At 50.5% G+C, this 57,671-nt stretch carries 49 protein-coding genes and 1 pseudogene (2 of these 50 cut by a window edge); 20 read left to right on the forward strand and 30 right to left on the reverse strand.

Annotated features, from left to right (window positions below; translation table 11 throughout):
- The 3 genes in view from AC3ISQ_RS10365 to AC3ISQ_RS10375 are tightly spaced (at most 9 nt apart) and all read right to left on the reverse strand, a layout consistent with a single transcriptional unit that may run on beyond the window.
- Positions 1-1,785 carry the 5' portion of an FUSC family protein gene (locus AC3ISQ_RS10365; protein ID WP_489352908.1) on the reverse strand. Its footprint begins 243 nt before the window's first position, so only the first 1,785 of its 2,028 coding nucleotides appear in the window; it begins with the start codon at positions 1,783-1,785; the stop codon falls past the left edge of the window.
- Positions 1,786-1,794: 9 nt separating this feature from the next.
- Positions 1,795-2,652 carry an efflux RND transporter periplasmic adaptor subunit gene (locus tag AC3ISQ_RS10370; RefSeq protein WP_489352910.1) on the reverse strand — a complete coding sequence of 286 codons (858 nt, stop codon included), beginning with the start codon at positions 2,650-2,652 and terminating at the stop codon, positions 1,795-1,797.
- 3 nt (positions 2,653-2,655) lie between these two features.
- The gene (locus AC3ISQ_RS10375; protein ID WP_489352912.1) at positions 2,656-2,892 is read right to left on the reverse strand and encodes a DUF1656 domain-containing protein; all 237 of its coding nucleotides are present in this window, start codon (positions 2,890-2,892) and stop codon (positions 2,656-2,658) included.
- A gap of 181 nt (positions 2,893-3,073) precedes the next feature.
- Here AC3ISQ_RS10375 and slyA point away from each other — a divergent pair, with 181 nt between their 5' ends.
- Positions 3,074-3,505 carry a transcriptional regulator SlyA gene (gene slyA / locus AC3ISQ_RS10380; protein WP_489352914.1) on the forward strand — a complete coding sequence of 144 codons (432 nt, stop codon included), beginning with the start codon at positions 3,074-3,076 and terminating at the stop codon, positions 3,503-3,505.
- A gap of 98 nt (positions 3,506-3,603) precedes the next feature.
- Here the strand turns inward: slyA and AC3ISQ_RS10385 are convergent, their stop codons facing one another.
- Entirely contained in the window at positions 3,604-4,068 is a 465-nt protein-coding gene (locus AC3ISQ_RS10385; protein WP_489352916.1) for an outer membrane lipoprotein, read from the reverse strand.
- 326 nt (positions 4,069-4,394) lie between these two features.
- On the opposite strand from AC3ISQ_RS10385, the gene anmK reads away from it, so the two are divergent.
- From anmK to pdxY, 5 genes are all read left to right on the forward strand, one after another.
- The gene (anmK, locus tag AC3ISQ_RS10390) at positions 4,395-5,513 is read left to right on the forward strand and encodes an anhydro-N-acetylmuramic acid kinase (RefSeq protein ID WP_489352918.1); all 1,119 of its coding nucleotides are present in this window, start codon (positions 4,395-4,397) and stop codon (positions 5,511-5,513) included.
- A gap of 46 nt (positions 5,514-5,559) precedes the next feature.
- Positions 5,560-5,862, forward strand: a complete 303-nt coding sequence (locus AC3ISQ_RS10395) for an MliC family protein (RefSeq protein ID WP_489352920.1) — start codon at positions 5,560-5,562, stop codon at positions 5,860-5,862.
- Between the two features lie 86 nt (positions 5,863-5,948).
- Positions 5,949-6,602, forward strand: coding sequence for a pyridoxamine 5'-phosphate oxidase (pdxH, locus tag AC3ISQ_RS10400; RefSeq protein ID WP_489352922.1), 654 nt, complete (start codon positions 5,949-5,951; stop codon positions 6,600-6,602).
- Between the two features lie 128 nt (positions 6,603-6,730).
- Entirely contained in the window at positions 6,731-8,005 is a 1,275-nt protein-coding gene (gene tyrS, locus AC3ISQ_RS10405) for a tyrosine--tRNA ligase (RefSeq protein WP_489352924.1), read from the forward strand.
- A 105-nt stretch (positions 8,006-8,110) separates the two neighbouring features.
- Complete coding sequence (gene pdxY / locus AC3ISQ_RS10410) at positions 8,111-8,971, forward strand: pyridoxal kinase PdxY (RefSeq protein WP_489352926.1); 861 nt, start codon at positions 8,111-8,113, stop codon at positions 8,969-8,971.
- Between the two features lie 41 nt (positions 8,972-9,012).
- Here the strand turns inward: pdxY and gstA are convergent, their stop codons facing one another.
- The 3 genes from gstA to AC3ISQ_RS10425 form a co-directional block, all read right to left on the reverse strand.
- Positions 9,013-9,618, reverse strand: coding sequence for a glutathione transferase GstA (gene gstA, locus AC3ISQ_RS10415; RefSeq protein WP_489352928.1), 606 nt, complete (start codon positions 9,616-9,618; stop codon positions 9,013-9,015).
- Between the two features lie 101 nt (positions 9,619-9,719).
- Positions 9,720-9,983: a YjbD family protein gene (locus AC3ISQ_RS10420; RefSeq protein WP_489352930.1), complete on the reverse strand. Its 264-nt coding sequence runs from the start codon at positions 9,981-9,983 to the stop codon at positions 9,720-9,722.
- Between the two features lie 88 nt (positions 9,984-10,071).
- Positions 10,072-10,449 carry a RidA family protein gene (locus AC3ISQ_RS10425; protein ID WP_489352932.1) on the reverse strand — a complete coding sequence of 126 codons (378 nt, stop codon included), beginning with the start codon at positions 10,447-10,449 and terminating at the stop codon, positions 10,072-10,074.
- Positions 10,450-10,554: 105 nt separating this feature from the next.
- On the opposite strand from AC3ISQ_RS10425, the gene AC3ISQ_RS10430 reads away from it, so the two are divergent.
- A complete protein-coding gene (locus AC3ISQ_RS10430; RefSeq protein ID WP_489352934.1) occupies positions 10,555-11,409 on the forward strand; it encodes an aminoglycoside phosphotransferase family protein in 855 nt (284 codons plus the stop codon).
- Here the strand turns inward: AC3ISQ_RS10430 and AC3ISQ_RS10435 are convergent.
- From AC3ISQ_RS10435 to AC3ISQ_RS10475, 9 genes are all read right to left on the reverse strand, one after another.
- Positions 11,374-11,868, reverse strand: coding sequence for a cupin domain-containing protein (locus AC3ISQ_RS10435; protein WP_489352936.1), 495 nt, complete (start codon positions 11,866-11,868; stop codon positions 11,374-11,376). The two genes, AC3ISQ_RS10430 and AC3ISQ_RS10435, sit on opposite strands and share 36 nt — an antisense overlap.
- Before the next feature lie 27 nt (positions 11,869-11,895).
- Positions 11,896-12,792, reverse strand: a complete 897-nt coding sequence (gene bla, locus AC3ISQ_RS10440; protein ID WP_489352938.1) for a class A beta-lactamase — start codon at positions 12,790-12,792, stop codon at positions 11,896-11,898.
- Positions 12,793-12,835: 43 nt separating this feature from the next.
- Entirely contained in the window at positions 12,836-14,002 is a 1,167-nt protein-coding gene (locus tag AC3ISQ_RS10445; protein WP_489352940.1) for a benzoate/H(+) symporter BenE family transporter, read from the reverse strand.
- A 235-nt stretch (positions 14,003-14,237) separates the two neighbouring features.
- On the reverse strand, positions 14,238-15,728 hold the full coding sequence (gene dtpA, locus AC3ISQ_RS10450; protein ID WP_489352942.1) for a dipeptide/tripeptide permease DtpA: 1,491 nt from the start codon (positions 15,726-15,728) through the stop codon (positions 14,238-14,240).
- Between the two features lie 515 nt (positions 15,729-16,243).
- The gene (nth, locus tag AC3ISQ_RS10455) at positions 16,244-16,885 is read right to left on the reverse strand and encodes an endonuclease III (RefSeq protein ID WP_489352944.1); all 642 of its coding nucleotides are present in this window, start codon (positions 16,883-16,885) and stop codon (positions 16,244-16,246) included.
- On the reverse strand, positions 16,885-17,583 hold the full coding sequence (locus AC3ISQ_RS10460; RefSeq protein WP_489352946.1) for an electron transport complex subunit E: 699 nt from the start codon (positions 17,581-17,583) through the stop codon (positions 16,885-16,887). The genes nth and AC3ISQ_RS10460 overlap by 1 nt, the downstream gene beginning before the upstream one ends.
- On the reverse strand, positions 17,580-18,209 hold the full coding sequence (gene rsxG, locus AC3ISQ_RS10465) for an electron transport complex subunit RsxG (protein ID WP_489353225.1): 630 nt from the start codon (positions 18,207-18,209) through the stop codon (positions 17,580-17,582). The genes AC3ISQ_RS10460 and rsxG overlap by 4 nt, the downstream gene beginning before the upstream one ends.
- A gap of 9 nt (positions 18,210-18,218) precedes the next feature.
- Positions 18,219-19,304 (reverse strand): electron transport complex subunit RsxD, encoded by a 1,086-nt coding sequence (rsxD, locus tag AC3ISQ_RS10470; RefSeq protein ID WP_489352948.1) that lies wholly within the window; start codon positions 19,302-19,304, stop codon positions 18,219-18,221.
- Between the two features lie 98 nt (positions 19,305-19,402).
- Complete coding sequence (locus tag AC3ISQ_RS10475; protein WP_489352950.1) at positions 19,403-19,972, reverse strand: dihydrofolate reductase family protein; 570 nt, start codon at positions 19,970-19,972, stop codon at positions 19,403-19,405.
- 308 nt (positions 19,973-20,280) lie between these two features.
- On the opposite strand from AC3ISQ_RS10475, the gene AC3ISQ_RS10480 reads away from it, so the two are divergent.
- A complete protein-coding gene (locus AC3ISQ_RS10480) occupies positions 20,281-21,174 on the forward strand; it encodes a helix-turn-helix domain-containing protein (protein WP_489352952.1) in 894 nt (297 codons plus the stop codon).
- A gap of 34 nt (positions 21,175-21,208) precedes the next feature.
- On the opposite strand, the gene rsxC is transcribed toward AC3ISQ_RS10480, so the two are convergent.
- The 4 genes from rsxC to AC3ISQ_RS10500 all read right to left on the reverse strand — a co-directional run bounded on the left by rsxC (position 21,209) and on the right by AC3ISQ_RS10500 (position 24,913).
- On the reverse strand, positions 21,209-23,176 hold the full coding sequence (rsxC, locus tag AC3ISQ_RS10485) for an electron transport complex subunit RsxC (protein WP_489352953.1): 1,968 nt from the start codon (positions 23,174-23,176) through the stop codon (positions 21,209-21,211).
- Positions 23,169-23,744, reverse strand: a complete 576-nt coding sequence (rsxB, locus tag AC3ISQ_RS10490; RefSeq protein WP_489352955.1) for an electron transport complex subunit RsxB — start codon at positions 23,742-23,744, stop codon at positions 23,169-23,171. Before rsxB ends, rsxC begins: the two co-directional genes overlap by 8 nt.
- Positions 23,744-24,325, reverse strand: a complete 582-nt coding sequence (gene rsxA, locus AC3ISQ_RS10495; RefSeq protein WP_489352957.1) for an electron transport complex subunit RsxA — start codon at positions 24,323-24,325, stop codon at positions 23,744-23,746. The genes rsxB and rsxA overlap by 1 nt, the downstream gene beginning before the upstream one ends.
- A 144-nt stretch (positions 24,326-24,469) precedes the next feature.
- A complete protein-coding gene (locus AC3ISQ_RS10500; RefSeq protein WP_489352959.1) occupies positions 24,470-24,913 on the reverse strand; it encodes a DUF2569 domain-containing protein in 444 nt (147 codons plus the stop codon).
- Positions 24,914-25,543: 630 nt separating this feature from the next.
- Here AC3ISQ_RS10500 and AC3ISQ_RS10505 point away from each other — a divergent pair.
- Both AC3ISQ_RS10505 and AC3ISQ_RS10510 read left to right on the forward strand, forming a co-directional pair.
- Positions 25,544-26,773, forward strand: coding sequence for an MFS transporter (locus AC3ISQ_RS10505; RefSeq protein WP_489352961.1), 1,230 nt, complete (start codon positions 25,544-25,546; stop codon positions 26,771-26,773).
- A 173-nt stretch (positions 26,774-26,946) separates the two neighbouring features.
- Entirely contained in the window at positions 26,947-27,246 is a 300-nt protein-coding gene (locus AC3ISQ_RS10510; protein WP_489352963.1) for a hypothetical protein, read from the forward strand.
- A 36-nt stretch (positions 27,247-27,282) separates the two neighbouring features.
- Here AC3ISQ_RS10510 and AC3ISQ_RS10515 read toward each other — a convergent pair whose 3' ends face one another.
- Positions 27,283-28,704: a glycoside hydrolase family 1 protein gene (locus AC3ISQ_RS10515; protein WP_489352965.1), complete on the reverse strand. Its 1,422-nt coding sequence runs from the start codon at positions 28,702-28,704 to the stop codon at positions 27,283-27,285.
- A 406-nt stretch (positions 28,705-29,110) separates the two neighbouring features.
- Here AC3ISQ_RS10515 and AC3ISQ_RS10520 point away from each other — a divergent pair, with 406 nt between their 5' ends.
- From AC3ISQ_RS10520 to AC3ISQ_RS10540, 5 genes are all read left to right on the forward strand, one after another.
- Positions 29,111-30,094: an arabinose ABC transporter substrate-binding protein gene (locus tag AC3ISQ_RS10520; protein WP_489352967.1), complete on the forward strand. Its 984-nt coding sequence runs from the start codon at positions 29,111-29,113 to the stop codon at positions 30,092-30,094.
- A gap of 63 nt (positions 30,095-30,157) precedes the next feature.
- Entirely contained in the window at positions 30,158-31,681 is a 1,524-nt protein-coding gene (gene araG, locus AC3ISQ_RS10525) for an L-arabinose ABC transporter ATP-binding protein AraG (RefSeq protein WP_489352968.1), read from the forward strand.
- A 17-nt stretch (positions 31,682-31,698) separates the two neighbouring features.
- A complete protein-coding gene (gene araH, locus AC3ISQ_RS10530) occupies positions 31,699-32,682 on the forward strand; it encodes an L-arabinose ABC transporter permease AraH (protein ID WP_489352969.1) in 984 nt (327 codons plus the stop codon).
- A gap of 122 nt (positions 32,683-32,804) precedes the next feature.
- On the forward strand, positions 32,805-33,845 hold the full coding sequence (locus tag AC3ISQ_RS10535) for an oxidoreductase (protein ID WP_489352971.1): 1,041 nt from the start codon (positions 32,805-32,807) through the stop codon (positions 33,843-33,845).
- 28 nt (positions 33,846-33,873) lie between these two features.
- Positions 33,874-34,869 carry a bile acid:sodium symporter family protein gene (locus tag AC3ISQ_RS10540; protein WP_489352973.1) on the forward strand — a complete coding sequence of 332 codons (996 nt, stop codon included), beginning with the start codon at positions 33,874-33,876 and terminating at the stop codon, positions 34,867-34,869.
- A 55-nt stretch (positions 34,870-34,924) separates the two neighbouring features.
- Here AC3ISQ_RS10540 and fdhF read toward each other — a convergent pair whose 3' ends face one another.
- Both fdhF and AC3ISQ_RS10550 read right to left on the reverse strand, forming a co-directional pair.
- Positions 34,925-37,081, reverse strand: a complete 2,157-nt coding sequence (gene fdhF / locus AC3ISQ_RS10545) for a formate dehydrogenase subunit alpha (protein ID WP_489352975.1) — start codon at positions 37,079-37,081, stop codon at positions 34,925-34,927.
- A 47-nt stretch (positions 37,082-37,128) separates the two neighbouring features.
- Positions 37,129-38,451: pseudogene (locus tag AC3ISQ_RS10550) on the reverse strand (nucleobase:cation symporter-2 family protein); the annotation flags it as partial.
- Positions 38,452-38,857: 406 nt separating this feature from the next.
- Between AC3ISQ_RS10550 and AC3ISQ_RS10555 the strand changes: the two are divergent.
- Both AC3ISQ_RS10555 and AC3ISQ_RS10560 read left to right on the forward strand, forming a co-directional pair.
- Positions 38,858-40,816 carry an FAD-dependent oxidoreductase gene (locus tag AC3ISQ_RS10555; protein WP_489352977.1) on the forward strand — a complete coding sequence of 653 codons (1,959 nt, stop codon included), beginning with the start codon at positions 38,858-38,860 and terminating at the stop codon, positions 40,814-40,816.
- Complete coding sequence (locus tag AC3ISQ_RS10560) at positions 40,813-41,319, forward strand: 4Fe-4S dicluster domain-containing protein (RefSeq protein WP_489352978.1); 507 nt, start codon at positions 40,813-40,815, stop codon at positions 41,317-41,319. The genes AC3ISQ_RS10555 and AC3ISQ_RS10560 overlap by 4 nt, the downstream gene beginning before the upstream one ends.
- 57 nt (positions 41,320-41,376) lie before the next feature.
- Here AC3ISQ_RS10560 and AC3ISQ_RS10565 read toward each other — a convergent pair whose 3' ends face one another.
- From AC3ISQ_RS10565 to ygfK, 7 genes are all read right to left on the reverse strand, one after another.
- Positions 41,377-42,744, reverse strand: coding sequence for an NCS2 family permease (locus AC3ISQ_RS10565; RefSeq protein ID WP_489352980.1), 1,368 nt, complete (start codon positions 42,742-42,744; stop codon positions 41,377-41,379).
- 62 nt (positions 42,745-42,806) lie between these two features.
- Positions 42,807-44,123 carry a guanine deaminase gene (guaD, locus tag AC3ISQ_RS10570; RefSeq protein WP_489352982.1) on the reverse strand — a complete coding sequence of 439 codons (1,317 nt, stop codon included), beginning with the start codon at positions 44,121-44,123 and terminating at the stop codon, positions 42,807-42,809.
- A 27-nt stretch (positions 44,124-44,150) separates the two neighbouring features.
- Positions 44,151-45,545: a nucleobase:cation symporter-2 family protein gene (locus AC3ISQ_RS10575; RefSeq protein WP_489352984.1), complete on the reverse strand. Its 1,395-nt coding sequence runs from the start codon at positions 45,543-45,545 to the stop codon at positions 44,151-44,153.
- An 83-nt stretch (positions 45,546-45,628) separates the two neighbouring features.
- A complete protein-coding gene (locus AC3ISQ_RS10580; RefSeq protein ID WP_489352986.1) occupies positions 45,629-48,499 on the reverse strand; it encodes a molybdopterin-dependent oxidoreductase Mo/Fe-S-binding subunit in 2,871 nt (956 codons plus the stop codon).
- Positions 48,496-49,275, reverse strand: coding sequence for a molybdopterin-dependent oxidoreductase FAD-binding subunit (gene ygfM / locus AC3ISQ_RS10585; RefSeq protein WP_489352987.1), 780 nt, complete (start codon positions 49,273-49,275; stop codon positions 48,496-48,498). Before ygfM ends, AC3ISQ_RS10580 begins: the two co-directional genes overlap by 4 nt.
- 50 nt (positions 49,276-49,325) lie before the next feature.
- A complete protein-coding gene (ssnA, locus tag AC3ISQ_RS10590; protein WP_489352989.1) occupies positions 49,326-50,657 on the reverse strand; it encodes a putative aminohydrolase SsnA in 1,332 nt (443 codons plus the stop codon).
- A 2-nt stretch (positions 50,658-50,659) separates the two neighbouring features.
- On the reverse strand, positions 50,660-53,767 hold the full coding sequence (gene ygfK / locus AC3ISQ_RS10595; protein WP_489352991.1) for a putative selenate reductase subunit YgfK: 3,108 nt from the start codon (positions 53,765-53,767) through the stop codon (positions 50,660-50,662).
- Between the two features lie 288 nt (positions 53,768-54,055).
- Between ygfK and yqeC the strand changes: the two genes are divergently transcribed.
- From yqeC to AC3ISQ_RS10610, 3 genes are all read left to right on the forward strand, one after another.
- The gene (gene yqeC, locus AC3ISQ_RS10600; protein ID WP_489352993.1) at positions 54,056-54,889 is read left to right on the forward strand and encodes a selenium cofactor biosynthesis protein YqeC; all 834 of its coding nucleotides are present in this window, start codon (positions 54,056-54,058) and stop codon (positions 54,887-54,889) included.
- An 8-nt stretch (positions 54,890-54,897) separates the two neighbouring features.
- On the forward strand, positions 54,898-56,487 hold the full coding sequence (gene yqeB, locus AC3ISQ_RS10605) for a selenium-dependent molybdenum cofactor biosynthesis protein YqeB (RefSeq protein WP_489352994.1): 1,590 nt from the start codon (positions 54,898-54,900) through the stop codon (positions 56,485-56,487).
- 161 nt (positions 56,488-56,648) lie between these two features.
- Positions 56,649-57,671: the 5' portion of an IS256 family transposase gene (locus AC3ISQ_RS10610; protein ID WP_489347145.1), read on the forward strand. It continues 180 nt past the right edge of the window; the window shows 1,023 of its 1,203 coding nt (coding positions 1-1,023); the start codon lies at positions 56,649-56,651; its stop codon lies beyond the right edge, outside the window.

Below are 57,671 nucleotides of genomic sequence, written 5' to 3' on the forward strand. Positions count from 1 at the left end.
CGGATCGGAACGGGTTTGCCAGCCTCGTAGTTGCCAGACCACGTGACTACAGTTCAATAACACTACGCCCCAACGCAGTAACCAGCCGCGAGCTTCCTGATCCTGACTTTGGCTCAGTTGATTGATGCGGTGATAAATCAGCGATTCAAACTGACTTTCGTTTTGTTGCGGATGTTTGCTGAGTTGATCGTTAAAATCACGGCGCAACGCCCTGATAATACGTTGGCTTTTGCGTTTGTCGGAACTGGGTTTCAGAATCTGGAAAGCCAAAACGGCCAGCAAGACACCGGCGACTTTGCTGACGTTACCATTGATAAATGCCGCAAAATCGTAACTGGGTGGATTAGTGACGGCGAGAAACGAACCCATAAACACGATCAATTGTCCCCACAGCGCGGCGTAGGCGGGGTGCTGTAATTTGATCATCTGCATGGTGATGAGAATAGGGAACAAGAACGCGCAAAACACCCAAAAATCATCAATTTGCACCATCAAGCCGAACTTCATCACAAAACTCCCCACAAATAGCCACAGGATCGCTTGCAACAAGGTGGTGACACTTTTTACCGGATTCGCGACCGAAGAGTACAGAACGCAACTCACTGCCGCCAGTGTGAGCGCTGAACTACCGGTATCCCATTGAGTATTAATCCAATAAGCACAACCGACCACAATACAGAGAAAAGTACGCAAGGCGTTGTAAGCGGCCTCATAACTGTCGGTGTGGCTCGTCAATGATGCGGTGCGCGGAACCTGAATATCATCGGCTGGCGTCGCGTTTTCTAAGCGCTGTATCCAGCGACCGGAACTCAGATACAACCAGCAAAAATGGCGCAGTCGCAACATAAAGGCACGATGGCGATAATCGGCATCATCTTGTGGGTTTAGCTGTTGCAGAATGCGAGCGAGGCGGTATTTATTGGTGTGTGGATCAGCCAGTTCGGCCAGCACTTGTTCCAACACCATCGCTAAATTGTCTGGACGATCTGGCCAGTTGAGCAGCATTCGACGCAGGCTGGAAATCACGCTGGTAAGCCGTAACTGTTGATGAAGCAGATAATTAAGCGCGTTATTTTGCTGACGTAAACGGTAATGGCTCCAGAATGCCTGAATGCGCAGCACATTCATGGTTAGGATCTGACCGATTACCCCTTCGTGAGAAGTCCTCATTTGCGGTGTGACCTCGGGTTGCCACAACATGGCGGCATGTTCCAACAACCGCAGGTGCATTCGTCGGAATGAGGTCAGTAGGGTTTCGCCATCAGAGGTGCTTGGTAAAATCATCATCATCAAGCCGCCACATAAAATACCGGTGATCACCTCACAAACACGTGCTTGGGCAATATCGAAAATCTGTTGTGTATCGGTAACATTGACTGTGCTGAAGGCGATGATGGCGGCGGTATAACCCGCGAGGGCAAAGGCGTAAGAAACATTGTTTTGATAATGATTAGAAATATAAGTACATAGGCTCAGCCAACTGGCGATAAACAAGGTGAATAACCAAGGATCGTTCAGGCACTGGCCAGCAATGGCCACCGAGGCACCCGCCCCGATCATACTGCCGACAATCCGCCCCATACTTTTGCTGATAACCCCGCCGACGGTGGGGAAACTCACTACGGCAGCGGAGGTCATTGCCCAGTAAGGTTCATCGAGGTTGAGCACAAACGCGACCCACAGCGACAGACACATCGCGACCGAGTTACGGATGGCATAACGCCATTGAGCCGCGTTGGCTTTACCCCAAGGGGTTCTGTTCCATTCCAAAAAGGGGAGGTTCACACTTTAGCCTTACTGATGAATTGAAATGGTGCAGGTGGTTCCTGCGACCAAGGTCAAATCAGTCGGAATATCGAGCAGTTTTATCCGTACAGGAACACGTTGTGCCAAGCGAACCCAAGGAACGTTCGGTTTCACATCCATTAATAATGCACTGCTGTTATCGGCACTTTGATCATAAATGGCACGGCCAATACTCTCGACTTGGCCTTGTAATGGAACATTGCCGTTATATAAAACAATGTCGGCTTTATTACCTTCTTTTATATGTTTCAGCTTGGTTTCTTCGAAATAACCCAACACATAAAATGAGTGCTTATCGACCAATACCACCAGCGGTGTCCCTGCCGTGGCGTAGTTACCGACACGAGCCTGTAGGTTGGTAATATAACCATCAACCGGGGTATAAATATTTGTCTTACTTAAATTCCATTTCGCTTGTTCCAAGTTAGCTTCTGCCGCTTTATAGGCGGCTTTCATGGCTTGGGCGTTTAAATTTGACTGATCCATATCTTCAGCGGAAATAACATTCTGCGATAATCTTTGGCGACGCGCAGCTTCGTGATTGGCCTTTGCCATATCGGACTGCGCTTTTGCCAAGGCCGCTTCTGCGTTGCTAAGGGCAATTTGGTACGGAACCGGATCTAGGCTAAAGATCAGACTGCCAGCGGGAACAAATTGGTTGTCATTGACGGTTATTTTTTCTATTCGGCCAGAAACTTCGGGGGTGATATCAACCAATTCGGCACGAACTTTACCATCGCGTGTCCAAGGGGATTGCATATAATAATTCCATAACCACCAGCCTGCACAGATGGCAATGGCACAAACGATTACGGTAGAGAAATATTTTAATGTTTTATGTTTCATCAGTTACCAACTCGCCAAAATCCATAGAGAAGCGCTGACCGCGATGATAAAAATGCTGAGATCCATCAGCATGGGGTGCCAGATCTCACCGGAATAAATCCACTCACGTAACAGGTGGTGGATGAGTAGCCACAAGACCAACCCGAGCAGCAGGGCCTTAAATATAGGTGGAAAATAAAGTGATGAGCCGAGTACCAAATCGGGAAGAAATGAAGCACTGTGGTTCCATGGTGTATTCACGTTAACAATTCCTACAAGTGAATCAGTGAACTATTTGCTGAGTAAGTGAACAATAACCATAAAAAATGGTGGCTAATTCCACAATATACATTATATACATTTGTGTTTTTAATGTTGTTTACCCAGAATAGACTAAGTTCTGGTAGGTAATGTTAGCATGCTAACTATTAAGGAGGGAGAGGTGGAATCAACATTAGGTTCAGATTTAGCACGATTAGTTCGGGTTTGGCGTGCGCTCATTGATCATCGGCTTAAGCCGTTGGAGCTCACGCAAACTCATTGGGTTACATTGCATAATATCAATCGGTTGCCGCCGGAGCAGTCACAAATCCAACTGGCCAAAGCGATTGGTATCGAGCAGCCTTCTTTGGTCCGTACTTTGGATCAACTAGAAGATAAAGGGCTGATTACTCGACATACCTGTGCCAACGATCGACGAGCAAAACGTATCAAACTGACCGAAGCGGCGCAGCCGATTATTCAGGAAGTAAACAACGTCATTGTTTCTACACGTAGTGAAATTCTCAGTGGCATCTCAGCAAACGAAGTACAGGTATTGGTAGGGTTGATTGATAAGTTGGAACAAAACATTAGCGAACTACAAAATAAATAATAATAAGCTTTTTTTCTTGTGTAATTACATTCTACAGCATCAGAAATGAGACGGGAGGCTAATTAATGGCCTCCCGTTTTTGCTTGAGCGCAGGGGAATTACAGCGGTGAAACGGTGATGGTGCTACCGGTTCTTGCCATACGGACGCGCTGCCCTGGGCTGAATTTGGTGTCGCCAGCTTTTTGCACTACGACAATATTTTCTTTATTGTCGGTTTTGATTTCTAATTCATAACCAGAGGTACGGCCAGCCATTTCGCCGATGCTGTTACCTGCTACGCCACCCGCCACAGCACCTGCTGCGGTAGCCAGCGAACGACCAGTACCGCCGCCGACGGTATTACCCAAGAACCCGCCGAGGACTGCACCACCGATGGCGCCAAGAGCGTTGGAACCCTCACCACCCTGGATTTTTACCGGACGTACAGAAACCAGTGTGCCATAAGTGACGGTCTGCACTTGCTTCGCTTGAGAAGCAGAGTAAACATCGCCAGACATGGATTCATTGGCGCATCCTGCCAGCGTGACTGCCGCAACGGCGACGACGAGAAGACGCTTAATCATATAAAACTCCTGATAGTTGTAGTCCATAACCCGGTGATTGCTTCACTCAGGCCAGATTCGGTGAACACAATAGACAAAATACGCTTGGAAGAGTTCCGAATCGTTATTGGCTATCACGTTTTGCAGTGTAACCTTGTTCTGCTCAACAAATAATAAACGGTGGTTTAGGTTTATGACAGTGTTAGGCGTGCGATTCGGATTACCATCAGGTGAGAAACAGACGTTTTGCTCACAGAGGTAAAACAAATTCATCGTAATTTATGGCGTAAGTCCTTTAATTGTAGTTTATTTGCTGGGTTTAAATCATTCGCATAAAGGATGTTGCTATGAAGTCTGGTCGTTATATAGGTGTGATGTCGGGAACGAGTCTGGATGGCATTGATGTGGTGCTTGCCGCTATTGATGAGCGCATGGTGGCACAACAGGCTAGTTACAGCCATCCTATGCCGATCCAACTGAAAAAAGACATTCTTGCTATGTGCCAAGGGCAGCAGACCACGCTTTCCGCCGTGGGTCGTCTGGATGCTCAACTTGGTACGCTATTTGGTGAAGCGGTATTGGGTTTGCTGAAACAGACGGGTGTTCCCGCCCACGAGATTACCGCCATCGGCTGTCACGGTCAGACCGTATGGCATGAGCCGGAAGGTGATGCGCGTTTCTCCATGCAATTGGGCGATAACAACCGCGTTGCCGCCTTAACCAATATCACTACTGTGGGCGATTTTCGCCGTCGCGATATGGCCTATGGTGGGCAAGGGGCACCGCTAGTTCCGGCTTTTCATCAGGCGCTGCTAGCCGATCCCGCTGAACGGCGGATGGTGCTTAATATCGGCGGTATTGCCAATCTTTCTTTGTTGTTGCCGGGGGCTCCGGTACGCGGTTTTGATACTGGGCCGGGTAATATGTTAATGGATGCTTGGGTGTGGCGTCATCGTGCTCAACCTTACGATAAAGATGCCGAATGGGCGATGTCTGGCCGAGTTTGCCTGCCGTTATTGCAACAAATGTTGACCGATCCTTATTTTGCATTACCTGCGCCAAAAAGTACCGGGCGTGAATACTTCAATATCAGTTGGTTGGAGCGGCAGCTTGCCAGTATGCCGGGGCTGAAACCGGTCGATGTCATGACTACCTTGGCTGAATTGACCGCAACCACGATTTGCGATCAGGTGCAGTTGGCTGGAGGTTGTGAACGATTGTTGGTGTGCGGTGGCGGGGCGCGTAACCCGTTGCTGATGGCACGTATGTCAGCACTACTGCCGGGAACCGAGGTGGGTGCAACGGATGAATTTGGCGTTAGCGGTGATGATATGGAAGCGTTGGCGTTTGCTTGGTTGGCGTTCCGCACGCTGTCAGGGCAGCCGGGTAATTTGCCTTCTGTGACGGGTGCCAGTCGTGAAACTTTGCTGGGTGGGATTTATCCGGTTTTTCCATTGGGGCACTAATAGCTCTGTTAGGATAAAGAGGATTGATGGTCTTAAGGAAAATCCTATGAAAAAAATCATCGTTGTAACCAGTATGCTGCTGTTAGCCGGGTGTAGTTATATTTTGCCGCAGAAGAGCCAAACCCTGCATTATCAATGTGGTACCACACCGTTGACCGTGGCCTTGAATGGTGAAGAAAGTACCGCCAGTTTTGTGATGGATGGTGAGCAACTGAAGCTGAAACAAGTGATTTCTGCTTCAGGGGCGAAGTACAGTGATGACAAGTACACATTCTGGTCGAAAGGGCAAAACGCTTTTGTCGAACGTAGTGGCAAAGTGGTGATGGACGATTGTACGTTAGTGCCCTAACGGGCCTTATGGCGTCAGAACGATTGAGATTCTGACGCCATAAGCGCAAAATGACGCCACGATTTCTTTGCTTGGTTACTTCCCAGATGGCTGATAATAATGAATTTGATGTCGCGGATCTGCGCCGCGAATATGTCCGTGGTGGTCTACGTCGTAACAATCTAACGGCAAATCCTCTCGAATTATTTGAACGCTGGCTGAAACAGGCCTGCGAAGCGCGTCTAGCCGATCCTACCGCCATGTGTGTGGCGACGGTGGATGAAAATGGTCAACCTTATCAACGCATCGTATTGCTCAAACATTTTGATGACCAAGGTTTAGTGTTCTATACCAATTTGGGTAGCCGTAAAGCGCAACAACTGGCGCATAACCCGCAAGTCAGCCTGCTGTTCCCGTGGCACATGCTGGATCGTCAGGTCATTTTCCTCGGTAAAGCTGAACGTTTATCGACGCTGGAAGTGATGAAGTATTTCCATAGCCGGCCGAAAGATAGCCAAATCGGTGCTTGGGTATCGCAGCAATCTTCACGTATTTCGGCGCGTGGCATCTTGGAAAGTAAATTCCTCGAATTGAAACAGAAATTCCAACAGGGCGAAGTGCCATTGCCGAGTTTCTGGGGCGGTTTCCGCGTTAAATTTGACTCCGTTGAGTTCTGGCAGGGCGGCGAACACCGTTTACATGACCGTTTCCTGTATCAGCGTGAAGAAAATGACTGGAAAATTGACCGTCTGGCACCTTAAATCCCTTTAAGCGCTGGCACTGATGCGGCTGGCGCTTTATTCTATGCGCTACCTAAATTTTTGATTGTTTCGCCACTGGGCGAAAGCCGTGTACCGGCAAAGGTGCATTCGTTTATAGGGAGTCATTGATGGCAAGCAGCAACTTGATTAAACAACTGCAAGAGCGGGGCCTCATTGCCCAGGTTACGGACGAAGAAGCGTTAGCAGAGCGACTGGCGCAAGGGCCAATTGCACTGTATTGCGGTTTCGATCCCACCGCCGACAGCTTGCATTTGGGCCATCTGGTTCCTCTGTTGTGCCTGAAGCGCTTCCAACTGGCGGGACACAAACCGGTGGCATTGGTCGGTGGCGCAACGGGTATGATCGGCGATCCCAGTTTTAAAGCCGCAGAACGTAAGCTGAACACCAGCGAAACGGTTAACGAGTGGGTAGAGAAAATCCGCAAACAGGTTTCTCCGTTCCTCGATTTTGACTGTGGCAGCAACAGTGCGATTGCAGCGAACAACTACGATTGGTTTGGCAGCATGAACGTGCTGAGCTTCCTGCGTGACATCGGTAAGCATTTCTCGGTTAACCAGATGATCAACAAGGAAGCGGTGAAACAGCGTCTGAACCGTGACGATTCCGGTATCTCCTTCACTGAGTTTTCCTACAACTTGCTGCAAGGTTTCGACTTTGCCGAGCTGTACAACCGTCATCAGGTAGAGCTGCAAATTGGTGGTTCTGACCAGTGGGGTAACATCACTTCGGGTATCGACCTGACCCGCCGTATGCACCAGAAGCAAGTGTTTGGTCTGACCGTGCCTTTGATCACTAAATCTGATGGCACCAAATTCGGTAAAACCGAAGGCGGCGCAGTTTGGTTGGCACCAGAGAAAACCAGTCCGTACAAGTTCTACCAATTCTGGATCAATACCGCAGATGCTGACGTTTATCGCTTCCTGAAATTCTTCACCTTCTTGGATCTGGAAGCGATCAACGCTTTGGAAGAAGAAGATAAGAACAGCGGTACGGCACCACGAGCTCAGTACGTGCTGGCGGAAGAAGTGACCAAAATGGTTCACGGCGAAGAAGGCTTGGCGGCGGCTAAACGTATCACCGCTAGCCTGTTCTCCGGTTCTGTGACTGAAATGACCACCGCCGATTTAGCTCAACTGGCGCAAGACGGTATGCCAACTATCACGCTGGAAAATGACGCCGATCTGCAACAAGCGTTGGTGAATGCAGAACTGGTTCCATCACGTGGTCAAGCGCGCACCATGATTGGCTCTAAAGCGATCTCGGTGAACGGTGAGAAGCAGGAAAACGCCGAATACACCTTCGTGGACAGCGATCGTTTGTTCGACCGTTATACTCTGTTGCGCCGTGGTAAAAAGAACTACTGCTTGATTGAGTGGAAATAATATCGAAGAGTGGGGGCATTAAGCCCCCATTTTGATCGTCAAGCTGTTGTTGCTGAAGGTGATAGGCGTAGAATAACCGTCACCACAGTAAGGCTAATCAATAAAATGAAAAATATCCTCTCTATACAATCGCATGTTGTTTTCGGACATGCTGGCAACAGCGCGGCAGAATTTCCTATGCGTCGCATGGGTGTCAACGTCTGGCCACTGAATACCGTTCAATTTTCTAACCATACTCAATATGGCAAGTGGACTGGCTGCGTGATGCCAGCTAACCATTTGACGGAAATTGCGCAGGGCATTATCGCTATCGATCAATTACAAAAATGTGATGCCGTGCTAAGTGGCTATATCGGCTCGCCAGAGCAGGGCAATCATATTTTAGACGTGGTCCGACTAACGAAGCAGGCAAATCCCGCGGCTTGGTATTTCTGCGATCCGGTGATGGGACATCCTGAGAAGGGTTGCATCGTTGCCCCCGGTGTTGCTGAGTTTCTGTGCCAACAGGCGTTACCGTGCAGCGACGTGATCGCTCCGAATCTGCTGGAGTTAGAACAACTCAGCCAGCGTACTGTGACCAATGTAGAACAGGCCGTCAGTGCCGCGCGTGAGCTGATTGCTAAAGGGCCACGCATCGTATTGGTGAAACACCTCAGCCGTGCCGGTTACCACCCTGATTGTTTTGAAATGTTGTTGGTGACGGCTGATGAAGCCTGGCATACCAGCCGCCCGTTGATTGACTTCGGTGCGCGTCAACCCGTTGGCGTAGGCGATCTGACCAGTGGATTGCTGTTGGTCAATTTGCTTAAAGGGGAAGCGTTAGACAAGGCGTTGGAACATGTGACCGCCGCCGTCTATGAAGTGATGCTGACGACGCAAAAAATGGGCGAGTACGAGTTGCAAATCGTTGCGGCTCAAGACCGAATTGTGCAGCCTGATTGCGAATTCAAAGCGGTAAAACTGTAATGTCGTTGCCCCACTGAAAACCAGTGGGGCAAATGGCTAATTTATTTCAACCCTTCGGCTTTCATTGCTGCATCAACCGCTGGTCGTGCCTCGACCCGTTTCATATAAGTGATCAGATTAGCGTGTTTGGCTAGATCAATCTGCACTGCTGCCGTCCAACGCAACACGGTAAACAGATAAGCATCTGCTACGCTAAAACGCGCGCCCATCAAAAACTGCTGTTTTGCCAACAGCTCATCCAAATAACTGAAACGCGCATCAAGTTGCTGGCGCGCTATCACTTTGTATTCTTCTGGCGTATTAGGTCTAAACAGTGGACTGAAGCCCTTATGGACTTCTGTGGAAATGTAGTTGAGCCACTCAATGGCATGGTAACGCGGTAGAGTGCCTGCAGCCGGGATTAGATTGCGGTCAGGTACGCGATCTGCCAAGTATTGCACAATCGCCACACCTTCGGTTAGCAGACTACCATCATCGAGCAACAACGCGGGAACTTGCCCTTTCGGGTTAATCGCCAAGTAATCTTCGCCATGTTCGGTTTTCTTTTGCGCCAAATCGACAGATTCCGCAGTAAAGTCCAAACCCGCTTCACGCAACACAATGTGTGGGGATAGCGAACAGGCACCAGCTTTATAAAACAGTTTCATCGGAAGCTCCTTGATAGTGATGAACGACGGTTATACTTAACCTTTCATCCTAGTCCTAAGGCATAAAAATAACAGCAGGTTAACTGACAATATTTTGCAGATCAACGTGGTGGGCGGCTACTGATGGATGATTTCCAACTGAAGGTTTCGCCCGTGGGTTTCACACGATTGGCTTTGCGCTCGGCACGCACGGCTTTGGCTATTTTCTCTCGCGCCGCCATAATGCGTGCTACCACTTCATCTTTCACTTTGTTCTGCTCGGCGTTGGTCAAAGGGCGACCATGGCTTTTACGCGCTTTATCTAACTCGGTTTTTACTTCACGTTGCTCGCTTTCGGTCATTTCTTTCAGCGTAAGTTTTTTCATGATGACGGCCTGATGGGTGAAGTCGATCCCCAGTGTACCGGAATTGGGTGACAGAAGTTGCAATGTAATTAACGAATCAACAAAACAATCAGACAGCCATTGTAGCCTCTATTTCAATGCTGACCTCTGGTGAAAATAGGGCACTGACTTCCATCAAAGAACAAGCTGGTAATGCGCTATTAAAATAGTCAAATAACACCGTTCGTATTGCTGGCAAATCTTGAATGTCAGTAAGGAAAACACTGATTTTAATCAGCGATTTGAGACTGCTTTCTTCAGCCGCGGCAATGGCGGTCAGTTGCTCCAATATCGCTTGAGCTTGCTGTACGGTATCCTTATTTTGAGCGGCAGTAGCAAAAGCGGTTAAACCTGAGATATACAATGTATCGTTGTGGCGTACAGCATGAACATAGGGGCCACCTGGTGTCGGTAATTGCGGATAATTAATGCGTTTTAATGATGTCATGGTCGAAATTCAATCCTTTTATTAGAGAATCAATTTGACTTATTTAGGGTAACTGGCTGCACTATTGAGCAGCTACTTTATAAACGTAATCATGGTCAAAATACAATGAATCCCGTATTTACCCCCTATCTACAACGTTGGCAACTGGAACCTGATGGTCCGGCTTTTAGCACTCATAGCAGCTTATTAATGCCGGTTCGTTACCAAGGTATCGCAGCGATGCTGAAAATCGCCCGTGAGCAGGAAGAACGATTCGGTGGCTTGCTAATGTGCTGGTGGCAAGGCGAGGGTGCTGCGCAGGTGTTGGCTTGGCACGAAGACGGCATTTTGCTAGAACGTGCGCAGGGGGCGGCCTCGTTGGCACAAATGGTGCGAGAAGGCAAAGATGAACAGGCGACGACGATCTTGTGCCAAGTGGTTGAACGCCTACACCAACCACGTTCGCAACCCTTGCCAGAACTAATCCCGTTACATCAATGGTTCAATTCGTTGTGGCCAGCCGCACAGGCGCACGGTGGTATGTTGCGTTTGAGTGCTACCGTCGCCGCCGAGTTGCTGACCAGCCCACGCGAACAAAGCGTATTGCATGGGGATATTCATCACGACAACGTATTGGATTTTGCAGAACGAGGCTGGTTGGCAATCGATCCAAAGCGGCTTTATGGCGAGCGTGGTTTCGATTACGCCAATATTTTCTGCAATCCCAATTATGGCATTGCCACCGATCCAGATATTTTTCATCGACGTGTCGAACAAATCTGTGCTTTTAGTGGCATCGAACGGCAACGACTACTGCAATGGATTTTGGCTTGGGCTGGGCTTTCTGCCGCTTGGTTTATGGAAGATGGTGAGGCGGCGGATATTGATTTTCGCGTGGCGGAATTGGCAGCGCGCGCTTTAGGGGTGGCGCTACCACATGAGGACTCAGGGTTCATCTTGCCAATAATCGAGCGACGCTGAAGGGCGCTGGATCAGACGCACTTTTCCTCCGTCAGCGATGGCCTGATATTTGCCGGAATCTGGATACACGACGAATTCAGGTTGCTCACGAGTGCTAATGGAAAGGTATTTTAACGGTGCGTCTGAAGTATTGATGATCTGGTGTGGGTATTCTGGCCCCGGCGGAATAAAAATCATATCGCCGCCCTTAATCGGCAAGAGTTCATCCGCAACGCGCAAAGAGCCTTCGCCTTCTAGCACGATAAACATTTCTTCTTGCGCGTAGTGATAATGGTAAGGACAGGAGCGCTTGTCCGGCGCCACCACATCAATCGACGCACCCAATTTACTCGCAGCGGTTCCTATTGCGAGTCGTGCGCCTTCGCTGTCGTACAGCGGTGGACGTACCTCATGGTTTCTTTCGACTTGCTCGAAATTACGGATTAACCGTGCGGCAAGCTGAGTGGCTTTCTCGTTCATAGCGCCCCTATACGTTACGCTGTCACATTAAATCATCGCTTGGCTGATAATACGAGTAGCGGCAGCAATGACGTCGTTATTCATTGGTGCATCTTGTTTATCTTGACTGTAGTAGATGACAACGACTAATGGCTTTTTACCACTAGTCGGCCAGATAACGCCAATATCGTTACTGGTGCCGTAATCGCCAGTGCCAGTTTTATCGGCCACGATAGAACCTGCCGGTACACCTGCACGAATGCGCTTGTCGCCGGTAGTGTTACCCTTCATCCAATCGATCAGTTGTTGGCGCTGAGCTTGCGGCAGTGCATCGCCAATAGTCAATTTGCGCAAGCTGGTGGCCATGGCGAGTGGTGTCGTGGTATCGCGCTCATCACCGGGAATAGCGGAGTTCAGTTCAGTTTCCCAACGATCCAGACGGAATGTGGTATCGCCGATGCTTCTGGCAAAGACGGTCACCGCCTCTGGGCCACCAATTTGTTTCATTAACAGGTTAACCGCACTGTTATCACTGTACTGAATCGCGGCTGCACAAAGTTCTGCCACCGTCATCCCACTATCGATGTGCTTTTCGCTAATCGGTGAGTAAGCCACCATATCTTTTTTCGTATAGTTGATCCGCCGTTGCAGCAAACCTTCATCTTTTAGACTGTGATGCAAAATGGCACCAGCCGCCATGACTTTAAAGGTACTGCAAAATGCGAAGCGACGATCGCCATTCAATTGCAACACCTTGTTATTACTGGTATCGATGGTCGTGACACCCAAATGACCACCAGTGGATTTTTCCAACTTGGCAAGCTGTTGTTGAGCAAGTTGCAACTTATTGTCAGCGGCGAAAGCGACAAGGGGATTCAGTGCGCTAACGGCAGGAATGGCAACGGCAGCGAGAACTAATTTACGGCGTAACGGGGAAAATGACATTGGATCATCCATATCGATTGAAGTGCATTGTGTTATGAACTTATTAAATCTTTGTGCGCTGTGGTAACGATAAAATAATATGCGCGGCGACGCCACCTACAATGCCCCAGAAAGCAGCACCAACGCCTAAAAGCGTGACGCCCGAAGCCGTGATCAAAAAGGTGATGATAGCCGCATCACGCTGTTTTTCATCGTGTAATGCCCGTTGTAGGCTTCCAGCAATGGTTCCTAACAAGGCTAAACCGGCGATGGTGTGGATCAATGCCACGGGCAGGGCGCTGAACAGCAGGCCAATCGCGCCGCCAAATATGCCTGCGAGTAGATAGAAACCACCGGCTGCCGCGGCGGCAAGATAGCGCCGACGTGGATCGGCATCAACATCTGGGCCCATACAAATCGCCGCGGTAATTGCGGCGATACAAACAGAAAAACCACCAAAAGGAGCCAGTAACAGCGAAGTCAGCGCTGTCCAACTGATCAGCGGGGATGTCGGCACCTGATAACCACCGGCTTTCAACGTGGCGATGCCGGGGGCATTTTGTGAGGCCATGGTGACGACGAAGAACGGAATACCAATGCCCAGTAAGGTCGAAAGCGTAAAGTGCGGGGTGATAAACTCGGGCATGGCAAACGTCATAGGTTGTTGAGAGAACTGGATATTACCTTGCAACGCGGCAATCGCGAGCCCGGTCAACAACGTTAATACGATTGCGTAACGTGCTAAATAGCGGCGTGTCAGCAGATAGATCAGGCACATTCCGCCGCTCAACACAAAGTTCACCTGTAAGGAAGCAAAGGCATCTAATCCGAAACGCAATAAGATCCCCGCCAACATTGCGGCCGAAATGGCTTGCGGAATATAGTCCATCAGGCGAGCGAACAGCCCAGTTACACCACAAAATAAAATCAGACCCGAGGCGAAAATAAACACACCGATGGCTTCATTGATTGGTGTACCCGGCAAACTGGTGACTAATAGCGCTGCTCCAGGCGTTGACCAAGCCGTGAGGATCGGGGCGCGATAATAAAGGGAGAGCCCCAGTGAGGTGATCCCCATACCAATCCCTAATGCACTTAGCCAGCCGCCAATTTGCAGTGGGCTAGCACCTGCCGCCGCGGCCGCTTGGAAAATGATCGCCGCAGAACTGGTATAGCCGACCAAAACGGCGACAAAACCGGCGACAATGGCGGATAGGGACAAATAGCGCATGGGACCTCCTGTCAAAACATTAAGTTATAGCGCAGGACTCAATTGGAAGGTAGTCGTTTAGGCAATTTTAATAACGACAAGTAGAAGTAAAAAGCGGGTGCTTGTAAACCTTCATTTAGCCCTTTGAATTGGCAGTTTTTTGTTCTTCGAGATGCGCCGCAAATTTTCTGGCAATGGATGAAAAAAAACACCGAGGTGATAAGCCTCGGTGTTCGTTTAGTACAGTGATTGGGATTTATTTCGCGGCAATATCTTCCGCGGTATCCAATGTCATGCGATGCAGCTTCGGCGCGGTTAGCATCATCAACACGGCGATAACGGCAGTAGCAATACCAATCTGCATAAATACGTGGCTGTAGATTGCCAGTGAAGCATGAGCATCATTGATATCACTTGGCACCGCGGTCAGGCCTGCGACTTTACCGGCAATCAGTGCGGCAGCAGCGGTGGTCAGGAACCATGATCCCATGATGAAACCCATCAAGCGCTGTGGAACCAACTGTGCCACCATCGCTAAGCCCAGACCGGAAATCATCAACTCACCAATACTTTGCAGCGCGTAGCTCAGGATCAACCAGTTAACGGAAACGATACCTTGCTCATTGGCGAAGGTTGCGCCCCACGGCAGCACCAAGAAGGCACCCGAGCACAGCACCATACCGAAAGCGAACTTGTGCGGCATCGGCAGGCGATCGCCCATTTTGTTATACAGTGCGGCCAGAAGCGGGCTCGCCAGCATGATCCAGAACGGGTTCAGTGCTTGATACTGCTCAGGTTCAAACGCTACGCCCAGAATGCTGTGTTCCACGTTATGGATAGCAAAGAAGTTCAACGAGGTTGGCATTTGGCTATACAGCACGAAGAACACCACCGCTTCTAACATCAGTAAGAAGGCAACGATCATTTTACGGCGAGCAGCACCATGCAACGCGAAGGTTTCTTTAGCGAATACGATTACGATACCCAGCGAGACAATAGCTAGCGCCCAGCGAGCGATGATTTGGTTGTGCAATAACCAGCTAGAAAGCGCGATCAACGCGACCACACCGACCAGCACCATCAACAGTTTTGCGATCTGCAGTGGTTTAAAATCGGGCTTGGAACCGTATTGTTTAACCCACTTGTGGCACATCATAAAGTTGACCAAAGTGATCAACATACCCACCACGCTCAGAGAGAATGCGACGCTCCAGCCATATTTGGCGGCCAGCCACGGGGTTGCCAGCATAGAGAAGAAGGAACCGATGTTAACGGACATATAGTACATAGTGAATGCACCGTCCAAACGCGGATCGTCTTTATCATAGCAAGTTGATAGCAGGGAAGATGGGTTGGCTTTGAACAAACCACTACCGACGGCGATAGTCGCCATACCGAGGTAAACCCAGAAAATGTCGTGACCTGAATAGGCCACCATGGCGTAACCGACCGCCAGAACCAACGCACCTAGTACGATGACGCGTTTTGAACCGAGGACTTTATCCCCCAACCAGCCGCCGATGGCAACGAAGCCATACACTAAGGCGCTGAAAGAAGAGAACAAGGTAATGGAATCAGCTTCGCTCAGGCCAAGCATTTTGACCAGATAAACGGCCATGATGCCTTGCAAGCCGTAATAGCCAAAACGTTCCCAGAGTTCGATAGAGAAGATTAAGTAAAACGCTTTAGGCTGTTTGAACGCGTTTAAGCTGATGTCTTCGGGTTGTTTGTTGTTTGCTGTTGACACTGGTACCTCTAGTTTTTCACTACCCGTCATAGAGTGACAGGAATTACAGAAAGTGATGCAGAGTTGCATCCTTCTGCGTTGTTATAAGATGGGATGACGGCGGTTAATGTTCACTATCTTTGTCAATGTGGCAAGCGATTTGTCATATTCGGTTACATATAACGCTCACGATACTATGCAACTATGTTGCAAATGTTATGCAGTATTAACGTTTGATTTTTTTTAATTTCACGAACTTTTATTTCGATTAAAAGCTAATCACAACGTCAATAGTCATATGTTCTACTGAAAATGATTTTCATGGTCAATAGAAGTGGTTTTGGTTATTAATCCATTGAATTCTTGCGTCTAAAAAGAGATTTGTAAAATTATCGAAAATTAGGATTTTTGCGCTGGCGATTGTGAATGGGATGTAAACCTAAAAGCGTGATATTAACCACAAAATTTGATTAATTTGTCTTTTTTGATGACTTAAAGCGTAGTGAGGGCGCAGTAAGAATCTGCGCCAGAGAAGATTAGGCTTCGGGGTAAACCTTTTCTTTGAACTCACACAAGTCTTCAATGATGCAAGAACCGCAGCGTGGTTTGCGAGCAATGCAGGTATAGCGACCGTGTAAGATTAGCCAATGATGGCAATCTACCTTGAATTCGGTAGGAACCACTTTCAGCAACTTCTCTTCGACCAGTTCGACATTCTTACCCGGTGCGAAATGGGTGCGATTACATACCCGGAAGATATGGGTGTCGACGGCAATCGTCGGCCAGCCGAAAGCGGTATTCAATACCACATTAGCTGTTTTACGGCCGACGCCCGGCAACGCTTCTAACGCTGCGCGATCTTCTGGCACTTCACCACCATGTAGTTCGAGTAGCATGCGGCACGTTTTGATCACGTTCTCCGCTTTACTATTGAACAGACCGATGGTTTTGATGTACTCCTTCACACCGTCAACGCCCAGCGCCAGTATTGCTGCGGGGGTATTGGCGACTGGATAGAGCTTGGCGGTAGCCTTATTAACGCTGACATCGGTCGCCTGCGCAGAAAGCAACACCGATATCAGTAGCTCGAACGGCGTGGTATACATCAACTCAGTGGTTGGATGTGGGTTGTTGTCACGTAAACGGGTAAGAATTTCCTGGCGTTTTTGTTTATTCATTACGCTTTCTCTGCCTGTCCTTGCTCCAGTGTTGGCTCCGCCAACTCGGTTTTGGCTTTACGCGCCTTCATTTTTTCATCGATCACATATTTGGCGGCCAACATCAGTCCTAAACCAATAAAGGCACCCGGCGGCAGCATCGCCAGCAGGAACGGACTATCGAAGTGAACCACCTCGATACGTAAAACCTTCGCCCAACTACCGAGTAACTGGTCTGCGCCGTCGAATAGCGTGCCATTGCCGATCAATTCACGCATCGAGCCGAGAACAAACATCGCGCCAGTGGCACCCAAGCCGATAAATAGGCCGTCGATTAGCGCCAGTCCAACCGGCTTTCTGGCGGCTACGGCTTCCGCACGACCAACCACGATACAGTTGGTGACGATGAGTGGGATAAAAATCCCCAATGATTGATACAAACCGAAGGCGTAGGCGTTGATCAGCATCTGCACGATACTCACCGCCGCGGCGATGATCATCACATAAATAGGAATGCGTACTTCGCTCGGTACAAAGCGGCGTAGGGCAGAGATAGTCCCGTTGGTGATCACCAAAACCAGCGTTGTCGCCAGTCCAAGGCCCAAGGCGTTGGTGGCGGTTGAAGTCACCGCCAGCAGTGGACATAGCCCCAGCAGTTGTACCAACGCCGAGTTGTTCTTCCACAACCCTTGGACGATTAACTCTTTGGCTTCACTCATTCGCCAGCTCCACAAACAGGTAAGGTTTCAAGTTTAGGTGGCAGCGTCTCCATATACAACGCTGTGCGACGTACCGCATTGACCACCGCCCGAGGTGTGATGGTGGCACCGGTAAACTGATCGAACATACCGCCGTCTTTCTTCACGGCCCAACGCTTATCGTCGGCACCTTCGATTTTTTTACCACTGAAGAAGGTGATCCAGTTGGTAATGCGCAGCTCGATTTTATCGCCCAGCCCCGGAGTTTCGTGATGTTCTACCACACGAGTGCCAAGCACCGTGCCGTTAAAATCGGCACCAACCAACAATTTAATCGCGCCGGAATAACCATCTGGCGCGGTAGTTTCCAGTGCCGCAGCCACGGGTTGACCGTTTTTACGCGCCAGATACAAGCGATGAGGTACGTTGTTTCCTAACGCCGGATCGCTGACTAAATGACATTCGGCCTGCATATCGTTATCGTAATACTCAGGCGGTACCACCTGATCGAGTAACGCTTTTTGTTGTAAAGCGGCCTGATGGGCGATGGTTTTTTCTGTTAATGCGTTCACTACCGCAGTCATACCGGTAGTGACTGCGGCAAACACCGCCAATGTGGTGCCGTGCTTTCTCATTGATTTCAGCATCATGGCTCCTTAGCGGTGTCCGTAAACACGCGGCTGCGTGTAGTGATCAATAAGAGGGACGGTAATATTGGCGAGCAACACAGCGAAGGCCACACCATCGGGATACCCGCCGTAAACACGAATCAACCAGACCAGCACACCAATTAAGGCACCGTAGATCAATCGACCTTTTGGTGTCGTCGATGCACTGACCGGATCGGTGGCAATAAAGAACGCACCTAACATGGTGGCGCCAGAGAACAGATGGATCAGTGGTGAAGCCTGATGCGCAGGAGCGACCATCCACGCCAACGCAGAACACACCGCGATAACGGCCAACATACTGAACGGAATTTGCCAATGGATCAGTTTACGACCCAGCATGAATAAACCTCCGGCCAAGAAACCGAGGTTCACCCATTGCCAGCCAATGCCACCTAATAGACCTGCGAACATCGGTTGTTGCAGCACTTGTTCAACGGAATGGCCGCTACGCAAACCCGTTTTGAAGCCATCCAACGGGGTAGCTTGGCTGATACCGTCGATGCCCATCTGCAATTCGTGCAGTGTCGCACCTTGCGAAGTGTGACCGCTGAAAATGGCGAGCAAGACATCATGAAGCGGAACCGCAGTGGCACGCAATTCTTCCGGCGGTAACCAACTGGTCATCTGTACCGGGAAGGAAATCAGCAACACCACATAACCCACCATGGCTGGGTTGAATGGGTTTTGCCCTAGGCCGCCATAGAGTTGTTTAGCGATCACAATGGCGAACAGTGTGCCGATCACGATCATCCACCAAGGCGCCAGTGGCGGTAGACTAATGCCCAGTAATAATGCGGTGAGTAGTGCGGAGTTATCCGCCAGTCTGGCGCGTACCGGTTGTTTGCGTAGAGCCAGAATCGCCGCTTCAGATAAGAGTGCGGTAACCACCGCTAAGGCCACCTGAACTAACGTCCCATAGCCAAAAAACCACAACTGAGCAGCGATCCCAGGGATACAGGCCAGCATCACCCACAGCATAATACGGCTGGTGTTTTGTTGGTTATGGGTGAAAGGGGAGCTGGCTACCTGCAAGCTTTTGCTGGCTGTCTGTTGTACTGGCCTGAACTTCATAAAGTGACTACCCTATCTTTGTCACGTTATCAGCACGCTGAAAACGTTGTGCAATTTGGGGGGATGCGAAAATTATAGCGCAGCATTCTACCTTAATCTCAGGATGGGTAATACGTCTTAACAGTATGGATATTCAGGGCAAGCCGATAACTCGATTGCACCAGACCCGAAGCAAAGCTGCGGCTGGATACCAGTTTGAGATCAATGTCTTGGGATAACGCACCAAATAGCGGCCGTCCCGATCCGATCAACACAGGAATGGTGGTGATCACCATGTCGGCAATCAACCCATCGCGCAAGAAGGACTGCACCACTTGGCCGCCGTCGACGTAGACCCGACTCACGTTCTGCTCGGCCAGCGCCTCCATCTCGTCCTTGGGGGAGCGATCGGAAAATCGCACTCTGCCTTTCAGTGCCTCGGGAACGGGGGTATTGGCCAGTTGTTTGGACAGTACCACCACGGGGCGGTCGTAAGGCCATGGGTCGAAGGTCAATGCCTTCTCGTAGCTTCCGCGCCCCATCACGATCACGTCTTTGTCAGCGATGAAGGCTGGGTAGCCATGGTCTTCTGTCGGGTCATCGCGCTGCAACAACCAGGTGATATCACCATCGTGCCGGGCGATGAACCCGTCCAGACTGATGGCGATGAAAACATGTGCGGTGATCATTGGGATGCCTCAATATATAGGTTGTATACCTGTTATCCTTCAAGCTGCCGCTCTGTTGGCTACGCTCTCGCACCCGAATGCGCTGGAGCGACCCGCCTCGACGCATCTTGAATGATTTTGGGTATATATATTATTCTGATTTGAACATTTGAAGCAAAAACGTTTTGCGTGGTGATAAACAAACCCAGACTCATAGCTACAGCTGGAACGACGAATATCGCGGCGAACTTTGGGCACAAAATAGCTACTTTCACATAATCTATCTAGGTTATTATCGCGGCAATTATTAAGTTGGTATATGTATAATAATGACGAATGAAGACATTTTTTTTATTGAAGAGTTAATTGAGTGGGTAGAGATCAATCTGGAAAAACGCCCTAATCTAGACGAGGTTGCGCGTATTTCCGGTTACTCCAAGTGGCACTTACAGCGTAAGTTCAAGCGGATTACTGGGATCCAGCTTGCCACTTACATCCGTACACGCATTCTGACGCGTGCCGCGGTGGCGTTACGTATCACCCACCGTACCATCATTGATATTTCCGACGAACTGGGGTTCGATTCGCAACAAACCTTTACCAGAATGTTCAAACAGCGCTTTGGCACCACGCCGAATCGCTATCGTTTGATGGAAAAATGGGACGTGAAGAATCTGATGCCACGTTTCAATTTCGATGCTAAGTATGAGAAGGGCTATTACCCCGAAGTGAAACGGCTGACGATGCCGGAGATGCAACTGGTTGGTTTTGCACGTCAATTGGATTTCGATGCACTTGAGAAGATTGAACATTCCTCTTGTATGGCGATGAAAGATGAGATCTTCAATGATTTCTTCAAGGGGTTAAGCGTTGATTGTCATCGGGTTTATAGCGTTCATCAAGAGCGAGTCAGCGGTGAAGGGCTTTGCTCATCTACGCACATGATGGCCGTTGAACCGCAGCATAAGAAAGATATTCTGTCTGGACATCATCTCGATAATATTCGTATTCCAGAGCAGGAATATATTTCCATCAACTTTAACGGCTCGGCGAAAGAATGCGTGCAGTTCTTTGCTTACTTGGCGACCAATGTGATGCCTGGGCTACGTCATGAAGTGAAGGGCAGTATGGAAATGGAGATTATTGAGCCGAAAGAGTGGAAGCAAGAATCTAAAATGCGGCAAATTGAAGTCGCTTATACCTACCTGATTTCCATTAACTAATCAGTGCCTTACTTCCTGTAAGGCACCTTGTCGATTACTCTTTATCGCCCGTTGCTTGCTGTTGCGCAGCCTTTTTAGCTTTTACTCGTGCAATGGCGGCAGCAACGGCAGCTTTGCGTGGATCTTCCTCAATCACCGGTTCGACGGGGGCAACCACTTCCGCTTGTTGTGCGGCTTTTTTGGCTTTTACGCGCGCCAAAGCAGCGGCGACGGCGGCTTTACGTGGATCTTCCTCAACTGCCGATTCGACTGGCGCAACCGCTTCTGCCTGTTGTGCGGCTTTCTTGGCTTTCACACGTGCTAAGGCCGCTGCAACCGCGGCTTTACGCGGGTCATCCTCTATCGCCGTAGGTTCAGGCGTGACAGGCGAAGTGGTGACTTCTTGCTGCGCCCGACGTTCACGCGCCTGCGCTTTACGCGCTTCACGGGCAGCAATCATTGCGCTGTTGTCAGGCTCCTGACCGCTAATTACCTCAATAGGTTCTGCGTTTTTGCTGCGCACACGTGCGAGCGCGGCTTGAACCGCATCTTGATCTTTGTCGGTGAGTTTAACCGCCGATTTTTTATGGCGCTCTTCTCGCGCCAGTTTTTCACGTTCTAAACGAGCCAATTTAGCTTCGTAACGTGCTTTGGCTTCGGCAGTGCGAGCGGCTTCCTGATCCAACGCTTTGATTTCAGCCTTTTCCTGCCGGTAATACTGCACCAGTGGAATATTGCTAGGGCAGACATAGGCGCAAGCACCGCATTCAATGCAGTCAAACAGACTGTGATTGCGGGCTTTATCGTGTTCTTTACCACGACTAAACCAGTAAAGCTGTTGCGGTAACAATCCGGCTGGGCAGGCATCGACACACAATCCGCAACGAATACAGGATTGTTCTACTTCTGGCTGCGCCATCTCGTCCACGGTCGGTGCCAAAATGCAGTTACTGATTTTGACGATCGGCACGTTCAACGCGGGCAGGGTAAAGCCCATCAAAGGCCCGCCCATGACGACCATTTGTTGTGGTTGTGGTTTGAAACCCACGAATTTCAACAAATGCTGCACTGGTGTACCAATGCGCGCCCACAGATTGCCCGGTTGACTGACCGCTTCACCTGTCAACGTTACTACGCGTTCAATCAGTGGCTCACCGTCGACAATCGTTCGTTTGATGGCGAATGCAGTACCGACGTTTTGCATCAATACGCCGATGGCAGATGAGTGCTTGCCGTGTGGAACTTCTTTACCGGTCAAGATCTTAGTGAGTTGCTTAGCACCGCCAGATGGATATTTGGTTGGTACCACGCGCAGGCTAATTTCTGGGTGACGTTGTAACGCCAACTTCAATGCGGCGATCGCTTCTGGCTTATTGTCTTCTATACCAATCAGCGTCACTTTAGGTTGCAGTAAGTGACGTAAAATCTGCGTACCTTCAAGGATTTGGTCCGCATGTTCTTGCATCAAACGATCATCGGCCGTGATGTAAGGCTCACACTCGGCGGCGTTGAGGATCAGTGTTTCCACGCTGTGTTGCGCGCCACCTTGCAGTTTGCTGGCGGTGGGGAAGCCCGCACCGCCCAAACCGGCGATTCCAGCCTGATGGATACGGTTAATCAGATCTGCGCTGTCCAGTTGACGATAATCAGTCACCGGATCTAACTCACACCAGCGATCTTCACCGTCGGGTTGGATAATCACGCACAGCTCAGCTAACCCGGAAGGATGGGCAGTGATATGCGGTTTGATCGCGCTGATAATGCCTGAAGTCGGCGCATGGACTGGCAGCGTTCGGCCACGGCCGACGGTTAACGGTTGGCCTTTGAGAACCTTATCACCCGCTTTAACGCACAGTTCGCCTTCTGGCCCCAGATGTTGTTGCAGTGGAATGATAAAAATATCGGGCAGGGGAGCCACGCGTAACGGCGTGCCGCTGGATTGAGTCTTCATCTCAGGCGGATGGATGCCGCCGTCAAAGTCCCAAATCCGATCTTTTTTGAAGGCGGCGAACAGATTAAACATGTTGCTCCACTGAAATCACGTGCACCGGAATGCTGTTCATATCCCACTTCCAGTTGGCGGTAGTGGTAGCGACCGGTTTCATTTCAATACAATCGGTTGGGCACGGCGCGACGCACAGGTCACAGCCGGTACAGAGATCGGTAATTACGGTATGCATGGCGCGGGTTGCGCCGACGATGGCATCCACCGGGCAAGCCTGAATACATTTGGTGCAGCCGATACAGTTGGCTTCGTCGATAAACGCCACTTTACGCACTGGCTCGGCGACTTCTGCGCCGCCATCCAGCGGTTGGGGTTCGACGTTGAGTAATTCGGCCAGTTTCAGCATCACTTGCTCGCCACCGGGCGCGCATTTGTTAATCATCTCGCCATTGGCGACGGCTTCGGCATAAGGGCGACAACCGGGATAGCCGCATTGGCCACATTGGCTCTGTGGCAAGATCTCATCGACCTGTTCGGCGATCGGGTCTTCTTCCACTTCAAATCGACGGGCGGCAAAACCGAGCACCACGCCAAACAGCAGTCCCAGAGCGCTTAATGCCGCAATCGCAATCCACAAGGCACTCATTAGAATTTCACCAGCCCGGTAAAGCCCATAAAGGCCAGCGACATTAACCCGGCAGTGACCAAGGCAATCGAGGAGCCACGGAACGGCGCAGGCACATCGGCAACCGCCAAACGTTCACGAATAGCGGCGAACAGCACCATGACCAGCGAGAAACCGGCGGCAGCGCTAAAGCCGTACACCGCCGATTGCAGGAAGTTGTAGCCGAGGTTGACGTTCAACAACGCCACGCCTAGCACCGCACAGTTGGTGGTGATCAGCGGCAGGAAAATACCCAACAGGCGATACAGTGCCGGACTGGTTTTGCGCACCACCATTTCAGTGAATTGCACCACTACGGCGATCACTAAAATAAAGGACAGGGTACGCAGATAAACCAGATCCAACGGGATCAGGATAAAGTTGTTAATTAGCCAAGCGCTGATGGAGGCCATGGTCATCACGAAGGTGGTCGCCATGCCCATGCCGATGGCGCTCTCTAGCTTCTTGGAAACGCCCATAAACGGGCACAGGCCAAGAAACTTCACCAGAACAAAGTTATTCACCAGCACGGTGCCAACAAACAGAAGCAAGTATTCGGTCATTACAACGCCTAAAAAAATAAAAGCCGCCTATTATCGGGAATCGACAGCCTAACGACAACAGATCAATTGCAGGGGTATTATCTATTTTGGCATTTTTTGGCTAAATTTCGCACAAATCAATCATGAATTTTTATCTGTTGAAGATTATGACTCAGTAAAGGTGCCTTTTACCCGCACCGAACGGCGCATATAAGGCACTAAAAGTGCGGCCATCAACAGCGGCCAACCGAGACTGCGCACCGCGACTTCATCGGGAATGGGCGCAAAAGCAAAAGCTTTGATCGCCAACAACACGGTGATCAGTATCCAAACCAAAAACAGTTTTGGGAAACGTTGCGAACGTTTGCAGAACAGCCACAACAACCACAGCGTAAAGCACCACATGACGAGCGTCGTCACCACGGAGAAATACCACTGCAGGGTAAAGGCTTGAGCGTTGGTTATCAGGTATTCGCGGGATTCCGGCATCGCGATGGCCATACCGTACAAGAGCAACATCAGGCTGGCGCTGAGCAGGGTGACGATCAAATAGGCCATGGGTACCAGCAACCAACCACCGATGCGGGTGTATTCAGCTTGTTGTGACATACAGCTTCCTGATAAACGAGGATAGAACTATTGGTCGCATAGCTTAACGGGTTAGATTGATTTCGTCATCTCTCGTAGCACGATCAGGAACTTATCGAGTAAATTGAAGCCCTAACCGCGGTTGTGATAGCCAACGGAACGAAACCAAAAGGAGAAACTCATGATAAAAATGGTTTTTGGCGCAGGAATGGTAATGGCGCTTTCTGGGTGTAGCCAGCCCTATGAATGTCAGGTGAACGAGTGCAGCCAAGGGCAGAGGTAGATGGCTCGGCCGATCCTTCGGTGAGTTATCCGAACCAGCCATTCAAGCCTGTTGAACCATTCAAGCTCCCCTCTGCTATTCCTAAATAATCAATGGCTTACCCTACATATTCGACAAATATATTTAAGTGATGCAGAGGGCTCGCTCTCTCAGGCTGGCTGATGAACACGACGTTTTTTGAACTGTGCACTAAAGTTGGACACCAACTGATTAAGGGGCATGCCCCTGAGCCCGTAGACAAATTTGGCGCTACAGCCAGCTCAGACCTAATCAATATAATAGTAGTTTGACACCGTCAATACGGGCTGCAGAGCGCGCTGGTCGAAGACTTATATTGGAATATGTTTTTCTGCGAGAGGTTGATTTCAATGATTGACAGTAAGTTGCGAACGGTCTTGTATTTCTTTATTGCTTTGTCCAGTGCTGGAGCCTGTCTTTACATCGGTTTTTTCTCGTTTTATCTAATAAAAATCAATACTAGTCCGGTGATCGTTTCTGCATTGATCGGTGCAACTGCGTTGTCCAGCCTTTTCTGGGGTCCCATTGCCGGTAGAATGATTGATCGTACAAAATATAAATTTTTATGGCTTTGCTGTGGGCAAATAGGTTGCGGGGTATTCGTTTTCTTTTTCGGGAGTTTGCACCAGTTTAGTCCTATTTGGACAACTGTTTTGGTTCTGGGTTTTTCTCTCATCCTTAACCTGACTCTTATCATAATCAATCAATATCTTATCCCGTTGCTCCATGATGATTATGAGATCAGTGTAGCCCGTGTATCTCGAGTCACAGGCATGACCGTTTTCCTTTCGGGTCTCGCGTTGGCAGCTTTATATGACCGTTATTCTCCGCTCTGGTTTTTCACAGTATCTGCCTGCTGTTATTTCTTGTCTGCCACTATATTATTTTTCTTCTTGTGGGGGAAAACAATACCAAAAGGGGAAGGGGATAATACCTCCCGGGTTGATAATTCTGGTGGTGTTTATCGTCAAACTTTCCGGCTTATCAGAAAACACTGGTTTCTGGCATTATCGATGTGCATCTTGGCCTTTACAGAAACTTCTTTTAACACCAATTTTGACGTCATCGCTTTTTCATTGGGGACCACCCCTTTTGCTGTTGTTTTTCTCTTGGGAGCAATGAGTGGCATTCTAGATAGCTGTGCCTCTTGGATTTATCCAAGATTCATGAGCAATACAAATATGGTTTTCCGTTGGTATTTTTTCCTGATTACTTTTTTTGTCATTTTTGCAATTGCCGCATTGTTGGCTTTCTGGGGTATGAATAACCGGAGCCCGTGGTTTTTGCCTGTTTTGGCTGTGGCTCTTGAATTTGTCGGGGTATGGTGGGCTATTTTCATTGCTGCACGTGTTCGGGAGACCAGTGATAAAAACAGCTATGGTCAAACAATGGCGGCTTTTCGTGTTCCGCGTTCTTTGGTGACTTTTTTTGGTATTACGAGTATAGGAACTGCTCTGCAGTCCGGAAATCTGTGGTGGATACTCTCACTAAATACTTTACTCCTCGGAATATTGCTTTGTATCTATGCTTGTCGGCGGGAAGGGCAAGTAGAAAATGCACCCACATCCCCACTTCAATAATGTAGTGATGGATGCACCGACTCGGCGTAAACCCTGCCACACTTATGCTGAGTGAATGAGGCAGTAAACAAAAACTGATAACAGATTAAATCCATCAAGGAACTAATCGTAAAAGCTACATCTCTAAAAGTACGTATCGCAATTAAATGGAGCCAATTTACAAGGAATTAACAATGAGAAAAGTCTTTTCTATTATAGGATTAATGATGATGTTGTCTGGGTGCACCCAGCAATATGACTGTCGCAGTCGTACTACATGCAGCCAAGAGCAGGTTTACTCGCAATCCAAAGTGGTGGAAGGATCCGGCAGAATGGGGAAGGTGGCAGCCAAAGGTGCGGCAGATGGTTCAGCTGATCCATCGGTAAATTATCCGAGTTACCCGATCAAGCCTGACGAACCCTTTAAATTTCCCTCGAACATCCCTAAATCTTCAACGGCTTACCCGACAGATTCGACAGATATCTTTAAGTGATGCCGAGGGCATGCACTGACATGCCCTCGACTATTTTTAACGTTTCTCACCATGACTGGCGATTAACTCTTTGTACCAGAAGAAACTTTTCTTACGTTGGCGCGCCAATCCTTTATCGTGATCGACATACACGAAACCGTATTGTTTCTGGAAACCATTCAACCAACTCAGCAGATCGATAAACGACCACGGGTAATAACCGCGCACATCGGCACCTTGGTCAATCGCATCTTTAATGGCATCGATATGCTGATTCAGATAATCGATACGCGGATCGTCCACCACTTCGCCGTTGATAATGGGGTCCTTGGCACCTAACCCGTTCTCGGTGATGTACATCGGAATATCACCGTAACGTTTTTTGATATTCATGATGCCTTCGGTCAGCCCCTGCGGATAGATCTCCCAATCCCAATCGGTGTAAACACCGTTCGGGTTGCGCACGAACTTGAATAATCCTTTGAAACCAAACTCGTTACCTTCCTGATGACCACTCCCTTTGTCACCACTGGTGTTCATTTTCAGGCGAGTTTCTTGGTTATTGGCGGCAATGGTTTCGCGTTTGTAGTAATTCAGGCCGATAAAGTCGCAGATGTTATTGCGTAGTAACTGGTCATCACCGGCGGCAAATTCAGGAACGCCCCAGATGGCTTGGGTCTGCGCCAACAACTCGGCAGGGTATTCACCTTTTAGCACCGGATCGTACAGCCAGTGGGTGAAAATGCCTTCGGCTAGTTCAAACGCGGCCAGATCGTCGGCCGACTGAGTGAGCGGGGTGTGAGTTTGCAGCACATTAACAAAACCGATTTTACCGTCTTTACCGCCGATTTTTAGCTCGCGGAAAGCCGCCACTGCTTTGGCATGAGCCACGAAGACATGGTGACAGGCTTGGATCGCGCGCTTCGGATCTTGCACACCCGGTGGGTGGCCGCCGGTAATATAGCCAAAACCGATAAAGCAGACGGTTTCGTTAAAGGTGGACCAGAGTTTTACCCGATCGCCATAGTTTTGATAGCACAGGCGAGCGTACTCTTCGAAAGCTTCGGCGGTGCTACGCGCTTCCCAGCCACCTTCATCTTGCAGAGCCTGCGGCAGATCCCAGTGATACAGCGTAATCATCGGTTCAATGCCGTGAGCCAACAGTTCGTCGATTAAATCGCTGTAGAATGTCACACCGACTTCATTAACTTTCCCACGACCTTGCGGCAATAGGCGCGCCCAAGAGATGGAGAAACGGTAGCTTTTCATGCCCATTTCGCCCATCAGCGCGACGTCTTCTTTAAAGCGGTGATAGTGATCGACCGCGACATCGCCGTTGGTGCCTTGATAGGTGGTGCCGGGCAGGTGAGAGAAGGTATCCCAGATGGATAGCCCTTTGCCATCGGCGTTGTATCCGCCTTCGACTTGATACGCCGCCGTAGCCGCGCCCCAGAGAAAATCTTTCGGGAATGCTGACATAACACACTCGCTTGTTGAGGATAGAAATAGGGTCTGAGTATAGTTTAGGCGAAATGGAATTGTTTTTGCAACCGGTTTCAGAAACCGGTTTCATTTTGTGGTGACAATAAATAGATCCACCCAAGATATGTATTTTTCTGCTCCGTAGTGACGTTTTGTGATGGGCGACACAAAGTTAAAATTGGGTTAAATCGGCTGAATCTATGTACAAAATTGCTGTAATCCTTGGATGTGATAACGCTCTATATTTAGTTGTTGAATAACCGCTAAAACTTACTCCGTCTTACTACTCTTGTTGGTGAATGGCGCGCGGATAAGCGCTACGCCAGCAAAGTCACCCTAATTGATAACGTTTTCACCTTGGCGAATTTTTACCGTTAGGGGAAACAGCACCCTGGAGAGAACCATGCATAAAATGACTAAGGCACTGGCGGCGATTGGCTTAGCGGCGGTTATGTCACATTCGGCTATCGCGGAAACCGTCAAATTGGGTTTTCTGGTTAAACAACCAGAGGAGCCATGGTTCCAAACCGAATGGAAATTCGCCGATAAGGCGGGGAAAGATTTGGGCTTTGAAGTCATTAAAATCGCGGTGCCGGACGGCGAGAAAACCCTGAATGCTATCGACAGCCTCGCGGCTAGCGGCGCGAAAGGGTTCGTTATCTGTACGCCTGATCCTAAATTGGGGCCAGCGATTATCGCCAAAGCACGCAGTTACGATCTGAAAGTGATCGCGGTGGACGATCAATTCGTCAATGCCAAAGGCAAACCGATGGACAGCGTGCCTTTGGTGATGATGGCGGCAACCAAAATCGGTGAACGCCAAGGGCAAGAGCTGTGGAAGGAAATGAACAAACGCGGTTGGCAAGCGGCTGATACGGGAGTGATGGCAATCACTGCTGATGAGTTGGACACCGCACGTCGCCGTACCACTGGTTCGATCGACGCATTGAAAGCGGCGGGTTTCCCAGAAAAACAGATCTACAAAGTACCGACTAAATCGAACGATATTCCAGGCGCTTTCGACGCTGCCAACTCGATGTTGGTGCAACATCCTGAGGTGAAAAACTGGCTTATTGTTGGCATGAACGACAACACCGTTTTAGGCGGCGTGCGAGCAACTGAAGGTCAGGGGTTCAAAGCACCTAACGTGATTGGTATCGGCATTAACGGTGTTGATGCGATCAGTGAACTTTCTAAAGCACAAGCGACCGGTTTCTACGGCTCGTTGTTACCTAGCCCGGATATTCACGGTTACAAAAGTATCCAGATGCTGAATGAGTGGGTGGAAAAAGGGGTTGAGCCGCCGAAATTCACCGAAGTGACTGATGTGGTGCTGATCACCCGCGACAACTTCAAAGTTGAATTGCAGAAAAAAGGTCTGATGTAACAAGGTCTATGTAACCACCGTGCCGCCCGTAAATCGGGCGGCTAAAGCCATAAGGAGCAGACGATGACAGCCACCACGCCATATCTGGCTTTTAAGGGCATCGGCAAGACCTTTCCCGGCGTTAAGGCGCTGGACGATATCAGTTTCACCTGCGAAGCCGGGCAAATTCATGCCTTGATGGGTGAGAACGGTGCGGGGAAATCCACGTTACTGAAAATTCTTAGCGGTAACTATGTGCCCAGCAAAGGGGAGATTTGGCTGAAAGGGCAACCGGTACAGTTCAATTCGACCACTGATGCGCTGGATGCCGGAGTGGCAATTATTTACCAAGAGCTGCATTTGATACCGGAAATGACGGTGGCGGAAAATATCTACCTCGGCCAGTTGCCGTCGCGTCATGGGTTGGTGAACCGCAAACTGCTGCGCTATGAAGCCAAACTGCAACTGGAACATCTGGGGTTGGATATCGATCCCGATACGCCGCTGAAATACCTTTCTATCGGTCAATGGCAAATGGTGGAGATAGCTAAAGCCTTGGCGCGCAATGCCAAAGTGATCGCTTTTGATGAACCGACCAGCTCGCTCTCAGCGCGCGAGATTGAACAGCTATTTCGCGTGATCCGCGAGTTACGTGCCGAAGGGCGCGTGATTCTGTATGTCTCGCACCGTATGGAAGAGATTTTCGCCCTGAGCGACGCCATTACCGTGTTCAAGGATGGGCGCTATGTTCGCACCTTTAGCGATATGACGCAGGTGAATAACGAACAACTGGTACAGGCCATGGTGGGACGCGATTTGGGCGATGTGTATGGCTATCAGCCGCGTGACCACGGCGAAATCCGTCTACAACTGGAAGCATTCCAGGCTCAGGGGGTGAAAACGCCGATCAGCTTGAGCGTGCGTGCCGGGGAAATCGTCGGTCTGTTTGGGCTGGTCGGTGCTGGGCGTAGTGAATTGATGAAGGGCATTTTTGGTGCGACGCGTGCTAGCGGTAGCTTGAAACTGGATGGCGTTGCCTTGCATACCCGTTCACCCATCGATGCGATTCGTGCTGGCATCATGCTGTGCCCGGAAGATCGTAAAGCGGACGGTATCATCCCGGTGCATTCGGTGCGCGACAACATCAATATCAGCGCTCGGCGTAAAAGTATCCGTGCGGGTTGCCTGATCAACAACAGTTGGGAAGCCAGCAATGCCGAACATCATATCCGCGCGCTGAATATCAAAACCCCCAGTGCTGACCAATTGATCATGAATCTGTCGGGCGGCAACCAGCAGAAAGCGATTTTGGGACGTTGGTTGTCGGAAAACATGAAAGTGATCCTGCTAGATGAACCGACACGCGGCATTGATGTGGGTGCCAAGCATGAGATTTACCACGTGATTTATCAGTTGGCGCAGCAAGGGATCGCGGTGCTGTTTGCCTCTAGCGATCTTCCAGAAGTGTTGGGCTTGGCGGATCGCATCATCGTGATGCGTGAAGGTGCCATTAGCGGCGAACTGCGACACGGTGAAGCGACCGAGGAACAAGCGCTCAGTCTGGCAATGTTGCGTACCCCTGAAGTTGCCGCTGAGGCAGTAGCTTGATTGTGAAGGAGAAAGAGATGTCGACCATGACAACCAATTCGGTAAAAAGCCCGCGTGGCCTGGGGCTAGCGCGCATCTGGGATAGCTACGGCATGCTGGTGGTATTCGCCGTTCTGTTCATTGTTTGTGTGTTGTTTGTGCCTAATTTTGGCAGTTTTATCAATATGAAAGGGCTGGGGCTGGCTATCTCGATGTCGGGGATGGTGGCTTGTGGCATGTTGTTCTGCTTGGCCTCTGGCGATTTCGATCTGTCGGTCGCCTCGGTGATTGCTTGTGCGGGTGTGGCAACCGCCGTGGTGATCAACATGACCGAAAGCCTGTGGATTGGTGTCGCCGCCGGTTTACTGTTGGGCGTGGTTTCTGGCCTGATCAACGGCTTTGTGATTGCCCGGCTGAAAATCAATGCTTTAATCACCACGTTAGCCACTATGCAAATTTTCCGTGGTTTGGCTTACATTATTTCCGACGGTAAAGCGGTGGGGATTGAAGATGAGCGTTTCTTCGAGCTTGGTTATGCCAACTGGTTCGGGCTACCAGCCCCGATTTGGATCACCGTTGTCTGCTTGATCCTGTTCGGTTTTCTGTTGAACAAAACCACTTTTGGCCGCAATACGTTAGCCATTGGCGGTAACGAAGAAGCGGCGCGCTTGGCCGGTGTACCAGTAGTGCGGACTAAAATTATTATCTTTGTTCTCTCTGGGTTGGTTTCGGCAGCGGCGGGGATTATTTTGGCCTCACGGATGACGAGCGGCCAGCCAATGACGTCCATCGGTTATGAACTGATCGTGATCTCCGCTTGTGTACTCGGTGGCGTTTCGCTGAAAGGCGGCATCGGCAAGATTTCGTATGTCATCGCCGGGATATTGATTCTAGGTACGGTAGAAAACGCGATGAATTTGCTGAATATTTCACCGTTCTCACAATATGTGGTACGTGGGGTGATTCTGTTGGCGGCGGTGATTTTCGATCGCTACAAACAGCAGGCCAAACGAACCATCTGATATGGGTGACTCGCCAACGGCAAGTGGAGTATTGCCGTTGGCGATCTGCATATTTACTTCTTGTTCCCGCCTGCATCATGGTGTCAAATCGAAAGGTCTAGACAAGTCTTAGAGGAAACATCATGTCTGAAAAAATTCGTGTAGGGCTGATTGGTTACGGCTACGCCAGTAAAACCTTCCACGCCCCGTTGTTGGCCGGTACGCCAGGGTTAGAATTGGCGGCAATCTCCAGCAGTGATGCGAGCAAAGTCCATGCCGATTGGCCATCGATGACGGTGGTGAGCGATCCGCAAGCCCTGTTCAACGATCCGACGATTGACCTGATCGTCATCCCGACCCCCAACGACACTCACTTCCCGCTGGCACAACAGGCACTGGCTGCTGGTAAAAACGTGGTGGTAGATAAACCGTTTACCGTGACGTTGTCACAAGCTCAAGGGTTAGAACAGCAGGCGAAACAGGCAGGTAAGTTACTGTCGGTATTCCATAATCGTCGCTGGGACAGTGATTTCCTGACGCTGAAAACCCTCTTGAAAGAAGGTGCTCTGGGCGAAGTGGTTTACTTTGAATCCCATATGGATCGCTTCCGGCCAGAAGTTCGTCAACGCTGGCGCGAACAAGGCGGAGCGGGCAGCGGTATTTGGTACGATTTGGCTCCGCACCTGATCGATCAAGCGTTGCAACTGTTCGGCAAACCACAAACGTTGATGGTTGATCTGGGTGAGTTGCGTCCCGGTTCACAATCGGTGGATTACTTCCACGCGGTGCTGAACTACGGCAACCGTCGGGTGGTGTTGCACAGCACGGTGTTGGCAGCAGCGGAAACCGCACGCTATATCGTGCATGGCACGCAAGGCAGTTTCATCAAGTTTGGTGTCGATCCGCAGGAAGACCGTTTGAAAGCCGGTGATCGCTTACCACAGGCCGATTGGGGCTATGATATGCGTGACGGTGTGGTGACGTTGTCACGTGATGGCGTACTGGCTGAACAACCGCTGTTGACCATTCCTGGTAACTATCCGGCTTATTATGCGGCGATTCGTGATGCGATTAACGGTGATGGCAATAATCCGGTACCGGCCAGTGAAGCGATCACCGTGATGGAAATGATTGAGCTGGGCATGGAATCGGCCAAACAACAGAAAGCGTTGGCGGTAAAATAATTTTTTGATTTTTATGGAGTCTTTGACTATGTCGTGGTGGCAGCGTCTGCGCATCGATAAGTTTTTGTTGGTGATGATCGGAGTGGTGCTTATTGCTTCGATTTTTCCCTGCGAAGGCGTATGGAAAACCTTTTTTGAACATCTGACCACGGTGGCAATTGCGCTACTGTTCTTTATGCATGGTGCCAAACTGTCACGACAAGCGATTATCGCTGGCATGGGACATTGGCGGCTGCATCTGGTGGTATTCCTCAGCACCTTTGCACTGTTCCCGCTGTTGGGGCTGGCGATGAACTGGATGGTGCCGGGATTGATGACACCTACGGTCTATCTCGGTTTTCTTTATCTGTGCGCATTGCCAGCCACGGTACAGTCGGCGATTGCCTACACTTCGGCGGCTGGCGGTAACGTCGCGGCGGCGGTATGTAGCGCTTCAGCGTCCAGCATTTTGGGGGTATTCCTGTCGCCGTTGCTGGTCGGTGCCTTGATGCAAACTCAGGGCGGTCATATTGATATTTGGGGCGCGATTGGTTCGATTATCCTCAAGTTGATGGTGCCGTTTGTGATTGGGCATTTGGCACGTCCGTTGATCGGTAAATGGGTCGATCGTCATCGCAAACTGATTAACGTCACTGATCGTTCGTCAATCTTGCTGGTGGTGTATACCGCTTTTAGTGCCGCAGTCGTGGAGGGTATTTGGCATCAGATCGACGGTTTGTCGTTGCTGACCATCTTAGTGATGTCATTGGTTCTGCTGACGATTGTTTTACTGATCAACACCTATGCGGCGCGTTGGTTAGGCTTTAATACTGCAGATGAGATTACCATTGTCTTCTGTGGTTCGAAGAAGAGTCTGGCGAACGGTATTCCGATGGCCAACGTGCTGTTCCCGGTGGCGACAGTGGGAGCGATGGTGTTGCCGTTGATGATTTTCCATCAGGTGCAATTGATGGTTTGCGCGGTGCTAGCGCAACGTTATGCGCGTAAAACAGCACGAGAATCGGCGGCGGTTACCGCTAAATAAGCCTAACCGATGGAATCAGGGTGCCATCCGTGGCACCCAAATCCTAACTTCACTTTTACGCTAAATCCTCCACTGCATTAAGCAAGCGCGTTTTCATCTCGCTGTAGGTTTGCTTGGCATAGTTTTCTGCCCAATGCTGATCGACAATCGCCTCTAGTTTGACCGCGCAGTATTTGGTTTCTGGCGTTTTGGATACCGGATCGAGGTTATCCTGCGTCAGTTCGTTACAGGCACCGATCCACCATTGATAGGTCATGTATACCGCGCCAAGGTTGATACGGTCGCTGTATTCAGCACGGGAAATCACTTTGCCACGGCGTGATGCCACCCACACTAATTGTTGATCGCGAATACCTAATGCCGCGGCGTCCTGTGGATTGATTTGCACAAACCCCGGCTCGTCGGCCAATGTTTGCAGTGCGGCGCAGTTGCCGGTCATCGAACGGCAGGAATAGTGACCGACTTCGCGCACGGTACAGAGCACCAACGGGTAGTCGGCGTCTGGCACTTCGGCGGGGGCGCGCCATTCAGTGGCGAACAGTTGGCCTTTCCCAGATGGTGTGGTGAATTGGTTACCTTGATAGAGATAGGGGGTTCCGGGATGTTCGATCGTTGGGCATGGCCATTGCACGTGGCCCAGTTCACCCATTTTCTCGTAGGTTGCGCCGTAGAACAGTGGGCACAGCTCGCGCATTTCGTCCCAAATTTGCTGGTCGTTATCGTAATGCATCGGATAACCCAACTCGGTCGCCAATAGGCTGATGATTTCCCAATCGCGTTTGACGTTATATTGCGGCTCGATAGCTTTTTCGAAACGTTGGAATCCTCGGTCAGCACAGGTAAACACGCCGCCGTGTTCGCCCCAAGAGGTTGCAGGCAAAATCACGTCTGCCTGTTCAGCGGTTTTGGTCATAAAGATGTCCTGCACCACCACGAACTCTAAGGCTGCAAAGGCACTACGCACCAGGCTGAGATCGGGCTCGGTCTGTAGCGGATCTTCCCCCATGATGTAATAAGCTTTCAGCTTACCTTCTTGTACTAAGTGCGGAACCTCGGTGATGCGATAGCCAATATCGGGGTCCATTTTTTTAGCGTCAATGCCCCAGGCAGCGGCAAACTTAGCGCGCACTTTGGCATCGGTAACCGCTTGGTAGCCGGGGAATTCGTTCGGTAGCACGCCCATGTCACAGGCACCTTGCACGTTGTTTTGTCCACGAACCGGGCCAACACCGACGCTTTCGCGCCCCAGATTACCGGTCAATAACGCCAAACTGGAGATGCCTTTTACCACGTCCACCGCTTGACCGAATTGGGTAACTCCCATGCCCCACATCAGAGTGGCGGAAGGGGCTTTGGCGTAAGTGCGCATGGCTTGACGGATTTGTTGCGCGCTGACGCCAGTCAGATGTTCGACCTTTTCTGGCGCATAATCGGCGACTTGTAAGCGATAGGTTTCAAACCCCTCGGTGTACTTCGCTACATAATCGCGGTTGTAGAGGTTTTCTTCGATCAGCACATAACCGAAGGCGTTCACCAACGCCATATTGCAGCCGTTTTTGATTTGCAGATGTTGATCGGCAATGCGGGCGGTTTCGATCCGGCGCGGATCACAGACAATGATTTTTGCGCCGTTTTCTTTGGCTCTGAGCACCCGGCGAGCGACGATCGGGTGTGAATCGGCGCAGTTGTAGCCAATAATCAGCAGACACTTGGAGTTTTCGATTTCACCGATCGAATTGCTCATCGCACCGTTGCCTAACGTGGCTTGCAAACCGGCAACGGAAGGGCCGTGACAAACGCGAGCGCAGCAATCGACGCTGTTGGTGCCGATCACCGCACGGGCGAATTTCTGCATCACGTAGTTGGTTTCGTTACCGGTGCCGCGTGACGAACCGGTGTGCATAATGGCGCGCGCGCCGTGCTTTTCCTTGATCGCTTGCAGACGGTTGGCGGTATAACGGATCGCTTCGTCCCAACTGACTGCTTCAAATTTACCGCCTCTTTCTCGGCGGATCAGCGGCTGGGTTAAGCGCGGTGTTAACAGTTTGGTATCATTGAGAAAATCCCAACCGTAGTAGCCCTTCAAACAGAGTTCACCCTGATTGGTGACGCCATTGGCCGCTTCGGCGCGGATGATTTTATTGTTGTCGACCACCAATTTCATTTTGCAGCCGGAACCACAGTAAGGGCAGACAGTGGTGATTTTTTCCATCGATTCAACTCCTTAATTTATTGCGCCGTAACCTGTTCTTCGGGGTGATAGCCGTTAAAGAACAGGTTCAGCAGCACGGCACAGGCGGTTGCCAGCATGATCCCGCTGTGTAATAACGGCTGTAAGACCGTGGGGAACTGCATGAAAAAGTCTTTAGCGAGAGTGGGTGTCATGCCGATCCCTAAGCTAATGGCCACGATGTAAAGGTTGTAACGGTTGGTCGAATAGTTGGCACGGGCAAGGATGCGGATACCCGAGGCAAGTACCATGCCGAACATCACCAATCCTGCGCCCCCGAGGACGAAGGCCGGGATGGAGGCGATAAACATCGCCATTTTAGGCACCATGCCAAACAGGATCAGGATCCCGCCAGAAGCTACGCAAACCCAGCGGCTATAAACACGGGTGACGCTGACTAACCAAATATTTTGCGAGAAAGAAGTGTGTGGGAAGCTGTTAAATAACCCGCCAATTAAGGTGCCGACGCCGTCTACGCGTAACCCGCGCACAATGTCTTGCGGTGTTAAATTCCTACCGACGATGTCCCCCAGCGCGAGAAACATCCCCATTGATTCGATAAAGACGATAATCAGTACCGCTGTTAGGGTCAGAATCGCGACCGGATCGAAAGTGGGTATACCGAGTGCCATTGGGGTGACAATGGCGAACCAGTGGGCATCCTGTAGCCCAGAGAGATTGACTTCGCCCAGCATAAAGGCAATCACAAAGCCAAAGGCGATCCCAAGCAGCACGGCGATATTCGACAAAAAACCTCTGGTATAGCGTGTCACCAACAGGATAAACAACAGCACCGCGGTGGAGATGCCGATATAAATCGGATCACCATAGCGCGGATTCCCCACGCCACCGGCCGCCCAGTTGATCCCCACTTGAATAATGCTCAGGCCGATGGAGGTGATCACAATTCCGGTGACTAACGGAGGGAACAAGGGCATCAAGCGTCCCACCAGAGGTGCCAGCAGGGTAGTGATAACTCCGGCGGCAATGGTGGCGCCAAAAATCCCGGTTAAACCTACCTCCGGATTGGTGCCAATGGCGATCATCGGCGTCACTGCCGCAAAGGTCACTGACATAATGACCGGCAACCGAATACCCATAAATTTGCCGACACCTAGGCATTGAATGAGTGTGACGACGCCGCTACAGAACAGATTAGAACTGATCAGCAATGAGACAACTTCTTTGCTCAGCCCTAATCGATCACCAATCATCAACGGTACCGCAACGGCACCGGCGTACATCACCAGTACGTGTTGCAGCCCCAAAATGAACAATTTTCCTAAGGGTAAAACGCGATCGACTTCATTGGTCGTGGTATCAGGCGGTGTACTGGATTCAATATTACTCATAAACCCTCTCCTTGAATGGCGGACAGCGCTGGTGACGACGACGGGTTTCCATCGAGTTCCACTACAGGAGCGCAAGGGAGACATGCGTATCGGATGCCAGTTTCTGCTAATCAGGAAAAGTAATTGAAAAAATGTGAAAAATATCACGCAACGGGAGGTATTCGGTGTGTAAAACCAGCAATAGATTGGGTTCGAGCCTCTCAGTTTTGACGTGTTTTTCTCAGATTGATAGGTTGCTGTATCGCAATGAGTCGGATGCTTCGAGGTTGATAAGTGTGAATAGGGGAAGAGTTCGCACAATTTTTGCAGTCGCTCACAAAATCAGGGCATTGCTGGCGATAACAAGCAAAGTGTCATCGATTTTGCATCGCTAATCAGGTTATTAGCGATCGAAAAGGGATTGTAGATGAACAAATTTATTGCGGTTGATGCCAAGGAATGCATCGGTTGTCACGCCTGTGAAGTTGCCTGCGCGGTTGCACATAATCAACAGTGCTGGCCGGATTCGGCAGCGGAGTTTCATTCACGTATACAGGTGGTGTTTCGCCACCATGAGAGTGTCGCAGTGACCTGTCGGCATTGTAACCATGCCCCCTGCGTAGGGAGTTGCCCGGTTGATGCGCTGACTTTTCAGCACGATCATGTGCATCTTGATGAGTCACTTTGCATCGGTTGTAAAAACTGTGTGATGGCTTGCCCGTTTGGCGCGATTGAAATGGTACAGGTCGATTCACCCGCGACTCGCCTCGCACAAAAATGCGATCTCTGTGAGCAAAGCGAAACGGGTCAGCCCGCTTGTGTCACTTGTTGTCCCACCGATGCGTTAAAACTGATGGATGATGCCGCCATCAACGAACTGCGGCAGCGACGGCAGTCAGCGACGGCAAGAGGTGATGTTTTATGGCCTCCCCGCCGTCAGACCTTGTTGAACAAACCGCGTGGTCAGGGGGCCGATAAACTCGCGGCTGATGTGCGTAAAACGCATTTTGCTGAAATCTATCAAGGCCTGACGCCACAACAGGCGCAAAAAGAAAGTGCACGTTGCCTCTATTGTGCGCAAAAAGCCTGGTGCAACTGGACTTGCCCACTGCATAACGCCATTCCTGATCTCGTCCGGCTAGTCAATGATGGCAAAATTATTGAAGCGGCTGAATTGAGCCATCAAAGCAGCTCGTTACCGGAGATTTGTGGTCGTGTTTGTCCGCAAGATCGTCTGTGTGAAGGAGCCTGTACGCTGAAAGCGCATAGTGGTGCGGTATCTATCGGCAACCTTGAACGCTACATCACCGATACGGCCTTTGCACAAGGTTGGCGGCCTACGGTTTCAGGCGTGACCGCGCGCAAAGAGCGAGTCGCGGTGATCGGTGCCGGGCCGGCAGGATTAGGTTGCGCTGATATTTTGACTCGACGCGGCGTGCAGGTTGATGTTTACGACAGGCATCCTGAAATCGGTGGCTTGCTGACCTTTGGCATACCGCCATTCAAGCTGAACAAAAAGTTGCTGACGCAGCGGCGTGAAATTTTCAGTTCAATGGGCATGACTTTCTATCTTGGTTGCGAAATTGGCCGTGACATTGATTTTGCTGAGTTATTAGCGCAATACGACGCGGTATTTTTGGGTGTCGGCACCTACAAATTCATGCGAGCTGGGCTGGAGCATGAGGATTCACCGGGCGTGGTGCAGGCGTTACCTTTGCTAAATGCCAACATCCGGCGAGTGATGGGGTTGGAGGACGATACCGATAGCCCGTGGATCGAGCTGGAAGCTAAAAGAGTGGTGGTGCTTGGCGGTGGTGATACGGCTATGGACTGTTTGCGTACCTCGGTACGTCGGCAGGCAGCCAGCGTCACCTGTGCTTATCGTCGTGATGAAGTGAGTATGCCCGGCTCGAAGAAGGAAGTGACGAACGCCAGAGAAGAAGGCGTGGAATTCTTGTTCAACGTCCAGCCGCAATTTATCGAGCGCAACCGCAAAGGTGCTGTCACGGGAATTGGTTTGATACGGACACAAATGGGAGAAAAAGGTAAAGATGGGCGCCGCCGTCCACAGCCGATCGCCGGTTCAGAGTTTGTGCTTCCTGCCGATGTTCTGGTGATGGCTTTCGGTTTCCACCCCCATGAGATGCCTTGGCTACGGACGCATCAAGTTTCTTTCGATAATGATGGCCTGATTGAAACCGGTCAGGACGGGCGCTTATCCACTCAAACCAGTAACCCCAAGGTTTTTGCCGGTGGCGATGCGGTGCACGGCGCAGAGCTAGTGGTGACGGCGATGGCGGCGGGGCGGCAAGCGGCCGACGACATTATTGCGTTGCTGAACGCCAAAGTGACAAACACAGAACTACAACAAAAGGAGTCCGCATGATGACGGATCTTATCTACGCGAACGGTGAAAAGTGTATCGGTTGTCGTACTTGCGAAATCGCTTGTGCGTTGGCGCATGCGGGCTGTGAGCCGATGAACGTCAAGACCTTTTTCCCTCGCTTGCGAGTGGTTAAAAATCACCAGATTACGTTACCGGTGATGTGCCATCAGTGTGAAAATGCGCCCTGTGTTGCGGTTTGCCCAACGGCGGCGCTAGTTCAAGGGAAGGATTACGTGACCCTTGATGAATCTACCTGTATCGGCTGCAAAAACTGCGTGATGGCTTGCCCGTTTGGTGTGATTGACATTGCGGCTAGCGAGTTGAAAGAAAGCGTCACTATCGTGAAGTGTGACCTTTGCTACGATGTTGCTGATGAACCGGCATGCATTTCAGTATGTCCAACGGCGGCGCTGGAGATTCGCGGCAGTGAGATGATACAACGGCAGGCTAATTTACGTCGCCAAAGCACGGCGCTACAGAGTTTTCATTCGTCATTGAAGTAACTGAGAATGGAAGCGACCCAGATTATCGGGTCGCCATTAAGTTGATAATCTAAAAGGTTAAATCGCCCACCCTCCGGCATAAAATGCCACCAGCAGCAGAGTAATGGCTACAGTTCCCACGTTTAAACGACGCCACTCTTTCGAGAAGACTCGCCCAACCACCAACGAAACAAAACCGAGCATGATGCCAGTGACAATATTGCCCGTCAGCACGATAAACACTGCACAAATCAACCCCGCCATAGCATCAACAAAATCGTTAAAATCCAGCTTCGAAACGTTGCTGAGCATCAGCAAACCGACGTACATAAGAGCGGGGGCGGTCGCGTAACCAGGGATCAAGAAAGAAAGTGGGGCGAAAAACAGGATTACCAAGAACAGTCCGCCGACCACCACCGCGGTTAACCCGGTTTTACCTCCTGCGGCGGTGCCTGCAGCCGATTCGATATATACCGCAGCGGGCGCGGCACCCACCAACCCAGAAAATACGGAGCTTAGGGAGTCAGCGGTGAGTGCTTTACCGCCATTGATGATTTGGTTATTTTCATCCAGTAAATTGGCTTGCCCTGCTACAGCGCGGATCGTCCCGGTGGCATCAAATACTGCTGTCATCACCAATGCCAGTACGCTGGGTAGCACCAGTGGATTTAATGCTCCCATAATATCCAGACTGAATATCAACGAATTACCATCTTCTCCCGCCAAACTGGGCATCGCGACCAACCCTTGGTATTTCACGTTGGGATCGAAGATCAAACCGATGATCGAGATGGCAATAATCACCAATAAGATCCCGCCCGGAACACGTAACTTTTCCAAACCCAAAATTGCGGCTAGCCCTAGCGTGGTCATAATGACGGGGAATGAGGTGAAATGCCCTAGCGCTACCGGTAAACCTTCAGCGGGATTCTTGATCACCATCCCAACGCCGCTGGTGGCGATCAGGAGTAAAAATAAGCCGATACCAATCCCGGTACCATGGGCGATGCCCATCGGCAGATTACGTAACAACCAAGTTCGTATACCGGTGACTGAAATCGCGGTGAAAATAACCCCCATCAGAAAGACCGCGCCCAACGCCACGGGAATACTGATATGTTGCCCGAGCACTAAACTGAAGGCAGTAAAGGCGGTGAGCGAAATAGCACAACCAATCGCCATCGGCAGGTTGGCCCATAGCCCCATCAGCAATGAACCACAGCCTGCAATCAAACAGGTGGCGACGAACACAGCACCGGGAGGAAACCCGGCTTTACCTAACATCCCCGGAACAACAATGACTGAATAAACCATCGCCAAAAAAGTCGTCACACCGGCTAAGATTTCTTGGCGCACGTTACTACCGCGCTCAGTCAATTTAAAGAAACGGTCGAGTGCCCCTTTTGGGTTCACAGCGGGCTGCTCTTGTGAGTAATCGGTTGACATAAACTTGCCCCTTTCAAAAATGAAATGGATTGTTTTTATTGGTTATTTTTACTCATTTACTATCAAGTTCGTTCGTAAACCAGCTGTCCATCCACATAGGTGCGATAGATTGAACGATCGTCCCCCAGCGTCATCATGACAAACAGCTTGTCCATCAAGGTTACCGAGTTGTCGTAGCGCAGTTGCTGCAGCGGAGTGGCGGTGGGTTCCAGTACGATAAAGTCAGCTTCTTTACCCAACTCAAAGTTACCGATATAGCTATCCAACCCTAATGAATACGCGCTGCCCAACGTCGCCATATAGAAAGCTTCGTAGGCAGAAAGCCGATAGCCCTGTAACTGCATCACCTTGTAGGCTTCATTCAACGTTTGCAGCATGTTGAAAGTGGTGCCCGCGCCAATATCGGTGCCAAGGCCGACTTTGATTTTTTTACGCCAAGCTTTTTGCAGATTAAACAGGCCACTGCCGAGGTACAGATTAGACGTCGGGCAGAAGGCAATGCTGGAGTCGGTGTTATGTAGGCAATCCCACTCGTCTTCTTCCAGGTGAATACAGTGGGCAAAGACGCTGTTTTTACCGGTTAAACCGTAATGGTGGTAAACGTCGAGATAGTTTTTCTGTTCCGGGAATAACTCTTTTACCCAAGCGATTTCATCTTTGTTTTCACAAAGATGGGTATGCACCCAGGTATCGGGATATTCTTCGCGTAGGCGCCGTGCCATTGTCAGTTGTTCTGGCGTCGAAGTTGGGGCAAAGCGCGGGGTAATGGCGTACAGCAGGCGGCGATTTTTGTGCCAGCGCTCAATCAGTGCTTTGCTTTGCAGGTAGCTACTTTCAGCATCGTCGAGCAGGTAATCCGGCGCGTTACGATCCATCATCACTTTGCCAGCGATCATGCGCATATTGATCTGGCTTGCCACTTCAAACAGTGCATCGACAGATTCTGGATGAACGGTACCAAACACTAATGCGGTGGTGGTGCCGTTACGCAGTAACTGTTTCAGGAAGAAAGACGCCATTTCGCGTGCGTATTCGAGATCCTGATAACGACGTTCAGTGGGAAAAGTATGTTTGTTGAGCCACTCCAACAATTGTTCGCCGTAAGCGCCGACCATCTCACTTTGTGGATAATGAATATGGGTATCGACGAAACCGGGGATGATCATTTTCCCACGATAGTCACGCACGCGGATGGTGTCAGGAATTTGGGCTTTACCGTCTTCCCATTGACCAAACCAAGCCACTTTCCCTTCGCGGATCAACAGTAAACCATCTTCGATAAACCGCAGTGCCGATTCGATTTCCTCAGGATGCTCAACTGTGCGTGTGACATCTAAAAAATTACCGCGTATAGCCTTTACGTTTTGTTCACCAAGCATTTTTTATTCCTCAGCAACTCACCGAAATTAATCCAAATCTTCACTTTGGATCTGGATTGAACTGGGCTCTTTTTGTTTTAACGGGATCAGTAAATTCAGAATGATGGCGGTTAACCCACCGGCACAGATGGGGTTTTCCACCAGCACGAACAACGAAGGGGGCAAGACGCGGAAAATATCAGGGTCATAAGATACCCCAAGCCCTAATCCTAACGATGTGGCCACAATTAACGTTTCGCGGCGCTGTAACCCATTAGAGATGATGATGCGGATACCGGCGATGGCGATCATCGAGAACATTAACGTCATGGCTCCGCCTAAAACGGGGGCGGGGATGGTGGTAAAGAAGCGTCCGATGGCAGGGAATAGCCCCATGATCACTAATATGACGGCGATCAGTTTCCCCACATGGCGTGAGGCCACCCCAGTCATTTGAATAACACCGTTATTTTGCGAAAAGGTGGTTAACGGCAGCGAACCTAGCGCCGAGGCAATGACGGAAACTAGCCCATCGGCCAATACACCGCCTTTGAGGCGTGATTGATATTCATCACCTTCGACGGGCTGGTTGGACACCATCGCGGTGGCGGTAATCGCCCCGACAGCCTCTAACACACTGAGCAGATAGATAGTGCCGACGACCAGGAAATGCCCTAATTCAAAGGTGAAGCCGAACTTGAATGGGATCGGGATGGTGATCAGGGGCAGGTCACGCATACTGCTGAAATCAACCATGCCGAGAAACAGCGAGATGATATAGCCAACGATTAATCCAACGGCGATCCCCGCCATGCGTAGCACTGGGCTGCGACAGCAGTTAAAACCGATCACCACGATCAACACCAACAGCCCGACACCGATATTTTCATAGTTACCGAAAGTGCCGCTGCTTTTGGCCGAGAAGCCGCCGCCAAAATCGATAATGCCGATTTTAATCAGGCTCAGACCAATCATCAGTACCACAATGCCGCTCACGGTGGGTGTGATCACGCGTTTAAGCATCGGTAGGATCAGGGAAGATCCGACCACTAAAAACGCACCAACAAATGACACCGCCATCAGGGAAGAAAGGATCAATTCTTCATGAAAACCATCGCTTTTCATCGCGCTACCGATGGCGATCATTACGGTAACGAAAGAGAAATTGACGGATTGAATGGAGAGCAAACCAGAGCCTATCGGGCCATAGCGATGGACTTGCAGCCAAGTACCGATGCCGGAGGCCACCATAGCCATGGAAACCAGGTAAGTTGTCGTCGCTGGTGAGAGTTGTAATGTGGCTCCGACGATTAACGCGGGTGACACCATGGGCACCAAAATAGCGAGAAGATGGGTAATTGCGCCGACTAATGCCTGGTAAAAAGGCGGCTTATCTTCGAGCTCATAAATAAGGTCAGAACCGGTACGTGAAATATCAGACATCTGATCACCTCTAGTGACAAAGTTTACTATCTGATCCAACCGATAAAATGAGAGAGGAAGGCCGCCGAAGCGGCCTCGGTGGGTTAGAGTTTTCCTAAAGCCTGTAAGATTTTCTCTGGGGTGAAATGCCATTCCCTGAGCCAGACATTGCAGGCATCGTGAATTGCCGTAGCAATGGCCGGTGCCGCACCGTTTACGCCAATCTCGGAGATGGATTTGGCACCATAAGGGCCGACATGATCCTCGCTGGGAACGAGGTAGGCGCGGAAATCACGCGGTATGTCACCGATTTTTGGTGCGCCATAGGTACGGAGATCGCGCGTTAGCGGGGAGCCTTTGGCATCATAGATGATCTCTTCCGACATGCTGTGACCAATGGCTCGCATTGAGGCGCCATAAATCTGCCCCAGCGCCAGATCCGGGTTGATCGGGGTGCCGCAGTCCAACAGCGCATAGAACTTGTTGAGACGAATTTCGCCAGTGCGGATATTCACTGCGACCTCGGCAAAGTTCGCGCCGTATGGGAAGGCGAAGTCGGGTGTGATGTAGGAAGCCGTCGCTACCAAAATGCCAAAGCCAGTGCCGGTTTCGGCCTTGTGCGCTATCTCGGCGAAGGTGACTTCACCACGCTTACCTCGCACGGTACTCGGCGCGACGAGAGTGACATCCTCACGTGGATCTTTCAGCATTTGAGCCCCGTGGAACAGGATTTTCTCACGCAGATTCTCGGCCGCTTTCTTAGCCGCATTACCCGAGAAACAGGTGCCGGAAGATGCGTAAGCTCCTTTGTCGAACAGCGCGTGATCGGTATCACCTGAAATCACATGGACGTCAGACAGCGGGCAGCAAAGCACTTCTGCCGACAGTTTACCCACCACGGTATCCAATCCCGTACCAATGTCTGCGCCGCCAGAATGGACGATAATTGTTCCGTCAGACTCCAGCTTAATCATGCAGTTGGCCTGATCGATATCGGGAATGCCTGATTTCTGCATGATGATGGCGACGCCACGACCGGTATGCCAATCACCGTTGGCTGGCTTCGGTGCATCCCAATCAATAAGTTCGCGGCCTTTACGCAAAATAGGTTCTAAGGCACAACTGGCGGCGGTGGGTACCGAGGTGGGCATTTTCCCTTCGCCGATCGCGCCCAAAATCTTCAGCTCTTGGCCTTCGCGTACCCGGTTTAGCTCAATGACATCCAGCAGATCGATGTTCAATTTCTCCGCCAGTTCAGCCAACGCCATGGTTAAGGCGAAGTTGCCTTTTGGCGCGCCATAGCCCTGATAGGCACCGTTCGGACAAATATTGCTGTAGTAAGTGGTGACTTGGAAATCAACGTTGTCGCAAGGATAGAGTGGCAGAGAAAGCGCAGGGCCATTGCTCGGTACTGTCAGCGCGTGGTTGCCGTAAGGGCCGGTATTGGCAAGGAAATCCATGCGGATGGCGGTAAGTTTACCGGCTTTAGTGGCACCCAGTTTGACGGTCACCTTCGCCACGTGGCGTGAGGTGTTGGCGATAAACTCTTCTTCGCGGGTATAGCGGAAGTAAACCGGACGACCGGTGACGCAGGTTGCCCAAGAGCAGACTTCCTCCAACAGGATGTCCTGTTTGGAACCAAAACCACCGCCAACGCGCTCTTTAATCACATGCACTTTATGCTGTTTGAGGCCGACAATACGCGCCACTTGGCGGCGTAAGTGCCACGGCACCTGAGTAGAAGCATGGATCACCAAACGGTCGCCATCCATATAGCTATAGCAAATGTGAGTCTCCGTTGGGCATTGCTGTACTTGTTTGGATTCATAAGTACGCTCGATCACCACATCTGCTTCGGCGAAGCCCTTATCGACATCACCAATGCGTCCATGGACGCTGGAAGCAATATTTTTTTCCGGGCGCGCACCAATGGGGAAGTTGATGATCATATGTTCGTTGCGCGAGGCGGCATTCCGATTCTGTGCCTCGAGATCGGCTGGCGCGCCATGCACATAAATCACTTTTTCGTCATGGATTAGCGGAGCGTCGTCAGCTCTGGCTTCATCGATGGACATCACCGGTTTCAGTTGCTGATATTCGACGTCGATGAGCTTAAGCGCGGCGAGGGCGATTGCTTCACTTTCTGCCACGACCGCGGCGACGCGATCGCCAACGTGGCGCATTTTCTGGCCGAACATCCGGCGATCCAGCGGTGAAGGTTCCGGAGCGCTTTGCCCACCGGGGGTATAGTAAACATCCGGGCAGTTATGATGCGTAATGACATGCACTACGCCGGGTAAGGCTTCCGCTTTGCTGACGTCTAAATGGGTAATCAAAGCATGGGGATGTGGACTGCGTAACATTTTGATCACGCAGGCATCTTTAGCAATGCGATCCTCAACATAGCAGGGCTTGGCCTGTACCATCTTAGCCGCATCCGTTTTAGGATGGATTTTGCCGACGATGGTCAGATCATCGCGGAATGTCGGGGCCACATCGGGATGGTAATTAGGGTCGGTCAAACGCATTTTTACCCGTTCTACCACTTGATAAAATTGCTGATAACCCGCGTCGCGGCTGAAGAGCCCAGACAGGGCATCGTCGATTTCATCGCGAGAAGGGGCTGGGATCCGCTCCATCAAGTCGGTTAGGATCAAGGCGGCAGCAGGATCGTTATAACCCGACTGCACCACACCGACATCCACCATCGCTTGCTGCACTGGGCTCAATTGGTTCCAACTGCCCAGTGATTCCGTGGTTTTGATTTCAGCAGATTCAAGTTGCGCGGCAATCAGCAATGACGCGTTAACGATAACGCCGTTATATAAAATGGCGTCTGAACCCGCATAGCCAAAACCATCATCACTGTTACGAACGGAATGCATGCCAAGACTGAAAAGTAATTTCTGAACATTATCACCCGCCTGACACTCGACTTCGCGCGGTGCACCGTTCAGCGTAAAGTTAACCTTCATTTTGATTCCTCCCCCATCTGTTGGCAGTCGGCGAGCAAGTCTGCCACCAGAACACCGGCAATATAACGTTTGAACGCTTCGCTACCAGACAAGTCGGCCTTGGGTTGCACGGCTGCGCTGACTGCTTTTTCCAAGGCTTTACCTTCCAATGCCAACGATTCGATATCGCGCAACCGCAGGGGGCTTTTCGCCACGCCGTCTAGCGCAATACGCAGTTCTTCGTTTTCTGTGATGGCGACTGCGGCGGTGACGACCGCCCAGCCACCGGCGGAGCGACTTATTTTGCGTGTAGAGCAACGACGGAAGGGATCTTGAATGATCACTTCAGCCAATAACCGATCGTTAGGGGATGCCAGATACTCTTCCAGTGGCATCATTTCGCCATCGGCAAACAGCAACTGGGCTTCGAGTACCAACAACAGTGGGAGCAAGACGGATTCAGGTTGGCGAGCGGCGATTTCACCGCCTAACGTGGCCTGATTACGAATATGGCGGGAGTAAATAAACCCCAACGCCTCATGCAATTGTTGGGGGATAAAGGGGGTATCACGCAGTTTTTGCAGCGTGATCAGCGCACCCATGCGCAACGAGCCGTTATCCCAATCGACTTCATCCAGTGGTAATCCCTGTAAGGAAATGGCGATGCGCTGTTCAGTTCGCGTCGGCGTGGCATTCAGTTTGCTGCCACCCGCGATATAGATGGCCTGTTCCTGAAACCGTTGTTTCAGCTCTAGCGCTTGCTCAACGCTGGTGACGCGGAAAAATTGTTCGATCATATTTCCCTCTCATCTCACTTATTTTTGCCCGGCAGCTGGCTGTCAGGCTGTTATTTTTGCGCGTCCATCCGTTGCCACATTTTGGCGGCAACTTTTCTGGCTTCGGCATAGATGGATTCACAGTCAAAGGTGAACTCGCGGTCTTCATAAACCATCACGCCGTCAACCATCACGCTGTGAACACTGTTCGAGCCCAGACCAAAGGCCAAATGACCGCCGATATTTTCTGCCTGTAGCGGTGTAGGCGATGGGTAATCACAGACGATGAGGTCGGCTTTATAACCGGCTTTTAGGCAACCAAACTTGGCGTTGAAGTTACGCTCTAACAAGGTGTTACCGTTGCTGAGGAAGCGTGTGAAGCTGTCCGGCCACAGTGAGCCACCGGCATCGCGGTGTTTAAAGAAGGCAAATTTCAGCTCTTCGAACATGTCGGAACCGATGCCGTCGGTGCCCAGCGCCAGATTGCGATACTGTGACAATTGATGGTTGTAACCCACATGGTTGTTCATGTTGGAGCGTGCGTTGTGTACCAGGAAACCGTCGTTCTCGTTGAGTAAACGGATGTCCTCAGCACTGAGATAAAGCCCGTGGGCAATCAACGTTTTGCTGTCGAGAAGATCGTATTCGGCAAGGCGAACCAACAAGTCTTTGCCATATTTGTCATGGCTATGTGAAACGTCGTAAAGATCTTCTGCGGCATGGATATGCAGGCCGCGCCCAGTTTGCTTAACGGCATCGCGTAACAGGGCGAGACCGGCATCCGGCACGGTGAAGGGGGCGTGAGCCCCAATATGTGCTTCGACCAGATAACGTTCTTTGCCATCAACGCGTGCTTTATCAATCAACTGCGCAAAGTTAACGTTTTCTTCAACGCCTGCTGCCAGTTCTTCCAAACCGCCGTTGCGATCGGTGGTTTCAAAACAGGTCATACCGCGCAAACCTGCTTTTAAGAAGGCGCTGCGTAGCGTATTGAGCGAACCCGCAATGTAGTGAGGGGATGCATGGTGGTCGATCACCGAAGTACAGCCGCTTTTAATTGCCTCGAGTGAGCAAATTAATCCGCTGTAATAGAGTGATTCTTCGTCGAGTGCGCGATCCAGTCGCCACCATAGATTTTTCAAGGTGGAGATGAAATCAGGGCTCGGCGGGATGTTGGCCATGATGCCGCGAGATAACCCCGAATAGAAGTGGTTATGGGAACAGACCATCCCCGGCATCACGATGCGCCCGTGCATTTCCTTCACCGAGGTGGCCAATGGGTAATAACTGGTCAAATTCGGCCCCATGCTGACAATTTCGCTACCTTCGATGGCGATATCGACGTTTTCTTGCACCAACGCAGGCGTGAATTGCAGGGCCGTGACATTCTTGAGTATCAACATAATTACGCCTCCACGCGTCCTAACAAGTAGTGATGGTGCTGATGTATGTGGCTGATAATCCGGCAGGTGTCTTGCAGTTCTGCCGGGATTTCGCTGAACTGGCTATCGGCATCGATGCTCAGTTGCCAGACTTGCTCGTCCTGACGAATGATGATGCTGTCCCCTTTAACCAAGAAGCCGGGGTTACTGCTATTGGCAAAGTCTTCCTGCAGGCTGAAAATGGTCAGCTTGTCTTTATAAGGTTTGCCATTCCACGGACAGAACTGCGCACAGTTGCCACATTCGTTGCAGAAAGCATCTAGATGTAGGGTTTGATAACGGTCTTGGAAGCCGGGAACGGCGATAGAGATGTTGGCGCGGTTCGGGCAGACATCTACGCACTTGCTGCAAACGTAGTTACATTCCAAACAGCGCTCAGCTTCTTGCTGTACGAAGGCGGCGCGATCGCCTTTATCCACCAAATTAACGCTAATACGGCCTTTACGTTGGTACAGGCGCTGCGGATCAACGTTGTTCCAGTATTTGTCGCTGAAGTGGGAGTGAATATTTTCGCGTTCCAGAATGGCATCGGTAGCGCGCCGTGCGGTACCGATGGCGGCGACAATGGATGATGGGCCACTTTGAACGTCACCGATCAAGAACAAACCCGGAATACTTGTTTCACCGGAGGCGGCGATCACTGCTGGCCAACCTTGTTGGTCTAGCGGAACACCCATCGCTGCTAAAATTTCACAATCTTGTTGTTCACCAATGGCGGTAATCAGGGAGTCAAAACGCAGCACTTTGCTTTTGCTACTGGCAACCGGACGGCGGCGACCCGATTCGTCAGGCTCACCCAATTCCATCGTTCTGATAGTCAGCGATCCATCTTCAGCAAAGTGTTCAGGATTACTGAGGAACATGAATTTCACGCCGTCTTCCAGCGCTTCTTCATACTCTTCACGCCAAGCTGGCATTTCTGCTTGAGTCCGACGGTAGATAACCGTGACCGCATCGACCCCTGGTACACGCAGAGCGGCACGGGCACAGTCCATCGCGGTATTACCGGCACCGACGACAGCAACCTGTTTGCCCATTTTTAAGGCAATGCCATGGTTGTAGTCACGCAAGAACGGCAGGGACTTGTAAACGTTGCGATTGTCACCCTCTAACTTCACACCGCTGTTTTTATCGGTGCCGATTCCGACCATCACATATTGGAAACCGGCGTCTTTCAGTTTCGCGACGGTGAGTTGCGGATCGCAATCGTATTCAAATTTCACGCCGTGTGCGGCAACGAAATCAATATCGTGCTGAATCAACTCACCGGGAATACGGAACTGAGGGATGACGTTTTGCACCACGCCACCGGCATTTTTTTCTCTTTCAAACAGGGTGACCGGGTGCCCGGCGCGAGCGAGGAAGTAACCGGCAGAAAGCCCCGCCGGGCCTGCACCAATCACCGCGACGGGATGGCGAGAACCTGAACCTGCAGGTTTATGCCAACGCTGTTTGTAGCCTTCCCAGCCTTTTTCCAACGCGGTCTTTTTCAACTCGCGGATGTTCAGTGCGCTGTCATAGTCCAGACGCGTACAGTTGGACTGACATTGGTGGTCGCAAATATGCCCGGTAATCGCGGGTAGCGCGTTACGCTGGTAGATCACTTCCAGTGCGTCGGTATAACGGCCTTCACCCAGCAGACGGATGTATTCAGGAATATCTTGTTTGATGGCGCAGGCGGTAACGCAAGGGGCAACATAACAGTCGGTCAGCGGCAGTGAGCCACCGGCATCGATCTGATCGTCTGATTTCCAGTGTTTTTGCGTGTATTCCATGCTCACGGCACGTTCGGCCAATGCATCTAAACGTTCGACGTCGACGCGAGTCATCGAGGTCGCAGAGGATTGATCCAGTTCACGCATGCACTCGAGCATACGTAGATAACCGCCGGGCTTGAGCAAATCTGTCGCCATAGTAATAGGGCGGATGCCGGTTTCAAAAATATCGCGGATGGTAAATTTGCTGGCGCCGCCGGAATAGGAGATAGGCAACTGACCGTTAAAGGCACGAGAAAGTACCGCCGCTACGTTGATTGACAGCGGGAACAAGGCGCGACCAGACATATACATCTCTTCGCCGGGCAATGCGCCTTTATTATTCACCGTGCCCAAGGTGTTGGTCAGTTTGACGCCGAAACCAAGCTGTTTTTCCTGCGCCAAACTCATTAAGCGTTCAAGCATTTCTAACGCTTGTTTGAGCTTAAGATCGTGCTGGAACGACTCTTCTTTCAGCCCGATATAATCAAAACCACAGGTGTCGAGAATTTCCCGTACACGCTCAAAACCGAGCAGTGTCGGGTTGAGTTTCACAAAGGTGTTCAGGTGTTTTTCTTCCAGCATGTAGCGGCAGATCGCTTCAATCTCATCCGGTGGGCAACCGTGCATGGTGGAAAGGGTGACACCCTGAACCAGATTGGCCGGAATGGCTTCTGGCAGCGCCGCTAATTCATTCTTACGATCGGTCAGTTTAAAACGGGTGAGGAAAGCCTCGCTCTGCACCCATTGCTGTAGATCGCGGCGGTATTGAGCAAAGGCCGGATGCGTTGAAGAATCCATCATGTGATGGATAAACTGCTGCATCGGCGGTTGTTTGATGCCGTCGAGGTTGTATCCGACGCTCATATTAAAGATAAAGGATTTCTTTTGCTCGCCAAGGCGGGGATCGAAAATAGCCTCAAGTAAATGAAGAATAAACCACGCTTTTAAATATTCATCATAGGCTTTAAGCAAGGTAAATTCGGTGGACCATTCGGTGTTAAAGGCTTCATCTTCAGCATCAATACAAGGTTTTTCTAATTCTAAGCGGTCGAGGATCTGTACAGTCTTAAGTTCAATAAAACGTCCACCGGTTAGCCAAGAAACCACAATATTCTGTGCCAATTGTGTATGTGGCCCGGCAGCGGGACCGATGGGAGTTTCACAAGTTTCACCAAACACGTTAAATAAGGTGTTTTTATTGGCGCGGTAAAATTGTGGTGCCGGAATACCAAAGATAGAATTATTTTGTTGATATTCATCAAAAATGCGCGTCAAAAGTTCTTCAAACGGAACCGGACGCATAATATCTCCCATGACATTCTCCTTGTTGCGATTTCTGTTTATTAGGATATGCCGCATGCAAGCGACTGTTGTTACGGTTATTGCAACAATCGCGCCAGATAGGCGTTCGCTAGAATGAGTTAATAAGAAATGTGAGAGGGTTCTAATGTTATCGTCAGTTTGTGAAATATATCACGCTTATAAAAGTGATAATGGAAATTAATAAAGTACTGTGGGTTAAATAGAATGAGATTATTTATTTTCTAATTCTCAAAAGAAAAAGATGAGTATCAATTTGATACAACTACCAGGTTACCGATAATGCCGATCCCAAATATTCCAGAACCATTGACTTTTATTCTTGATGATGTGCCATCACCCCTAGTGATTAGTCTGGTGGGGGCAGGCGGTAAAACCAGTGCCTTATTTTGGTTGGCCCGCGAATTTGTTCGCGCAGGGAAACGCGTTGTGATTACCACCACCACTCGGATGTATTTGCCAGAAGAAAACCTGCCGGTTCTGATTTGCCATCAGCCTGATCATTTGCCTACGCGAGCTTTCTTCGCGCCAGTGGTCGCCTGTTATAGCGGATGGGATGCAGTCAGCGGCAAAGTGCGCGGCTTTACGCCGGAAGCTATCGATCGTTTGGCTCAGCGTGGAATCGCTGATGTCTTGTTGGTGGAAGCCGATGGATCGCGCGGTTTTCCACTTAAAGCGCCAAATGAGCACGAACCTTGCATACCTACTAGTAGCCACTGCGTCATTGCGGTGACGGGTGGGCAAGTGTTGGGGCATCCGGTTGGGCCGGAAAATGTCCATCGTTGGCCACGGTTTGCCGCACTGACGCGGCTTAAAAGCGGAGAACGACTCAGTGTCGATGCGTTGGTGAGCTTTATTTGCCATAGAGAAGGGATGTTCAAAAACGTGCCATCGGGTGCGTTGCGTATCTGGTTGATAAACCGTTTTTCTCAATTTGAGAATCTGACTGACGAAGCGTTGTCCTCCCTGTTAGTCAACACCGGGCTAGACGCTATTTGGCTGGGGGCGGTTCGAGAAAATCCTGCCATTTTACGCACGTTATTATGCTCAAAATTACGCCCAAAGCCATGTCCAAAACTACGCCCAAAATCATGCCCGAAAAACGAAAACCATTGAGGTCCTTAATGAAGATTTTCGCCGAAGCAGCAAAACTAGAAAAACAAAACACTCCCTTTGCGATGGCTCAGATTGTCGAGTGCCGAGGTTCCACGCCGCGCCATAATGCGCAAATGCTGGTACGCACCGATGGCAGCATCATTGGCACCATTGGCGGCGGCATGATGGAGCGTAAAGTGATTGACGAGGCGTTGCTTGCGCTGGCAGAACGTAAATCACGATTGTTTCATGGTCGCATGGCGAAAAATGGTCAAGATGCGGTGGGTTCTGACTGTGGCGGGGCGATGACGGTGTACATTGAAGTGTATGGGCACAGCCCGCGTTTGGTGTTGATCGGCGGCGGGCACGTTAATCGGGCGATCGCTTTGGCGGCAGCGGCGTTGGATTTTGACATTCACGTGGCGGATATTTATGCCGATAGCCTCCGACCTGAGCGCTTCCCACTTTCAACTCACTTATTGCAGGCACAAACTTTCTCGCAAGCCATTGAGCTGTTACAAATCGAAGACAGTGATTATGTGGTGATCGCCACCAATAGTCAGGATAAAGAAGCGCTAGATTGCCTGATTAATCGTCCGGTGAAATATCTTGGCCTGTTGGCCAGCCGTCGTAAAACGCAGGTTTACTTTCAACAACTGCGGGAATGCGGTGTGCCTGAAGGGGATATTGCACGCCTCTATGCTCCCGTCGGCTTTAATATCGGCGCTGAAACGCCGGAGGAAATTGCCATCAGCGTGTTGGCGGAGATCCTGCAAATACGGCATCAGGCTCCCGGTGGGGCGATGAAAACGAATGAAAAGAACCGCCAACGGATTGTGATTCGCGGAGCCGGGGATATTGCTACCGGGGTGGCTTTGCGCTTGCATCATGCGGGGTTTGAAGTGGTGATGTTAGAGGTCGCCAAACCGACGGTGATTCGCTGTACCGTCGCTTTCGCCCAAGCGCTGTTTGATGGTGAAGCCACGGTGGAAGGGGTGACGGCCAAACGTGCCGACAATCCTAACGAATGTTTGGCATTGTTGCGTGAAGGCATCATTCCGGTTCTAGTCGATGCCGAGGCGGCTTTGTTGGTTGAGTTGCAACCTGACGGATTGGTGGATGCCATTTTGGCGAAGGAAAACAAAGGGACAAGTCGGAATATGGCTCCCGTTACCATCGCTTTGGGGCCAGGTTTTGAGGCCGGAAAAGATTGTGATGCGGTGATTGAAACCAACCGTGGGCATTATTTAGGGCGTGTGATTTATCAAGGTTGTACTCAGGCTAATACCGGCATACCGGGAAGCATTAATGGGCATACCACGCGGCGAGTGATGCGAGCGCCAGTGGCTGGCAGGATGCGTTGCCGGGTGAAGCTCGGCTCTCTGGTCAACGAAGGGGATATCGTGGCTTATGTTGACGATACGCCCATCGAAGCACCGTTGAGCGGTATGGTACGCGGTTTATTGAACGAAGGGTTGATGGTCACCGCGGGGTTTAAAATTGGTGATATCGATCCGCGCGGCGCGGAAGCCGATTTTAGAACGGTGTCGGATAAAGCCCGCGCTATTGGCGGCGCGGTGCTGGAAGCGATGATGGCGCTGTCAGGGAAACCGACATAATTGGCGCTGCACTGCCTACTCGAAAGATCGGGATAGTGGCTCTGTTGTTGAGTGGTTTTTAAACACCCCAGAACATGAGGTTGAGGGCATTTTTTATTTCATCAGGGAGTGTTAGAAATTCTGTGTCATTCCAGTAAAATACCGACAAAAAGGAATGACACATGTCCCAACCCTTCGATTTCGATAAAGCCCTGAAAGCACTTCAGGATGGTCAGGCACTGACAGGTAAAGATGGCATCTTAACGCCATTAATCAAACAGTTAACCGAAGCTGCTCTGGCCGCTGAACTCGACTCTCATCTGGCTCAAGATATTGCCGTTAACCGTAAAAATGGTTCGTCTAAAAAGACACTAAAAACACCCACTGGTGCCTTTGAACTCGCCACGCCCCGCGATCGTAACGGTACTTTTGAGCCTCAACTCGTGAAGAAGCACCAGACCACGCTTTCCGATGAGATTGAGCGCAAGATCATCCGCATGTTTGCACTGGGCATGAGTTACAAGGATATCAGCCAGGAAATTGAAGACCTGTATGCTTTCAGTGTTTCCAGCGCCACGATCAGCGCCGTCACCGATAAAGTGATTCCTGAGTTGCAACAATGGCAACAACGCCCGCTGGAGACGGTTTATCCCTTCGTCTGGCTGGATGCGATTCACTATAAGATCCGCGAAGACGGGCGTTATCAAAGCAAAGCCGTGTACACTGTTCTTGCGCTGAATCTGGAAGGCAAAAAAGAGATCCTGGGTCTGTATCTGTCTGAAAACGAAGGGGCTAACTTCTGGCTGTCAGTACTGACCGATCTACAAAACCGTGGCCTGAACGACATTCTGATTGCCTGTGTGGATGGTCTGACGGGGTTCCCGGAAGCGATAAACAGTATTTACCCGGATACCGAAGTCCAGCTCTGTGTTATCCATCAGATCCGCAACTCGATTAAATATGTCGCCTCCAAGCACCATAAGGCGTTTATGGCCGATTTGAAGCCCGTTTATCGTGCCGTATCGAAAGAAGCAGCAGAAACGGCGCTGGATGAACTGGAGGCTAAGTGGGGCCAGCAATACCCGATGGTCATCCAGTCATGGCGGAGAAAATGGGAGAATTTGTCACATTACTTCCGGTATCCGGCGACGATCCGTAAAGTCATTTACACCACGAATGCCATTGAATCAGTGCACCGCCAGTTC

It is taken from the genome of Serratia sp. KH_031 (genome assembly GCF_057839655.1).

Coding starts and splice junctions, on each gene's coding strand:
- AC3ISQ_RS10370 (WP_489352910.1), bottom strand. CDS start 2,652: ATGAAACATAAAACATTAAAATATTTCTCTACCGTAATCGTTTGTGCC.
- AC3ISQ_RS10385 (WP_489352916.1), bottom strand. CDS start 4,068: ATGATTAAGCGTCTTCTCGTCGTCGCCGTTGCGGCAGTCACGCTGGCA.
- anmK (WP_489352918.1), top strand. CDS start 4,395: ATGAAGTCTGGTCGTTATATAGGTGTGATGTCGGGAACGAGTCTGGAT.
- AC3ISQ_RS10395 (WP_489352920.1), top strand. CDS start 5,560: ATGAAAAAAATCATCGTTGTAACCAGTATGCTGCTGTTAGCCGGGTGT.
- pdxH (WP_489352922.1), top strand. CDS start 5,949: ATGGCTGATAATAATGAATTTGATGTCGCGGATCTGCGCCGCGAATAT.
- tyrS (WP_489352924.1), top strand. CDS start 6,731: ATGGCAAGCAGCAACTTGATTAAACAACTGCAAGAGCGGGGCCTCATT.
- pdxY (WP_489352926.1), top strand. CDS start 8,111: ATGAAAAATATCCTCTCTATACAATCGCATGTTGTTTTCGGACATGCT.
- gstA (WP_489352928.1), bottom strand. CDS start 9,618: ATGAAACTGTTTTATAAAGCTGGTGCCTGTTCGCTATCCCCACACATT.
- AC3ISQ_RS10420 (WP_489352930.1), bottom strand. CDS start 9,983: ATGAAAAAACTTACGCTGAAAGAAATGACCGAAAGCGAGCAACGTGAA.
- AC3ISQ_RS10425 (WP_489352932.1), bottom strand. CDS start 10,449: ATGACATCATTAAAACGCATTAATTATCCGCAATTACCGACACCAGGT.
- AC3ISQ_RS10430 (WP_489352934.1), top strand. CDS start 10,555: ATGAATCCCGTATTTACCCCCTATCTACAACGTTGGCAACTGGAACCT.
- AC3ISQ_RS10435 (WP_489352936.1), bottom strand. CDS start 11,868: ATGAACGAGAAAGCCACTCAGCTTGCCGCACGGTTAATCCGTAATTTC.
- bla (WP_489352938.1), bottom strand. CDS start 12,792: ATGTCATTTTCCCCGTTACGCCGTAAATTAGTTCTCGCTGCCGTTGCC.
- AC3ISQ_RS10445 (WP_489352940.1), bottom strand. CDS start 14,002: ATGCGCTATTTGTCCCTATCCGCCATTGTCGCCGGTTTTGTCGCCGTT.
- nth (WP_489352944.1), bottom strand. CDS start 16,885: ATGAATAAACAAAAACGCCAGGAAATTCTTACCCGTTTACGTGACAAC.
- AC3ISQ_RS10460 (WP_489352946.1), bottom strand. CDS start 17,583: ATGAGTGAAGCCAAAGAGTTAATCGTCCAAGGGTTGTGGAAGAACAAC.
- rsxG (WP_489353225.1), bottom strand. CDS start 18,209: ATGCTGAAATCAATGAGAAAGCACGGCACCACATTGGCGGTGTTTGCC.
- rsxD (WP_489352948.1), bottom strand. CDS start 19,304: ATGAAGTTCAGGCCAGTACAACAGACAGCCAGCAAAAGCTTGCAGGTA.
- AC3ISQ_RS10475 (WP_489352950.1), bottom strand. CDS start 19,972: ATGATCACCGCACATGTTTTCATCGCCATCAGTCTGGACGGGTTCATC.
- AC3ISQ_RS10480 (WP_489352952.1), top strand. CDS start 20,281: ATGACGAATGAAGACATTTTTTTTATTGAAGAGTTAATTGAGTGGGTA.
- rsxC (WP_489352953.1), bottom strand. CDS start 23,176: ATGTTTAATCTGTTCGCCGCCTTCAAAAAAGATCGGATTTGGGACTTT.
- rsxB (WP_489352955.1), bottom strand. CDS start 23,744: ATGAGTGCCTTGTGGATTGCGATTGCGGCATTAAGCGCTCTGGGACTG.
- rsxA (WP_489352957.1), bottom strand. CDS start 24,325: ATGACCGAATACTTGCTTCTGTTTGTTGGCACCGTGCTGGTGAATAAC.
- AC3ISQ_RS10500 (WP_489352959.1), bottom strand. CDS start 24,913: ATGTCACAACAAGCTGAATACACCCGCATCGGTGGTTGGTTGCTGGTA.
- AC3ISQ_RS10505 (WP_489352961.1), top strand. CDS start 25,544: ATGATTGACAGTAAGTTGCGAACGGTCTTGTATTTCTTTATTGCTTTG.
- AC3ISQ_RS10510 (WP_489352963.1), top strand. CDS start 26,947: ATGAGAAAAGTCTTTTCTATTATAGGATTAATGATGATGTTGTCTGGG.
- AC3ISQ_RS10515 (WP_489352965.1), bottom strand. CDS start 28,704: ATGTCAGCATTCCCGAAAGATTTTCTCTGGGGCGCGGCTACGGCGGCG.
- AC3ISQ_RS10520 (WP_489352967.1), top strand. CDS start 29,111: ATGCATAAAATGACTAAGGCACTGGCGGCGATTGGCTTAGCGGCGGTT.
- araG (WP_489352968.1), top strand. CDS start 30,158: ATGACAGCCACCACGCCATATCTGGCTTTTAAGGGCATCGGCAAGACC.
- araH (WP_489352969.1), top strand. CDS start 31,699: ATGTCGACCATGACAACCAATTCGGTAAAAAGCCCGCGTGGCCTGGGG.
- AC3ISQ_RS10535 (WP_489352971.1), top strand. CDS start 32,805: ATGTCTGAAAAAATTCGTGTAGGGCTGATTGGTTACGGCTACGCCAGT.
- AC3ISQ_RS10540 (WP_489352973.1), top strand. CDS start 33,874: ATGTCGTGGTGGCAGCGTCTGCGCATCGATAAGTTTTTGTTGGTGATG.
- fdhF (WP_489352975.1), bottom strand. CDS start 37,081: ATGGAAAAAATCACCACTGTCTGCCCTTACTGTGGTTCCGGCTGCAAA.
- AC3ISQ_RS10555 (WP_489352977.1), top strand. CDS start 38,858: ATGAACAAATTTATTGCGGTTGATGCCAAGGAATGCATCGGTTGTCAC.
- AC3ISQ_RS10560 (WP_489352978.1), top strand. CDS start 40,813: ATGATGACGGATCTTATCTACGCGAACGGTGAAAAGTGTATCGGTTGT.
- AC3ISQ_RS10565 (WP_489352980.1), bottom strand. CDS start 42,744: ATGTCAACCGATTACTCACAAGAGCAGCCCGCTGTGAACCCAAAAGGG.
- guaD (WP_489352982.1), bottom strand. CDS start 44,123: ATGCTTGGTGAACAAAACGTAAAGGCTATACGCGGTAATTTTTTAGAT.
- AC3ISQ_RS10575 (WP_489352984.1), bottom strand. CDS start 45,545: ATGTCTGATATTTCACGTACCGGTTCTGACCTTATTTATGAGCTCGAA.
- AC3ISQ_RS10580 (WP_489352986.1), bottom strand. CDS start 48,499: ATGAAGGTTAACTTTACGCTGAACGGTGCACCGCGCGAAGTCGAGTGT.
- ygfM (WP_489352987.1), bottom strand. CDS start 49,275: ATGATCGAACAATTTTTCCGCGTCACCAGCGTTGAGCAAGCGCTAGAG.
- ssnA (WP_489352989.1), bottom strand. CDS start 50,657: ATGTTGATACTCAAGAATGTCACGGCCCTGCAATTCACGCCTGCGTTG.
- ygfK (WP_489352991.1), bottom strand. CDS start 53,767: ATGGGAGATATTATGCGTCCGGTTCCGTTTGAAGAACTTTTGACGCGC.
- yqeC (WP_489352993.1), top strand. CDS start 54,056: ATGCCGATCCCAAATATTCCAGAACCATTGACTTTTATTCTTGATGAT.
- yqeB (WP_489352994.1), top strand. CDS start 54,898: ATGAAGATTTTCGCCGAAGCAGCAAAACTAGAAAAACAAAACACTCCC.